Source organism: Schleiferilactobacillus shenzhenensis LY-73 (assembly GCF_000469325.1).
Taxonomy (GTDB): domain Bacteria; phylum Bacillota; class Bacilli; order Lactobacillales; family Lactobacillaceae; genus Schleiferilactobacillus; species Schleiferilactobacillus shenzhenensis.
This window is the reverse complement of sequence record NZ_KI271600.1, coordinates 1-52033: the sequence shown is the minus strand read 5'-3', so window position 1 is coordinate 52033 and position 52033 is coordinate 1. Positions and strand designations below refer to the sequence as shown.

The 52033-nt window shown below is 54.8% G+C and carries 46 protein-coding genes; 31 read left to right on the top strand and 15 right to left on the bottom strand.

Annotated elements, in window-relative coordinates:
* Positions 1-324: 324 nt before the first annotated feature.
* The 4 genes from L248_RS11595 (at position 325) to L248_RS16360 (ending at position 4319) form a co-directional block, all read left to right on the top strand.
* Positions 325-1563: an MFS transporter gene (locus L248_RS11595; protein ID WP_022530426.1), complete on the top strand. Its 1239-nt coding sequence runs from the start codon at positions 325-327 to the stop codon at positions 1561-1563.
* An 89-nt stretch (positions 1564-1652) separates the two neighbouring features.
* Positions 1653-2168, top strand: a complete 516-nt coding sequence (locus L248_RS11590) for an ASCH domain-containing protein (RefSeq protein WP_196812035.1) — start codon at positions 1653-1655, stop codon at positions 2166-2168.
* Positions 2169-2228: 60 nt separating this feature from the next.
* Entirely contained in the window at positions 2229-3770 is a 1542-nt protein-coding gene (locus L248_RS15360) for a plasmid pRiA4b ORF-3 family protein (protein ID WP_196812034.1), read from the top strand.
* Positions 3771-3875: 105 nt separating this feature from the next.
* Positions 3876-4319, top strand: a complete 444-nt coding sequence (locus tag L248_RS16360; protein ID WP_040536561.1) for a hypothetical protein — start codon at positions 3876-3878, stop codon at positions 4317-4319.
* A gap of 127 nt (positions 4320-4446) precedes the next feature.
* On the opposite strand, the gene L248_RS11575 is transcribed toward L248_RS16360, so the two are convergent.
* From L248_RS11575 to L248_RS11565, 3 genes are read right to left on the bottom strand one after another with little or no spacing between them, the layout of a single operon-like run.
* Positions 4447-5985: a response regulator transcription factor gene (locus tag L248_RS11575; RefSeq protein ID WP_022530422.1), complete on the bottom strand. Its 1539-nt coding sequence runs from the start codon at positions 5983-5985 to the stop codon at positions 4447-4449.
* 10 nt (positions 5986-5995) lie between these two features.
* On the bottom strand, positions 5996-7426 hold the full coding sequence (locus tag L248_RS11570; RefSeq protein ID WP_022530421.1) for a sensor histidine kinase: 1431 nt from the start codon (positions 7424-7426) through the stop codon (positions 5996-5998).
* A 15-nt stretch (positions 7427-7441) separates the two neighbouring features.
* Complete coding sequence (locus L248_RS11565) at positions 7442-8422, bottom strand: ABC transporter substrate-binding protein (RefSeq protein WP_022530420.1); 981 nt, start codon at positions 8420-8422, stop codon at positions 7442-7444.
* 230 nt (positions 8423-8652) lie between these two features.
* On the opposite strand from L248_RS11565, the gene L248_RS11560 reads away from it, so the two are divergent.
* The 4 genes from L248_RS11560 to yjfF all read left to right on the top strand — a co-directional run bounded on the left by L248_RS11560 (position 8653) and on the right by yjfF (position 13491).
* Positions 8653-9651, top strand: coding sequence for an ABC transporter substrate-binding protein (locus tag L248_RS11560; protein WP_022530419.1), 999 nt, complete (start codon positions 8653-8655; stop codon positions 9649-9651).
* Positions 9652-9909: 258 nt separating this feature from the next.
* Positions 9910-11436 (top strand): sugar ABC transporter ATP-binding protein, encoded by a 1527-nt coding sequence (locus L248_RS11555; RefSeq protein WP_022530418.1) that lies wholly within the window; start codon positions 9910-9912, stop codon positions 11434-11436.
* Positions 11433-12464, top strand: coding sequence for an ABC transporter permease (locus L248_RS11550; RefSeq protein ID WP_022530417.1), 1032 nt, complete (start codon positions 11433-11435; stop codon positions 12462-12464). The genes L248_RS11555 and L248_RS11550 overlap by 4 nt, the downstream gene beginning before the upstream one ends.
* Positions 12454-13491 (top strand): galactofuranose ABC transporter, permease protein YjfF, encoded by a 1038-nt coding sequence (gene yjfF / locus L248_RS11545; RefSeq protein WP_022530416.1) that lies wholly within the window; start codon positions 12454-12456, stop codon positions 13489-13491. Before L248_RS11550 ends, yjfF begins: the two co-directional genes overlap by 11 nt.
* A gap of 108 nt (positions 13492-13599) precedes the next feature.
* Here the strand turns inward: yjfF and L248_RS11540 are convergent, their stop codons facing one another.
* Together L248_RS11540 and L248_RS11535 are read right to left on the bottom strand one after the other, a co-directional pair.
* Positions 13600-13803 carry a hypothetical protein gene (locus L248_RS11540; protein WP_022530415.1) on the bottom strand — a complete coding sequence of 68 codons (204 nt, stop codon included), beginning with the start codon at positions 13801-13803 and terminating at the stop codon, positions 13600-13602.
* On the bottom strand, positions 13803-14381 hold the full coding sequence (locus tag L248_RS11535; RefSeq protein WP_022530414.1) for a hypothetical protein: 579 nt from the start codon (positions 14379-14381) through the stop codon (positions 13803-13805). Before L248_RS11535 ends, L248_RS11540 begins: the two co-directional genes overlap by 1 nt.
* A gap of 426 nt (positions 14382-14807) precedes the next feature.
* On the opposite strand from L248_RS11535, the gene L248_RS11530 reads away from it, so the two are divergent.
* The 9 genes from L248_RS11530 to L248_RS11495 all read left to right on the top strand — a co-directional run bounded on the left by L248_RS11530 (position 14808) and on the right by L248_RS11495 (position 24235).
* Positions 14808-16238, top strand: coding sequence for an MFS transporter (locus L248_RS11530; RefSeq protein WP_040536558.1), 1431 nt, complete (start codon positions 14808-14810; stop codon positions 16236-16238).
* Between the two features lie 42 nt (positions 16239-16280).
* On the top strand, positions 16281-17720 hold the full coding sequence (locus L248_RS11525) for an MFS transporter (protein WP_022530412.1): 1440 nt from the start codon (positions 16281-16283) through the stop codon (positions 17718-17720).
* Between the two features lie 68 nt (positions 17721-17788).
* Positions 17789-18031, top strand: coding sequence for a hypothetical protein (locus L248_RS15925; RefSeq protein WP_155828653.1), 243 nt, complete (start codon positions 17789-17791; stop codon positions 18029-18031).
* 34 nt (positions 18032-18065) lie between these two features.
* Positions 18066-19058 (top strand): glycoside hydrolase family 43 protein, encoded by a 993-nt coding sequence (locus L248_RS11520; RefSeq protein WP_040536555.1) that lies wholly within the window; start codon positions 18066-18068, stop codon positions 19056-19058.
* A gap of 42 nt (positions 19059-19100) precedes the next feature.
* The gene (locus L248_RS11515) at positions 19101-20459 is read left to right on the top strand and encodes an ABC transporter substrate-binding protein (RefSeq protein ID WP_040536552.1); all 1359 of its coding nucleotides are present in this window, start codon (positions 19101-19103) and stop codon (positions 20457-20459) included.
* A gap of 65 nt (positions 20460-20524) precedes the next feature.
* Positions 20525-21466, top strand: coding sequence for a carbohydrate ABC transporter permease (locus L248_RS11510; protein WP_081701310.1), 942 nt, complete (start codon positions 20525-20527; stop codon positions 21464-21466).
* Between the two features lie 14 nt (positions 21467-21480).
* Positions 21481-22350 (top strand): carbohydrate ABC transporter permease, encoded by an 870-nt coding sequence (locus L248_RS11505; protein WP_022530408.1) that lies wholly within the window; start codon positions 21481-21483, stop codon positions 22348-22350.
* Positions 22351-22376: 26 nt separating this feature from the next.
* On the top strand, positions 22377-22994 hold the full coding sequence (locus L248_RS11500; RefSeq protein ID WP_022530407.1) for a DUF624 domain-containing protein: 618 nt from the start codon (positions 22377-22379) through the stop codon (positions 22992-22994).
* Complete coding sequence (locus tag L248_RS11495; protein WP_052000039.1) at positions 22991-24235, top strand: arabinan endo-1,5-alpha-L-arabinosidase; 1245 nt, start codon at positions 22991-22993, stop codon at positions 24233-24235. Before L248_RS11500 ends, L248_RS11495 begins: the two co-directional genes overlap by 4 nt.
* A 57-nt stretch (positions 24236-24292) precedes the next feature.
* Here the strand turns inward: L248_RS11495 and L248_RS11490 are convergent, their stop codons facing one another.
* Positions 24293-25183 carry an ArsR/SmtB family transcription factor gene (locus L248_RS11490; protein ID WP_022530405.1) on the bottom strand — a complete coding sequence of 297 codons (891 nt, stop codon included), beginning with the start codon at positions 25181-25183 and terminating at the stop codon, positions 24293-24295.
* A 106-nt stretch (positions 25184-25289) separates the two neighbouring features.
* Between L248_RS11490 and L248_RS11485 the strand changes: the two genes are divergently transcribed.
* The 4 genes from L248_RS11485 (at position 25290) to L248_RS11470 (ending at position 31102) form a co-directional block, all read left to right on the top strand.
* On the top strand, positions 25290-26732 hold the full coding sequence (locus tag L248_RS11485) for a glycoside hydrolase family 43 protein (RefSeq protein WP_022530404.1): 1443 nt from the start codon (positions 25290-25292) through the stop codon (positions 26730-26732).
* A gap of 264 nt (positions 26733-26996) precedes the next feature.
* Positions 26997-28430, top strand: a complete 1434-nt coding sequence (gene araA / locus L248_RS11480) for an L-arabinose isomerase (RefSeq protein WP_022530403.1) — start codon at positions 26997-26999, stop codon at positions 28428-28430.
* A gap of 129 nt (positions 28431-28559) precedes the next feature.
* Positions 28560-30191 (top strand): xylulokinase, encoded by a 1632-nt coding sequence (locus L248_RS11475; protein ID WP_022530401.1) that lies wholly within the window; start codon positions 28560-28562, stop codon positions 30189-30191.
* Positions 30188-31102 carry a glycoside hydrolase family 43 protein gene (locus tag L248_RS11470; RefSeq protein ID WP_022530400.1) on the top strand — a complete coding sequence of 305 codons (915 nt, stop codon included), beginning with the start codon at positions 30188-30190 and terminating at the stop codon, positions 31100-31102. Before L248_RS11475 ends, L248_RS11470 begins: the two co-directional genes overlap by 4 nt.
* A gap of 499 nt (positions 31103-31601) precedes the next feature.
* On the opposite strand, the gene L248_RS11465 is transcribed toward L248_RS11470, so the two are convergent.
* Positions 31602-31838, bottom strand: coding sequence for a hypothetical protein (locus L248_RS11465; protein ID WP_155828652.1), 237 nt, complete (start codon positions 31836-31838; stop codon positions 31602-31604).
* A gap of 521 nt (positions 31839-32359) precedes the next feature.
* On the opposite strand from L248_RS11465, the gene L248_RS11460 reads away from it, so the two are divergent.
* From L248_RS11460 to L248_RS11450, 3 genes are all read left to right on the top strand, one after another.
* A complete protein-coding gene (locus L248_RS11460; protein ID WP_022530398.1) occupies positions 32360-32602 on the top strand; it encodes a hypothetical protein in 243 nt (80 codons plus the stop codon).
* Positions 32603-32626: 24 nt separating this feature from the next.
* Positions 32627-34051, top strand: a complete 1425-nt coding sequence (locus tag L248_RS11455; RefSeq protein WP_022530397.1) for a glycoside-pentoside-hexuronide (GPH):cation symporter — start codon at positions 32627-32629, stop codon at positions 34049-34051.
* A 125-nt stretch (positions 34052-34176) separates the two neighbouring features.
* Positions 34177-35016 carry an aldo/keto reductase gene (locus tag L248_RS11450; protein WP_022530396.1) on the top strand — a complete coding sequence of 280 codons (840 nt, stop codon included), beginning with the start codon at positions 34177-34179 and terminating at the stop codon, positions 35014-35016.
* 66 nt (positions 35017-35082) lie between these two features.
* Here the strand turns inward: L248_RS11450 and L248_RS11445 are convergent, their stop codons facing one another.
* Both L248_RS11445 and L248_RS11440 read right to left on the bottom strand, forming a co-directional pair.
* Positions 35083-35769, bottom strand: coding sequence for an NADPH-dependent F420 reductase (locus L248_RS11445; RefSeq protein WP_022530395.1), 687 nt, complete (start codon positions 35767-35769; stop codon positions 35083-35085).
* Complete coding sequence (locus L248_RS11440; RefSeq protein ID WP_022530394.1) at positions 35769-36824, bottom strand: LLM class flavin-dependent oxidoreductase; 1056 nt, start codon at positions 36822-36824, stop codon at positions 35769-35771. The genes L248_RS11445 and L248_RS11440 overlap by 1 nt, the downstream gene beginning before the upstream one ends.
* A 281-nt stretch (positions 36825-37105) precedes the next feature.
* Between L248_RS11440 and mazE the strand changes: the two genes are divergently transcribed.
* The 3 genes from mazE to L248_RS11425 all read left to right on the top strand — a co-directional run bounded on the left by mazE (position 37106) and on the right by L248_RS11425 (position 38190).
* Positions 37106-37336 (top strand): type II toxin-antitoxin system PemI/MazE family antitoxin, encoded by a 231-nt coding sequence (mazE, locus tag L248_RS11435; protein WP_040536577.1) that lies wholly within the window; start codon positions 37106-37108, stop codon positions 37334-37336.
* Positions 37337-37343: 7 nt separating this feature from the next.
* Positions 37344-37676 (top strand): type II toxin-antitoxin system PemK/MazF family toxin, encoded by a 333-nt coding sequence (locus L248_RS11430; RefSeq protein ID WP_022530392.1) that lies wholly within the window; start codon positions 37344-37346, stop codon positions 37674-37676.
* Positions 37677-37788: 112 nt separating this feature from the next.
* Complete coding sequence (locus L248_RS11425) at positions 37789-38190, top strand: hypothetical protein (protein ID WP_022530391.1); 402 nt, start codon at positions 37789-37791, stop codon at positions 38188-38190.
* Between the two features lie 119 nt (positions 38191-38309).
* Here L248_RS11425 and L248_RS11420 read toward each other — a convergent pair whose 3' ends face one another.
* Complete coding sequence (locus L248_RS11420) at positions 38310-39230, bottom strand: family 43 glycosylhydrolase (RefSeq protein ID WP_022530390.1); 921 nt, start codon at positions 39228-39230, stop codon at positions 38310-38312.
* Positions 39231-39428: 198 nt separating this feature from the next.
* Between L248_RS11420 and L248_RS11415 the strand changes: the two genes are divergently transcribed.
* Positions 39429-40898, top strand: coding sequence for an alpha-L-fucosidase (locus tag L248_RS11415; RefSeq protein WP_022530389.1), 1470 nt, complete (start codon positions 39429-39431; stop codon positions 40896-40898).
* Between the two features lie 708 nt (positions 40899-41606).
* Here L248_RS11415 and L248_RS11410 read toward each other — a convergent pair.
* From L248_RS11410 to L248_RS11390, 5 genes are all read right to left on the bottom strand, one after another.
* Positions 41607-42737 carry a DUF2264 domain-containing protein gene (locus tag L248_RS11410; RefSeq protein WP_022530388.1) on the bottom strand — a complete coding sequence of 377 codons (1131 nt, stop codon included), beginning with the start codon at positions 42735-42737 and terminating at the stop codon, positions 41607-41609.
* Positions 42738-42755: 18 nt separating this feature from the next.
* Positions 42756-43892 (bottom strand): glycoside hydrolase family 88 protein, encoded by a 1137-nt coding sequence (locus L248_RS11405; RefSeq protein ID WP_022530387.1) that lies wholly within the window; start codon positions 43890-43892, stop codon positions 42756-42758.
* Positions 43893-43905: 13 nt separating this feature from the next.
* Positions 43906-44751 (bottom strand): 5-dehydro-4-deoxy-D-glucuronate isomerase, encoded by an 846-nt coding sequence (kduI, locus tag L248_RS11400; RefSeq protein WP_022530386.1) that lies wholly within the window; start codon positions 44749-44751, stop codon positions 43906-43908.
* Positions 44752-44853: 102 nt separating this feature from the next.
* The gene (locus L248_RS11395) at positions 44854-45681 is read right to left on the bottom strand and encodes a hypothetical protein (RefSeq protein ID WP_040536546.1); all 828 of its coding nucleotides are present in this window, start codon (positions 45679-45681) and stop codon (positions 44854-44856) included.
* Between the two features lie 30 nt (positions 45682-45711).
* Positions 45712-48072 (bottom strand): glycoside hydrolase family 2, encoded by a 2361-nt coding sequence (locus L248_RS11390; protein WP_022530384.1) that lies wholly within the window; start codon positions 48070-48072, stop codon positions 45712-45714.
* A gap of 428 nt (positions 48073-48500) precedes the next feature.
* Here L248_RS11390 and L248_RS11385 point away from each other — a divergent pair, with 428 nt between their 5' ends.
* From L248_RS11385 to L248_RS11375, 3 genes are all read left to right on the top strand, one after another.
* On the top strand, positions 48501-50048 hold the full coding sequence (locus tag L248_RS11385) for a type 2 periplasmic-binding domain-containing protein (RefSeq protein WP_155828651.1): 1548 nt from the start codon (positions 48501-48503) through the stop codon (positions 50046-50048).
* A gap of 88 nt (positions 50049-50136) precedes the next feature.
* Positions 50137-51099, top strand: coding sequence for an ABC transporter permease (locus L248_RS11380; protein WP_040536543.1), 963 nt, complete (start codon positions 50137-50139; stop codon positions 51097-51099).
* Between the two features lie 14 nt (positions 51100-51113).
* Positions 51114-52004, top strand: a complete 891-nt coding sequence (locus L248_RS11375) for a carbohydrate ABC transporter permease (RefSeq protein WP_022530381.1) — start codon at positions 51114-51116, stop codon at positions 52002-52004.
* The last annotated feature ends 29 nt before the right edge of the window (positions 52005-52033 follow it).

The following is a 52033-nucleotide window of genomic DNA, read 5'->3' as shown; positions in this document are numbered from 1 at the left end:
AGCTCGTTTATGCGAAAGCCCCGGGCTTGGGCTTTTGGTGTTAGGGTCCTTAGACTGTGGTGGCCTGCTCGGCGGAGCCCGTCTATGGCGAAGCCGGAAACCCGCACTTAGGTTTTACCCTTGCCTGGCCTTAGCCCCTTGTGGGCCGCGGAGCCCGTTTACGAAGCGCGGGGAAAGCCCCGGGCTTGGGCTTTTGGTGTTAGGGTCCTTAGCCCACGGCAATCTGTTCCGTCGCTGCCCACATGTTTTTTCTCCCAACCGCCATTGACTGGCAGCGCTCCCGTGCCGTATGGTTTTCGAAACGGGAAACACGGGAGGGAAATCATGTCATCTTTTAAAACACGCAGCGTCGTCTTGATCCTGCTGGCGTTCGTCCTTGGCTGCAGCGAGTTCATCATCGTCGGCGTCCTGGACGACATCAGTACGCAGCTTCACGTCGGTGTTTCTACAGTGGGCTACCTGGTCACCATTTTTGCCCTGGTCTACGCGGTGAGCACGCCGTTTGTCACCTCGGCAGTGGGCCAGCACACGCTTTACCGGTTCGAGCTGGTTTTGATGATCATCTTCATTGGCGGGAACGTCCTTAGCGCCTTCGCCTTCACTTACCCGGTTCTGGTGGTGTCCCGCGTCATCACTGCCATTGTGTCCGGGCCCCTCATCTCCATCGGTCTGACCTTTGCCAACTACATCGCGCCCCTGGCGAAGAAAGCCTGGCTGATGTCCTGGATTTTCTCCGGCTTCAGCATTGCCTCCGTTTTCGGTGTGCCCCTGGGTACTTGGATCGCCACGATGGCCGGTTGGCGCATGGCGTTCGCGGCCATCGTTGTGATCAGCATCATCACGATGGTGTTGATGGCGCTGTCTTTGCCCCAGGACTTGCGCCAGCATAAGGCCCGGAAGATGGCCTCTGAACACAAACAGGGCAGCGGCGGTGAATTGGAATTGTTCCGCGACCGCCGTATCCAGCTGGGGATGCTCCTGCCCATGTTCAATCTGGCCGGTGCCTACGTCGTCTATACATATTTGCGGCCGCTGCTCTCTCGCACCCTGGGCTTCGCCACCGGCACCGTCACGATTCTGTTGTTCATTTACGGTCTGATGTCCTTGGCCAGTAACCAGCTTAGCGGTCGTCTGGCGGATCATGGCGGCCTACTGCGCATGCCGCGTATTTTCGGGATTGAGGCCATTCTGCTCCTCTTAATCCCGGCTGCGCTTCTGACCCGCGTCACCGGTTTGGCGGGTCTTTTCTTGATGGGGGTCATGATGTACCTCATCAACGCCCCGATTCAGATGCACTTCCTCGCCGTCGCCGAGCAGGATCACCCCCAAGCCATCGTCATGGCCTCGTCGCTGAATTCCATCTTTTCTAACTTCGGTATCGCCCTGGGCAGTGCCACCGGCGGCGTTATCGTCGACCACCTGGGCATGACTGTTACCGGCTTCGGCGGTGCGGTCTACATCCTCGTCGCCATGGGCCTCGTCATCTGGCTGAACCGGGTGAACAAGGCGCACGCGGCTAAGAAGGCGGAGGTTGCGGAAGCGGCCGCACCAGCCAAGAACTAAGGAAGAAAAGTGATTGGCTTCAGCAGCACACTTTGCGTGACTGCAAAGGTTCTCGGTATAATGGAAGCGCAACAATGGGGGCGCTGATAATGAAGGCCTTATCGATTAAACAACCGTACGCATGGGACATTATCTTGGGCGACAAGCCCTACGAATACCGGACGTGGCGGCCGGGCGCTGTCCGCCAATTTCTGCTGGTCAGTGCCAGTCAGCCGTCCCGAGATGACTTTGGCCTCGGTTTGGCCAACGGGTACGCACTCGCCATCGTAGATATTACCGGGACACCCCAGGCCGATGCAGAAGGCATGTATGCCTGGCCTGTCCGCGTGAAGAACCTGGTCACCCCGTTTCCGGTCAAGGGTAGGCTGCATTTCTACGATGTGCCGGACGATCAGATCGTTGCCCGGCCAGACCTTGCGGATGACCTGAAAGAATATCAAAAAACAGGGACGATTGGCGAGGATAGCCAGCTGTACCGCGATTATTTGGCCGTGCTGGATACGGTTGGCTGGGCCCAGATGCCCAGGAAGTATCAAAAAATTTATTCGGCGACGCAGGACTGGCACCAGGTGGCGGAAGCCTGGGTAAAGGGCCATGGCGGTTAGTTGTTCCTGATCAGCTTGACGTCGAATTGACCGCAGAAAAAAAGCAAAGGAGATATGGTCGTGGCAGAAAAGGAAAGTTTGCAACTGAAGATTACTTTACGAGGATTTCATCCGCCGGTCTGGCGGCGGGTCGTGGTACCTGATACCGTGACCTTGGCGGACTTGCACACGATCATTCAAATCGCGTTCGACTGGAGCGACGAACACCTGCATGATTTTTACAGCACGCAAAACGCAGAAGTGCACTACGGGCCAGCAGGTGACGAGACCGTTCAGGGGGACGAAGCCAAGACGCTGGCGCGGCCGCTCCTGGAAGACAGCAACGTGATGTATACCTACGACTTTGGAGATGAGTGGAAGCATTTAATCCACCTGGAGAAAGTGCTGCCGGCCTCGGGCTTCCACCGCGCACCGGTGCCGTATTGTGTCACCGGGCGCGGGGCCAGTCCGGCTGAAGATTCAGGCGGTGGTGATGATGCAGAGGACCGTACACCGTTGGACGTGGCGGCGATTAATCGGCAGTTGAGCGCTCATTTTGCCACGTCACAAACTAAAGCGGCAGTGAAGTCTTCTGACCCGGCAAAGTCCAAGGCTGAGGTGACACCAGCACCGCCGGAAGACGTCAGTGGCAGCCAGATTGCACAGTCGTTTGTAACATACTTACGTGATCATGCGGATGTTGGTGACGCTGTCGTCAGCGGAAGAAAGGTATCCCCAGCCCAAGTGAAGGATCTCGCTGATTACCTTTTACAGCAAACGGGTGCTGCTTCCGCTGATTCACTGGGTGCTGCGGCGATTAACGACACAACGCTGGCAAAAGACCTGGAGACGATTAAGCGAGGGGATATTGACAACCTGACTGACGCTTATTTCCAGATTAGTGATGCTGATTTGACCTCAGACCAGATTGTCCATGTCGTCCAAACGGTTATGGATGGCCAGTGGCTTTTTGCCCATATTACTGCCACAGACGACCAGCATGTCGGGACCCGGACGACAGCGGCCGCCTTACTGACAGATATGCTGATTGCCGATCAACGCAACGTTCCAAAACTGGCTTTGCCGGCTAAAATGCGGACTGCCGTTTTTCAAGCGGCCACACGGTATGCCCGAGCGGAAAAAGGGCTTCAGTTAATGCCTTGGAGTGACGGCTCGCCATTGAGTGCGGCGCTCAGCCTCTTGAACGCATCAGTCACTCATGTGAGTTACCCCAAGAAGATGTTGACCGACTTGCAAGATACACTGATTGCCATCTTCACCAATCTGCAAGCCCCATTTATCAGCAGCGAACCAGAGATCGTTCTAGGCATGCTGCTGACCGTTGGGGAATCTGGAGAGTTGACGCAAGCACGGTACAAGCGTATTTTAAAGCGCATCACGAAAGCCGTTTTTGCCGGCGACCCCAGTGCCATGCAAACGATGCGGGCCCGCTCCTGGGTGCAAGTGTTGTTTCCACTGACTTTTGGCCTGTATAACGACTCCGATTATGATGATGATCTGAGTGCTGACATCCTCATGGACGTCCTTGACTTCTATGATGATGAAGGGGTTACGCTCGACAGTGACGATGACGATGAAGGCTTTTTTGATCGGCCGGTTTGATTGCTGAGCAGTGATGAAGTGAAAACGGATAGCCAAGAGAGAAAGGCGGCAGGCCCCATGAAACGACTGCATGACTTCTAAGTACTCGGAAAGGAGTGCTTAGATATGAGTCGAAGCTTCAAACATGTACCGGTGGTCAAAGACTACAACCGGGGCATGAAAACATTGGCCAACCGCCAATTACGTGCCAAAATCCGCCGGGGTCTGTACGATGACGTCCTCGCCGGCAAGAGCAACCGGTACCGCCGGTTATTCTCCAGTTGGGACATCTCGGATTACGCTTTCCGCGGGGACATCCAGGCGTGGCTGCAACCGCGCCAACCCGTCCGCCATTGGGGGACTTACTATCGCCTGGACGGGCCGGCAGCCGATTCTCTGGATTCACTATTTAGCCATCCCTTTCATCGATGGGAGACGATCATGCGGCCCCTCGGTTATCGGCACACGAATCGCGTCCCTCAGCACTGGCACCCGCTGATGACCAGTGAGCGGACGTGGCGGTTAGAAAACGATACGTGGTCTTTCGTGCAGGCTTACCTGCGCAAGTGATCTTTAAAAACGAGGCTGGGGCAGAATCCACGACCAAGCAGAATTTGCTTGGTGGATTCTGTCCCAACCTCGTTTGTGTATTTCCTGGTTGAGTTTGTACCGGATGATTTGTGTCCTGGTTCCTTGGTCAGTTTCCCACCGTCGTCTTCCGATACTCCTTCGGGCTCACCCCAAAGTGTTTCTTAAACAGGAAGCTGAAATAATTCGGGTCCGTGTACCCGATGTCGAAGGTAATGTCGGTGATCCGTGCCTCCGACGTTCGCAACATGGCCTGGGCCTTGGCCAAGCGCAAGCGGGTCAGGTACTCGATGAAAGTGATGTTCATCGTTTGGGAAAACAGCGTGCTCAGGTATGCCGGGGAGATGCGCACCATATCCGCAATGGAACGCAATGAGATGTCCGGGTCGGCGAAATGGTCCTGGAGATAGGTCACGACTTGCTCGACGACCGGGTTGCTTTGGTCGTCCGCTTTTGATTCAGCCGCCGGACTGCCGCCCGCTTGCCACTGCTTCAGAAACATGGGCAGGGTGGCCAGCGCCAGGCTGGGCGTCTGGGCAATGACTAAGAGCTTGGCGTGGTCGTATTCTTGGGCCATTTTTTGAGAAACCGCACCGCTTTGCTGGCCGATCTGCTGCAGCAAATAACTCAATATATCGTAAATCTTGGCTGCACTGGGGCCAGGCGCGTGCGCATCACTGATACTGGTTTGGAGCTGAGCAACGACATCGTCAATTTCTGTCAGCGATAAACTGCCGGTGACAGCCGCCGCCTGAACGTTGCGCACCCGGACCGCCGGGTTGATGGGCGTGACATACGCCAGGTGCCGCACCAGCGTAAGACTCGTCCCAATCTGCGACAGCCGAGGCGTCGGTTGGCCCACACAGATGTGGCAGGGACTGACGGGCAGGGCAGTCTCGGTGCTGAGGACGTTGGCGACGTGGTCCGCTTTTTCCTTGGCAATCGCCGCGGTCTCGCCGCCAATGATGCCGGCCAGGTCGCCCGAATTATAGACGACCGTGAGCACCGTCGTATCCGGTCCGAAGAGTTCCCAGATGCGGTTGATGGCCTGGCGGTAGCTGGTCTCATCGTTCAGCGGTGTCTGCCGGTGGAGGTAGAGCGGCACGAAGGCCTTCGCGGTGAAGCAGAAGTCCACCCGGTCCTGGTGGGCCAGTAAATCGGCCGGCGTGTATTCTCCAGCCTCCAACCGCTTGAAGAAATGCTCCTTATAGTATTCTTTGTTCAAGATCGCTTCCTGCTGACTAGGCTGGCGGCGTTCGGCGGTCTCCGCGGCGATCTTATCCTGCACTTTGCGGATTTGGGCCAGCAGGGCGGCGGCTTCCACCGGTTTGGTCAGGTATCCGTCCACGCCGATATCGATGGCTTCCTGGGTGTAATTGAAGTCAGAAAAACCGCTGATGATCACCACGTGGAGCCAGGGCAGCAAATCCTTGGCGTAGCGGGACAGCGTCAGCCCGTCCATGAAGGGCATGCGGATGTCCGCCAGGAGCAGGTCCGGTTTCAGCTCCTGGATCATGGAGAGGGCCAGTTCACCGTCACCCGCTTCGCCCGAATAAGCGATGTCGTATTCCGGTCCGTTTTTCTCGATCAATTCCCGTAACGCATCCCGAATCAATGGCTCATCTTCCGCAATAAAAATCTTCAGCATGATGTCCTCCTCATTCTTTCCCCGGCAGTTGGGGCAGCGAGACGATGACGGTCGTTCCCCGCTTATATTCACTGGTAATCGTCAGCTCCGCCCGGTCACCAAAGAGCAGCTTGAGCCGCTTGGCCACATTGAACAGGCCATAGCCGCCTTCAATCCTGCTGTCGGGCGGCTGCTGCATATGGGCCTGGACTGCGGCCAGGGTGGCGGCGTCCATCCCAATGCCGTTATCCTGCACCGTGAACACGATATGGTCTGCCACCAGCGCTGCGGTCACGGTGACAATGCCGCGTCGGCGGCTATTCTTGATGCCGTGGTACACCGCATTCTCCACCAGCGGCTGCAGCAGCATCTTCGGCGTTTGGAAGGCCTTGACCGCTGCGTCCGCGGACACCGTGTAGGTCAGGATCGGCCCGTAGCGAATCTTTAGGATCGCCAGATAATCCTCGACATGGCGCAGCTCCTTGCCCACCGTCAGCCACTCGCTCCCCTTGTTCAAGGTGATTTTGAAGAAATCCGACAGGGCCATGGTGATCTCCTGGACCCGGGCATTGTCCCCGCTTTGGGCCAGCATCAAAATGGCGTCCAGACTGTTGTAGATGAAGTGGGGATTGATCTGGGCTTGCAGCACCCGGATTTGGGCCTCCGCCAGGGCCCGCTGTTTGGCGGTGTTTTCAGAGAACAGTGTCTGCAGCTGCCCGGTCATTTGGTTCAACTCAGTGGTCAGCTGGTCAAATTCCTGCACCCCCGGGTCCGCTAACGGTTTGTCCCAGTGGCCCTGAGCGACTTCGCCGGTGAAGGTCAGGATTTGGTTCAATGGCTGCTGAATCGACCGTTGCAGCCGCTGGCGGTTGCGCCGGGCTAAGAACAACATGACGCCCACCAGCACAGCCATTGCCGCCAGGAACCCGTAGAACAGCAGAAGCAGATCCTGACTCTTGGCCGCTGTTTGATTGATTTCCGCGACGACATACTCCCCCAGAGTTTCGTCCAGGAGCTCATCCACCTGCTTGGTCTGATTGAACAGGGCCACGTTATCGTCCACGGGCTGGTGCTGCGCAATATTCGTCTTTAACTGATCGACGTAGCTGGCCAGGGTTTTCAGCGTCCGCACGGCGAAGCCCAGCGACGCCCGCTGGTCCTCGGTCGTCGTGTGGGCCTGCAGGGTGGTCAGCCGGGCACTCAGCTGGCAGATCACGCGGGTCGGCGCGGCGGCGGTGGACTTGCCGCTGACCGTATCCCAGATGCTGCTCTCGATGTGGGCGCTGGCCTGGCTGCGGATCTCGTTGGCCTGGTTCACGTTGCTGATCATCTGGTTATACTGCCGTGTATTGAAGAAGAACAGCAGAGCGATGACCGCTAAGGGCAGGATGATCAGTACGGTGATCATCCGGTTGTTCACGATCAGCAGGCGGCGGATACTCGGTTGACGCCGTGGCTTCATTTTCTCCCCGCCTTCCTAATAGCGGCGCTTGACAGTCGCCAGATGGGTGTCGAATTCAGAAAAGACCTGGTCTTCCAAATAGTAGGAAGACGCAAAGGACTGCTGGTTCAGCACCAAATTGATCAGGTTCATCAGCTTTGGCCCGGTCTCCGGGTTGCATTCAATATCGGCGTTGATCTCGCCCCGGCGCAAGGCATCGATGCCCTCTTGGGTGGCGTCGATACTGACAATCACGATGTCCTTGCCGGGTTTGATATCCGTGGTCTTCAGGTACTTCAGAATGCCCAAGGTCATGTCGTCATTGTGGCTGAAAATGACGTCGATCGTGTGCAAGTCGACCTTTTGGGCCAGCTGACGAATCACCTCTTCCCCTTTGGAGATCATGAAGTCGCCGTATTCCGTGGCCACGGTTTGAAAGCGGCCGTCGCCAGCCAAGCCTTCCGTGAATCCCCGGGAGCGGCCGACGGAGACGCTGGAATCCTTATTGCCGTAAATTTGCACCATCCGCACCGGCCCCTGGTGATTCGTGAATTTCTTCTTCACGAAGGCGGCGGCCTTCTGACCCTCGCCCACGGCGTCGGTGAAGACGGCACTGGTGATGTACTTTCTTTCGGCCGGGGCAATATTGCGGTCGTCCAGGATGACCGGAATGCCCGCGGCCCGAGCCTCCTTCAGGACGGCGGTCCAGCCCGTCTCCACGATGGGGGCAAACACGATGGCATCGACCCGGGAGATGATGAACGACCGGATCTGCTTGATCTGCTGTTCCTGGGAGGAATCACCGTTGCGGTAGAGGACCCGGTACCGCGCATCGGCTGCGGCCGTCAGCACGGAGTCGGTGTTGCGCTGACGCCAGGAACTTTCTTGGCCTAATTGAGAGAAGCCGATGACGATGCTCGGCGCAGACTTGGCCGGTGCTGCCTTCTGCCGCGGCGCGCACCCGCCTAGCAAACACAGCAGCAGCACCAGCAGACCAGTCGTCCGGACGAATTTCATGCGTGTCTTCCTTCCTATAATTGAATACGCTTCCTTTAGTATACCATCGGTTATTCTCGCAAAAGTGCGAGCGCTGTCATTTCCAACAAATACCAAGGTTCATTGAAAGAAAATCAAGTTTTTGGTTAGCCTTTTGAATAAACGTCTAGGGAGCGGTGGAAGAATCTCATGGGAGCGGTTACACAATCTTGCGATAATGAACTTGTCAAATCGATAGGAGGTCACAAGACATGAAGAAGAATCATTGGTTAACCGCACTGATTGGGATCATCGCGATGCTGTTCCTGGTTGCCGGCTGCGGCAGCAACAGTTCCGCCTCGGGCAGCAGCAAGGGCGGCAAGGTCACCCTGGGCTTTTCTCAACTGGGGGCTGAGAGTCAGTGGCGCACGGCCAACACGAAGTCGGTGCAAAGTGCCGCCAAGAAGAACAAGAAGATCAACATGAAGTTCTCCGATGCCCAGCAGAAGCAGGAGAACCAGATTTCTGCCATTCGTAACTTCATTCAGCAAGGCGTCGACGTCATCGCCGTTGCCCCGGTCGTGGAAACCGGCTGGGAGACGGTCTTGAAGGAAGCCAAGGACGCCAACATTCCTGTCATCTTGGTCGACCGGATGATCAAGGGGAAGAACGTGGACGATCTGTATAGTGCTTGGATCGGTTCCGACTTCACCAAGGAAGGGCGCAAGGCCGGCGATTGGCTGGCCACTTATATGAAGAAGCAGAACAAGGCCAGTGAGAAACTGAACATTGCGTATCTGCAAGGAACCACTGGGGCTTCCGCCCAAGTCGGCCGCACCAAGGGCTTCGCAGAAGTCGCCAAGACCCACAGCAACTGGGACATCATCGAGAAGCAATCCGGCAACTTCACCCGCGAAGAGGGTAAGGAAGTCATGGAAGCCTTCATGAAGTCCTCCGGCGACAAGATCAACGTGCTGGTATCCGAGAACGACGATATGACCATGGGCGCCATCCAGGCCATTCAAGAAGCCGGCAAGACACCGGGCAAGGACATCACCATCATCTCCTTCGATGCCACCAACGACGGCCTGCAAGCCATCCTCGACGGCAAGATGAACGCCGACATCGAGTGCAACCCGATGTCCGGTAACGACGTGATGAAGACCGCCATCGCCCTCAAGGAAGGCAAGAAGGTCCAGAAGAAGGTCTACGTCCACGAGAGTCTGTTCGACATCGACAACGCCAAGAAGAATATGCCGCGGCCGTATTAATTGATAAAAAGGGGGGTCTGACAGATACCCGGGTTTTTGAGGGCTCCGCGGATTTGGGGCTGGAACGGGGTGACGGCGGTTTAAGCCCGCTGGGAAGCGCGGTCTTAAACACGCCTAACTGCATCAAAATATTGGGCCAAAAGCGCCCAATATTTTGTGCAGTTTCCCCCCCTGAGCCCCAATCCGCTCCGCCCTCAAAAACCCGCCCCTCAACCAGGATTTCTGTCCGTCAAGTGAAATAGTGAAAGGAGAACAAATATGCGTGAAACACCCACGGTCAAGAAGGGTGATGTGGTGCTGTCGATGCGCCATATTGCCAAGTATTTCCCCGGGGTCAAGGCGCTCGATGATGTGCAGCTGGACTTGCGGGCCGGCGAGGTCCATGCCCTGATGGGTGAAAACGGCGCCGGCAAGTCGACCTTGATCAAGGTGATGACCGGGGTCTACGAACGGACCAGCGGCACCGTCACGCTGCATGGTCAGGACATCAATCCGAAGACCCCGCAAGAAGCGCAGGATCTGGGCATCAGTACCGTCTACCAAGAAGTCAACTTATGCCCCAATCTCAGTGTTGCCGAGAACGTCTATATCGGCCGCCAACCCATGCGCTTCGGGCAGATCGATTGGCACAGGATGAACGCCGACGCGGTCAAGCTGCTGGAGAGTCTGGACATCCACGTGGACGTGACGAAGACGCTGGACAGCTACTCCGTCTCCGTCCAGCAGATGATTGCCATCGCCCGGGCGGTGGACATGTCCGCCGGGGTCCTGATCCTCGACGAACCCACGTCCAGCCTGGACAGTAACGAAGTGGCCCAGCTTTTCGCCATCATCCGCCACCTGCGGGACCAGAACATGGCCATCCTCTTCGTCACCCACTTCATGGATCAGGTCTACGCGATTTCTGACCGCATCACGGTTCTGCGTAATGGCCGTTATATTGGCGAGTACCTGGCCAAGGATCTGCCGGAACTGGACTTGGTGACCAAGATGATTGGGCAGAAATTTGTTGATGCCAACACCCAGGCCCACCGGCCGAGCAAAGATTATTCGACGGTGCGCTTCGTGCGCATGGAAGACATCTCCAAGCGCGGTCTGGTCCACGACTTCTCCATGGCCGTGCGGGCCGGGGAAGTGCTGGGCTTGGCCGGCTTGCTCGGGTCAGGCCGGACCGAGGTGGCCGAGCTGCTCTTCGGCGTCACCCACTTCGATGACGGCGTGATCTACGTCGGCAATGACGAGGTCAAGCGGATGAACCCGCGCAAGGCCCTAGCCGACCAGCTGGGCTACTGTTCCGAGGACCGCAAAGTCTCCGGCATCGTCGGCGACTTGAGCATTCGCGAGAACATCATGCTGTCGCTGCAAGCGAAGAAAGGGCTGCGCCGGATCCCGCTGAAGAAGCAGCAGGAAGTCGCCCAGAAGTATATCGACCTGCTGGACATCAAGACGCCCAGCATGGAGAAGAAAATCGGCGACCTGTCCGGCGGCAACCAGCAGAAGGTACTGCTGGCCCGCTGGCTGGCCACCGACCCGAAGCTCTTGATCCTCGATGAACCCACCCGGGGCATCGACATCAACACCAAGCGAGAGATCGAGAACCTGATCGTCAAGCTGTCCCGCCAGGGGATGGCCATCATCTTCATTTCTTCCGAATATGAAGAAATGGTCCGCACCTGCGACCGCATCATCGTCCTCCGGGACCGCCATGCCGTCGGGGAACTGACCGATAACCAGATCAGCCAGGACAACATCATGAAAGTCATTGCAGGGGGTGTCGCCCAATGAATCAAGTCAAACAGAAGCTGAAAGGCTTCATGCAGCACAAAGAAGCCTGGGCGGTCATCGGGATCTTGATCGTGCTCTTGTTCAATGTGTTCTTCTCGCCCAAATTTTTCCAGATCTCATTCAATAACGGCCACCTATACGGCAGTATCATCGACGTGCTGAACCGAGGCTCCTCCCTGGTCATCGTGTCCTTGGGCATGTGTCTGGTCATCGCCACCCGGGGCGTCGATATCTCCGTCGGCTCGGTCTCCGCGGTGGGGGCCATGGTCGCTGTCTTCCTCCTCAAGTCAGCCGGTATGGCGGCGGCCCCAGCGATCCTCTGCGGGTTGCTGGCCGGTCTGGCCTGCGGCGTTTGGAACGGCTTTCTCGTCGCCAAGCTGAACATCCAGCCGATGATCGCCACGCTGATCCTGATGACAGTGGGACGGGGGATTGCCCAGATCATCTCCGGCGGCCAGATTCTGACCATCAACAGCAAGGCTTATGCGTTCCTGGGGCGCGGCTACGTTTTCGGGATTCCTTTTCCCACGATCATCATGATCCTGGTGACCCTGGGGGTGTGGCTCCTGACCAGGAAGACATCTTTGGGCACGTCCATTGAAGCGGTGGGCATTAACGAGACCTCGGCGCGCTACGCCGGGATTTCCACCACCCAGATTCTCTGGATCGTCTATATCATCTGCGGTCTGCTGGCGGCGCTGTCCGGCATGATTGAGAGCGCCAACGTCTCCAGCGCCGACGGCAACAACAACGGGCTGCTCCTCGAGCTGGATGCCATTCTGGCCGTTGTACTGGGCGGCACCTCCATGGACGGCGGCAAGTTCTACCTGGCCGGCACGGTCATCGGCGCGCTGTTCATCCAGACGCTGACCACCACCATCTACACGTTCGGGGTGCCCGCCGAGACCATCATGGTGGTCAAGGCGCTGGTCGTCATCTTCGTAGTCCTGCTCTCCACGGACCGCGTCAAGAACGCCTTTGCCAAGCTGACGGAGAGAAAGAAAGCGGGGGTCGAAAATGCTGGCTAAATTACGTATCAAAAATACGGCCTTGGCCGCGGCCGTCGGGATCTTCGCCATCCTCTTCATCGCCGGCTCAGTCATGTATCCGAACTTCTTGTCCCTGCGGGTACTGCTTAACCTGCTCATCAACAACGCCTACATGATCGTCTTAGCCGGCGGCGTCTGCTTCACTATCCTCACCGGCGGTATCGACCTGTCCATCGGGGCGGTGGTCGCCATGACCAGTATGATCGCCGCGTCGCTCCTGCGCAGCGGGATGAATGCGTACCTGGTCATCGCCATCTGCCTGCTCACCGGCGTCGTCTTCGGCACCGTCCAGGGGCTGCTCATCCAGTACTTCGGGCTGCATCCCTGGATCGTCACCCTGGCCGGGATGTTCTTCGCCCGGGGGGCCTGCTACCTGATCAGCGTCGAGGCGATTCCGATTAAGAACCAGGCCTTCTACAACATTTCTCAATTCAAGCTGTACTTGGGACCCGGCCGCTTCATCTCGCTGAACGTGATCGTCGCCCTGGTGTTCCTGGCCCTCTGCCTGTACCTGGCGAAGTTCACCAAGTTCGGCCGCACCACGTATGCCCTGGGCGGTAACCGCCAGTCAGCCCTGCTCATGGGGCTGCCCGTAGCCCGGACGAAGATCCTGGTCTACACCTTCTCCGGTTTCAGCGCCACACTCTCTGGCCTGATGTTCACGCTCTACACGCTGTCCGGTTACGGGCTGAACGCGAACGGGGCAGAAATGGATGCCATCGCCGCCTGCGTCATCGGCGGCGTGTCCCTCTACGGCGGGATCGGTTCGCTCTTTGGACCGTTCATCGGTGTCCTGGTGGCCGGCGTCATCCGCACGATGGTCGACTTCCAAGGTACCCTAAGCTCCTGGTGGACGAAGATCTTCGTCGGCACCCTGATGCTCTTCTGTATCGTTCTGCAAGCGGTCATCGTGGAACGGGAAAAAGCCCGCAAGGCTGATGCCCAGCAGAAGAAGCGCAAGAAGAAAGAACCCGCACCGGCGGAATTGGCAGAAGCCAAGAGCTGACCCGGCAGGCATGAAAAATCCCCAGCCTTACTCCTCGGGCTGGGGATTTTTATGTGGTTTGTAAGCACCGCTACGATTAACCCGCGTAGGGAAATGCCAGATGGTGGGCTAGCCTTCTGCTGACTGGTGAGAATCGTCATTGTCATGGTATTGAAGCAGAGCGGGAGGGACAGCCTGGGCCTGCTTTTCTGCAAACCTTGCGGCAACGGCCAAATCATGGCGCAAGTCGCGCTCAAATTCAGCGTTTCCCTCGTCAGACATGTTGGCCAGCCACTTCTTCATAGTCGCTTCGTCGGGTAATTGGTAACTCATCAAGGCTCATCTCCTAATATAATTGTCGAGTCCGTTAACTGTTTTTGATCGATGATTGAATAGATTGGCTTCGCCGTAATTGTAGCATGTGGCAACGTTTTTTGGACGTCACCTTGCATGAACAAAAACGGTTCTGGGGCTCTTGGGTAATAGCCAATTACCTTCACAACAGTGAATACTGGGATAAAGCGGGACGGGTTGCCAGCATTCCAGCGTGGTATCCAGCGGCGGAGGGTATTGATTAAGGCACCCTTGTGTGTTTCGTCTACGCCAAGAAATACGCGAGGGTGACTACTTTTGAACAATGCGATGAGGCTCAAAAATCGCCGAACAGAATTTGGCTCGGTCAAGTCCAATACTTGGTTCTCCCGAGTAAGCAGCCAACATTTCACAATTGAATACCGGTGCTTGTTCGTGCGCTTGGTGGATAGCCAGAATGATGCGTTACCCAAATTGTCCCAGAAATATAAGCCAGCGCCGGCCCAATCCCCTTCTTCGGTTGACGCTGGAACAACGTGCCCGGCAACCAACACCAATTTTTTTTCGTCCACTCGAAAAAGTGGAATACGAATTTCCATCTGCAGTGACCTCCATTTTCATTTTGGTTCCATAGTGAAATTACGCAACTTGGGGCTCAAAATACGCGTGCATTCGAAATAAAACGAAAATCTGACTTGCTGTATTGCCGGCCCAGCAACGGGGTGGCTGACTTTGCCACCACATCTGACAAGTCGTCTTTGCTTCTTGACGAAATCGCCACCGTTGTTTTTGCCCATCGATGAAAAGCCAACGCGGGCAACACTTTTCAGATGACGAAGTCGCCAAAACTTGTTCATCGGCGGTTTGCTCAAAAGCATGAATCTTTGACAATGGCCGCAAAACAGGCGACTATAGTAGAAGAAAAGAAAGCGCTTCACCTATGAACAGACCTTGTTCGCTGTTCAGTGTGCTGATCTGGTGCGGGCCTTTCTGAACTGGCACGCAGTCGTAATGGGGGAATGAATATGGCAAAAGAAAAAACGACAACGGTGGCTGCGCCGCCGCGGCAGACGACCTTCCGCGAACGGTTCGACTATTGGCTGTACTTCTATGGCCAAAGCATGTCGTGGACCGCGCTCAACGGCTTCTTGGCGACCTACTTGATGATGATCGGCATCGACTTGACGAAAATTGCCACGGCGATGGTCTTCGTCAAGTTATGGGATTCGGTGAATGACACGATCTTCGGGATCATCTTCGATAAGGTCCACTTCAAGAGCGGCAATAAGAATCTGCCCTGGCTGCGCATCACGCTGATCGTCATTCCGCTGACCACGATGTTCATCTACTTAATTCCCGACAGTCTTAACCCGGCGGCGAAGCTGGTGTGGTTCATCGGCGGGTACTTGCTCTGGGACGCGAGCTACACCCTGAGCGATATTCCCATCTATAATATGACCACCGCCATGACCAGCAACACCACGGAACGTAACGGCATGCTCTCCATTGCCCGGGTCTACGCCATGGCCGGGGGCTTCCTCACTACGTTGATGGGGACATTCCTGGTCAGCGAGCGGGTCGGGTTCACCTTCACCCAGACCGTCGCCATTGTGGTCCTGATCGTCTTTCTCACCATGCTGCCGGTATCGGTGCGGGGGAAGGAACGGATCAAGGTCAAGCAGACGGAAGAAAACTACACCTTCCGGCGCATGTTCCATTATCTGCGCAGCAACAAGTACTTATTCCTGTTCTACAGCGGCTATGTTATCTCCGGCGTCTTGATGACCAACGCCGCCATCGACCTGTTCGTGTCCTACTACCTCTTCGGCAGTGCCTTGTTCAGTACCTTGATGTCCATTCTCACGGCCCTGCCCATCGCGCTGCTCTCCGTGTTCATTAACCCGATCTTGAAGCGGGTGGACAAGTTCAAGCTGTTCTACTTCAGCAATGTGGCCTGGATCGTCGTTGGCGCAGCCGTCTATCTATTCGGTTACAAGTCTGTCCCGGTGTACATTACCTTGATGATCCTGCGGTCGATTCCTCAAGGCTTCATCTGGATGCTGAACCTGACGTTCACCCCTGATTGTGTCGAATACGGCCAATACAAGACCGGCATCGACGCCCGGGGCATTGCCTTCGCTTTCCAGTCCTTCGCGGCCAAGTTCACGTCTCTGTCCCAGCCAGTGGGCCTGTTCATCCTCAGCTTGTTCGGTTGGGTGACGATCAATGCCAGCAGCTTCGCCGAACTCCAGGCCAAACATATTACCCAGACGCCCCAAGCCCTCAACGGTTTGTGGATCACAGCCACACTGGTACCGGTCATCGGCACCATCCTCGCCCTGATTCCGTTCAGTTTCTACAAGCTGAATGATAAAGATGTCCAGATCATGGCCCGCTTCAACGCTGGGGAGATCACCCGGGAAGAAGCTGACCGCAGTTTGTCTCGCAAGTATTGATGTTAGTCACAGCCATTATTCTATTCTTGGGAGGGAATTAACATGGCGGACAATAAACACCCTGCACCGGCGCCGGTGGCAGCCCCGCCGAAGCAGACGACGTTCAAAGAACGGCTCGCATACTGGTTGTATTTCTATGGTCAAAGCATGTCCTGGCAAGCCCTGAATGCCTTCTTGGCCACGTACCTGATGATGGTCGGCATCGATATCACCAAGATCGCCACCGCGATGGTCTTCGTTAAGTTATGGGATTCCATCAACGATACGATCTTCGGGGTGATCTTCGACAAGGTCCACTTCAAGAGCGGCAACAAGAATATCCCTTGGCTGCGCATGACGGTCATTTTGATTCCGCTCATGACCATCTTTGTTTACTTGATACCCGACAGCCTCAACCCCACGGCGAAGCTCGCCTGGTTCATTGTTGGCTACCTGCTTTGGGATGCGAGCTACACGTTGAGCGACATCCCCCTGTACAATATGTCCACAGCGATGACCACGAACACCGAGGAGCGTAGCGGCATGCTGTCCATCGCCCGCGTCTGGGCCATGGCCGGCGGCCTGCTGGTCACCCTGATGGGCTCGTTCCTGGTCAGTGAACGCATCGGTATGAGCTTCACCAAGACCGTCGCCATCATTGCCTTCCTGGTCTTCTTGACCATGATTCCCCTGGGCTTCCGGGGCAAGGAACGAATCAAGATCAAGCCGGCGGAAGAAAAGTACACGTTCCGGCGCATGTTCAAGTACCTGGGCCACAACAAATACCTCTTCCTGTATTACGGGGCTTACGTCATCTCGGGTCTGACCGGGACAGGCGCCGCCCTGGGCTTGTTTGTTTCCTACTACCTCTTCGGCAGCGCGCTGTTCACCACCTTGCTGTCGATCCTGACAGCCATTCCCATCGCCATCGAGTCCCTCTTCATCAACCGGATTCTGAAGCACGTCGACAAGTTCCGCTTCTACTTCTGGTGCGAAGTGGCCTCTGTCAGCGTGGGGCTGATCATCTACCTCGTTGGCTACCGCAACGTCGTGCTGTATATCGCCCTCGTTGTCTTGCAGGCTCTGCCCCTGGGCTTCCTGATGATGCTCAACCTGACATTCACCCCGGACCTCGTGGAATACGGCCGCTACAAGACGGGCATTGACGCTCGCGGGATTGCCTTCGCCTTCCAGTCCTTCGCGGCGAAGTTCATCTCCCTGGCCCAGCCCATCGGCCTGTTCATCCTTGGCCTCTTCGGCTGGATCTCAGTAAATGCCAGCAGTTTCGCCGAACTGCAAGCCAAACACATCACCCAGAGCAGCATGGCCCTCAACGGCCTCTGGATCACGTCCGCACTGATCCCTGTCATCGGCGGGGCGATCAGCCTGATACCGCTGCTGTTCTATAAGTTGAACGACAAGGACGTTCAGGTGATGGCCCGCTTCAACAATGGGGAGATTACCCGGGAAGAGGCAGAGAAGAGTTTGTCGCGGAAGTACTGATTAATCTTTGGTCAAGAAAGATAAGGCCCTCACATATCTGGCACGAGCAGATATGTGAGGGCCTTTTTATGGATGCAAGTAATTTGGATGTGATATATCAGTTGCAAGAAATAGTGTGGTTTGCAAGTAATATAAGTGTTGTTTCTTTTACTACGGACAACAAAAATAATGTTTTATACCAAGTATACCCCTTACAAAGGCTCAAACAGAAAGCATTAATGTTAACCCTGGCCAAAAAATGTTGGAAAAATATCAAAAACACTATTGCAATCGGTTCCAATAGGGCATATTCTAAAGATGCACATGTGTGAGAGAGATATTTGACGGAATAGGAGAACTTCAGTCATGGCAACTTGTGATCAGTACATCAACCCGTTGATCGTACAGCGGGCGGATCCGTTCATTTATAAGCATACGGACGGCTTTTATTACTTCACCGCCTCCGTACCGTCTTATGACCGAATCGAGATCCGGCGGGCCCGTACATTAGAAGGGCTTGCCCATGCTGCACCCCGAACAGTGTGGCGGAAGCACACCACAGGTCCCATGAGTCAGTTGATTTGGGCACCTGAATTACATTATGTGCACGGGAGCTGGTACATTTACTTTGCAGCAGCACCGAGTATCGGACCGGGACCAGACGGTCTGTTTCAACACCGCATGTACTGCCTGACCTGCGAGTCGCAAGACCCAATGGCCGGTGAAGAAGCGTGGGAGGAGCGGGGGCAAGTCAAGACTGCTTTGGATACTTTCAGCTTGGATGCAACAGTTTTTGAACGTGCTGAGCATCTGTACTATGTTTGGGCGCAGAAAGATCCAGCAATCAAAGGCAACTCGAACCTCTATATTGCGGAGATGAAGAATCCTTGGACGCTGGCAACACAGCCAGTACGGCTTACCAAACCAGAGTATGACTGGGAGACACGCGGCTTTTGGGTGAACGAAGGGCCAGCAGTCATTCAGCATGACGGTAGTATTTTTATCACATACTCAGCGAGTGCCACCGACGCCAATTATTGCATGGGAATGTTGAAGGCAGACGCAATGAGCGATTTACTCGCACCAGAAAGCTGGCAAAAGTGGGATCATCCAGTCTTTCAGAGCAATCTGGCCGAGAAGCAGTTTGGCCCTGGCCATAACTCATTCACTAAGGCCGAGGATGGTCAGACTGATATGCTCGTTTACCATTGCCGAGATTATACCGACATCAAAGGCGACCCGCTGTTTGACCCTAATCGCCACACCAAGATTCAACCATTTACGTGGGATGCAAATGGCAATCCGAATTTCGGCAAGCCGGTGCCGTACAACTATAACATCACGTCAATCGCGATGTAGCAATCATTCAGTCAACAAAAACACTTATGTGGAGGAGATATCATGTCAAAGTTTGTTCGTAAAGTGATGCTCGGGGCTATGGCCCTATTGTCCGTCGGTTTACTCGCTTCCTGTGGCAACAAGTCCACCGGGGCAGCCAACGGCAAGCATCAACTGACCTTTATGTTCCGAGGCGGGGATGCCGAGAAGAAAGCATACGGTGAAGCAATTAAGGCATACGAGAAGACTCATAAAGACGTTACCGTCAAGATTATCATGACCAGCGCGGACAATTATGCCACCAAGTTGCAGGCGGCCATTTCTGGCAACAAGACGCCGGACGTGTTCTACGTGGAGCAGAACAACTTAATGGCTTATGCCGACAATGGTGTATTACGCGATATTACTAAGGACGTCAAAAAGTCCAAGGTCGACTTGAACAATATTTGGAAGTACGGGGTTGACAGTTATCGTTATGATGGCAAGCAAGTAGGGAAAGGCGATCTCTATGCCCTACCAAAGGATGTCGGCCCGTTTGCCCTGGGGTATAACAAGACCATGTTCGAGAAGAACAACATTCCGTTACCAGATAAAGATAAAGCCTACACTTGGGAAGAGTTCGTCAAGGTTGCTCAGAAGTTGACGAAGGACACTAATGGTGATGGCAAGATTGACCAATATGGCACAGGCTTTAACGTCGTTTGGTCACTGCCTGCGCTAGCCTGGAGCAATGGCGCGGATTGGATCAATAAGGACAAGACCAAGGTAACGATTAACACACCGAAGTTTGCCCATGCCCTGCAAGAATTTGCAGATTTGCAGAATAAGTATCACACGACGCCGTCTGTTAAGGAATCTCAGTCTCTGGACACATATCAGCGTTGGATGAAAGGTCAACTCGCCTTCTTCCCCGTTGGCCCGTGGGATCTGCCGACTTACAGCAAACTGAGTTTTGACTATGACTTGATTCCCTGGCCGACAATGAGTACGGGCAAGTCTGCTGCGTATGTTGGCTCGCTTGGTATCGGTGTTTCAAAGAAGACTAAGTATGGCGAAGATGCTGCCGACTTGGCTATCTACCTTTCAACTAACCGTAAAGCACAGCAAATTCTGGTGAACAATATGATTCAAATCCCCACGTTGAAGGATATGGCGAATAAGTGGGCTAATGAAAAGAATCATGGTAAACCGCAGAACCGTCAAGAGTTCTTAGACATCGTTGAGAAGTATGGCCGCGGCTTGCCTGGCGCAACAACTTACAATTCCGAATGGTACGACATGTTTTACACTGACATTCAACCCGTCTTGGACGGCAAGAAGACAGCAGCTCAATTTGTGAAGGACGAGCAGCCGAAGATGCAGTCGAAGCTGGATGCGGCTAACCAGCAGAAGAAGACTGCTGAAGCCACTGCGGGTAAGTAAGCTCGATTATCGAGAAAAGGGATGTGCGTACACATCCTTTTTCTTTGAAAGGAGAATTCACCCTTATGGAATCAACTGTTAAAGACAAGGCACCCACGGATGGGCGCCGCAAGGGACGGGTGCGTGACTCGTCTCTTTACAAAAAAGAGCATCGTGTCGCGTTCTTAATGATTCTGCCGCCAGTCATTGGCTTCCTGATCTTTACCTTGTTCCCGGCTGCATATGCCGTGTTTGCGTCATTCACCGATTGGAACGGTATTGGGCAGATGAACTGGGTAGGGTTACGCAACTTCCAAGTTATGCTGACGGATAACTATTTTTGGACTTCGCTATGGAATACCTTCTTCATGATGATTGGGATTCCCATCGGCTTGATTCTCTCCTTCATTTTGGCCTCAGCCTTATCGCGTGGCTTGAAGGGGACGACATTTTTCCGAACCATCTATTACATTCCCGTTATTTCCTCCCTCGCAGCTATCGCCATTATGTGGCAGTGGGCATATAACGGCGACTATGGGTTGGTCAACCAAGTCCTGGCATTAGTCGGGATCAAAGGGCCAAACTGGTTGCAAAACGTGCATACTGTAAAGCCCGCCATCGTGGCCATGACTGTGTGGAAAGGACTGGGTTACTCAATGCTGCTGTACTTAGCAGCCATTCAAAGTGTTCCGCAGACATTCTATGAAGCGGCAGAACTTGATGGTGCTAACTCGTGGCAGAAGTTCAAGAACATTACGTGGCCGATGTGCAAACCAGTCACTTTCTTCCTGGTTATTACCAACATCATCGGCGGGTCTCAGCTCTTCACTGAAGTTAACATTATGACACCGACTGGCGGTACTGAATTTAGTTCGGCAACCATTGTTTGGTATATCTGGCAGAAGGCATTCAAGAATTTCCAGATGGGTTATGCATCTGCCATGTCCATCGTGTTGGGCATTATCATCTTCATCGTCACAGCGCTGCAGTTCTACCAGAACCGGCGCTCGGATTACAAATTAGGATAGGAGGTTGAGTGACTGTGTTAGCCAAAAGTAGTACCCATAAATTGTCTCAGACGCAATCGCGCCGTATCGCAGATTTCTTCATTTACCTCATCCTGATTGCAGGCGGTATTTTGATGATTGGCCCGCTGCTGTGGATGATTTCCACATCACTGAAGGATAAAACCGGCGTTTTCCAACTGCCGCCACAGTGGATTCCTAATCCGATCCATTGGGATGCATACCAACGATTATTCCATTTGTCCCAACTCCAAACTGGGTTTATGAACACCATCATCGTTTCTTTAACGGTCACCGTTATTGGTTCCTTTACGTCATGTATGGCGGCTTTCTCGTTCGCCAAATTACGGATGCCACATAAGAACGCGATGTTCCTGCTACTCTTAGTGGGTCTGATGATTCCCTACCCGGCAGTCATGATCCCGCAATTCATGATGTTCTCAACAATCGGTTGGGTCGATTCATTGAAGCCTTTGATTATTCCTGGGTTATTCGGGAATATCACGATGATTTTCTTCCTACGCCAGTACTTACAAGGGATTCCGGACTCAGTTGTTGAATCGGCTAAGATTGACGGTGCCAGTTATTGGACGATTTTCACACGCATCATTTTCCCGTTGATGCGGCCCGCTGTCGCAGCACAGTTTATCTTGTGGTTCATGGGTGCTTGGAATGATTACCTTGGCCCGTTGATTTACCTGAACTCACCAGAAAAACAGACTCTGCAGGTTGTTATTGCTAACTTAAGTGCCACATACGCGACACAGACAGACTATCCGTTGATCATGGGCTTGTCATTTATCTCTATGCTGCCCATCCTGATTATCTTCCTGATTTTCCAACGGCAGATTATTGAGTCTGTGGCATTATCCGGAATGAAGAACTAGATATCATTGGCAGAAAGGAAGTTGGTATGATGTGGGCAACAAAAGTAATGGACGTCCTTGCGGCCATTGAACGGGTACTGCTCATTAGCATTCTCACGTTAGCTGGGACCTTGGCTGGCTTGATCGTCACGGGGGTATTGCCGGCTACGAAAGCTGCATTCGCGGTAATTCAGCAACAAGCAATGGATTCTGGGACGAGCTTGCGAACATTGGCTGGTGTTTTCTACACGACTTATCGACAGTCATGGAAGCCATTACTGCCCACATCACTGATCAGCGCAGTTGTGAGTATCCTACTGATTCTGGACTGGTATGCGGTCGTGGCCTTGCATCTGCCGCTCCTGATTCCCCTGGTTATCCTAACGCCTTACTATGCGATGGTCGTCATCAACCTCCTCCTCGTGGACGAGACGGACAGCGTATGGTTTCAACGTTTGAAACAAGCAATGGTCTTACCGTTTGCTTGCTTCACGCGTTATATCGGAGTGTTGGCCATCTTTGTCATTGCCTTCGTTCTCAGCTGGCAAGTCAGCATTATCCTTAACGTGGCGTTAATTGGTGCTTACTTGATGGGCTTGTACTATGCACTACCAGCCTCGTTAGTTGGCCGTCCTGCCATTGCGAGAAGGGAGGGGACGGCTTGATAGCCAAGAGTTTTCCTGATGAAATGGGTACTTGGGACGTCCATGATCCAACGATCGTTCATGATGCTGCTGGCTTTACCATGTTTTCAACAGATACACGAAGGGCTGACCAGAATCATGCCACTCGGGGTATTCAACGGCGTCATTCCAGTGATTTGGTGCGTTGGTCAGATGCAGGAACCGCCCTCAACGGGATTCCTGCAGACGCTGAAGAATGGAGCCATGCCGGTGGTTTATGGGCGCCGGAAGTGGTGCCGTATGCGGCTGGTTATCGGCTGTACTATGCGGCGTCAACGTTTGGCTCACAGCGCTCTGCAATTGGCCTGGCCACTTCCCCGTCTTTAAGTGATACATTTACACCGCAAGGTATCGTTCTGCGTACCGACGGCGTGACTGATCAGCGTAACGCGCTGGATCCAAACGTCGTGATTGACGGGAACAAGGAATGGCTGTGCTACGGTTCATTTTTCGCAGGAATATATTTAGTGGAACTGAACCCTGCCACCGGTTTTTTGAAAGATCCTGGAGATGTCGGTCATCGTATCGCTGCTCGCCCACGGGCGCTGAATAATGGGTCCATTGAAGGGCCATTTATTTACCACTCGCCCGTGACGGATGATTATTATCTCTTTGCGTCGTATGATTCCCTGAGCCATTCCTACAATATTCGGGTTGGCCGGGCCAAGACAATCACTGGACCCTATCTTGACTATCACGGGAATAGCATGATTGCCTTGGACCCTGAGAGGGCGAACTACAGTGGAACAAAGATTCTCGGGAGCAGGCATTTTGCAGGCGAGCATCAGCAGTTGTTGGCACCGGGGCACTGCTCAGTACTAGACCTAGGCACTACCCAGTATCTCGTCTACCACAATCGCCTGCAGCCTGGCGGTCGACCTTTCGGGATGGTCAGCCAGTTGCATTGGACCACTGAAGGATGGCCAGTCGTTAGCCCGAACCACGTTCATTCTGTTGCTTCCGGTCATCCAGTTCTCCCTAACGCAATTCCGGGCGACTGGGACGTCGTGACCTTCACTGACTCAACAGACGTGATTGAGAGCCAAAGCATCAGTGTTACCCCCGACATGGTCCAGACGTCTGGTTCTGAAGGCTGTGTTCTTGCAGGCGTGGGCAGTGGTGCAGTCTGGCAAGAATACGATTGGTCGGTTCAAAAAGAGCGGGTCGTTTTTAGCGGACTCACTTCGGAAGGCTGGGGTGTCTTGGCCAAGCGTCAGGTCTAAGACCATTGAAAAACGAGCAGGGGATGCGTCTGGCATCTGCCTGCTCGTTTCGTTTAACTAACTGTGGTACAACTTAAGCTCGATATCCTGGTCGTAATTACCAAATCCCTTACCAAAAATCGTACAACCACCTTGGTTTTTTGCATCTTCCTTGATGGCAAAACGGACTTTGAATGTAGGCTGGTATGGATCCAAATCGGCCAGTGTCACGTCCGAAAACGGCTGAGCATCCAAGAAACTGCCGTCGTGATTGATGCGCACGGTCTTCATGATGCCATATTGGTTCACGTTGTCTGGCACCCACGCAGGTGTGTATTTCCCTCGAATGTCTGAGAAATCCCCGGGGCTCGTCCACGTGCCAATTTCCTTGTCATTAATCGAAAAAGTAATGTCGGACGGCCAGACGTTGTTGGAGAAGGGAAATTCAGAGCCTAATTCCATTGACAGATCCAGCATTTCCAACTTGTCGTTTTTCGTCAAGTAATTGGGAAACTGATATTCAACGAACCCAGCCGTCCACCAAATCATACCCGCTTTGATGCGGTCAGGATCCATGAAATATCCGGGGGTATCGACTTTTCCAATAAAATCATCTTGGCCGGCCATGCCACAGGATGGCTCAACCTGGTAATTTGTAAAATGTCCCACGGGTAATTGCACGGTGTAGGAGTCGAAAGCAGGATAAATGATTTGTGGAAAACGGACGTTGATATTGTCCACTTTCAACCGGGAGATTTTGTTGTGACCGTCCCGTTCGAATTCAATTAAACCAGCGTCCGCAAGCTTCCCCAAGTGCATGAGGACGATCGTACTGCTGAGACCCAATTCTGATGCTAATTCTCGAACACTCATTTTTCGCTGTGACAGTTTTTGAATGATGTTGAGCCGTACCGGACTGGCCAGTGCCTTATAAACCGGCAAAGACCGGTCAGAAATATCAAGTTCCATCGTATTCTTCCTCCATTCAGAGATGCGATAAGCGTTTACATTAATATAAATACTAATCCGTAACCCTCAAAAAAGCAATAGAACAACGGAAAGGTGATACAAAATCGTGAAATTGAAAAAACGCCATTGGCTGTTTTTGCCATGTCTGGTCTTACTCCTGGCGGTCGCTGCCTTAGCAAGCTGCCGAAAGGAAACAGCAGTACCGGTGAAACAAAAATTGACTGCCCCTCGAGTGAACAACGCTGCCGTTCATGATCCATCAATTGTTCAGACCAACGGGCGATATTACATTATTGGGTCTCACATGCAGTTCGCTTCATCAACGAACCTCATCCAATGGAAACAACTTTCGACCAGCGTTAAAGACACCCATCTTTTCAAAAATGTTACTGGCGAATTGGGATCTGCAATGCACGATGCCGAGACGGATACGTTTTGGGCAGGGGATATTGAACAGCTGCAGGATGGTAAATTCTATATGTACTATTGCGCTTGTCAGGGGAGTTCCCCCACATCGGTACTCGGTGTAGCGGTCGCCGACAAAGTATCCGGTCCATATCAAGACCAGGGCGTGATTCTTCGCTCTGGGGGGGCCATTAAGGATGACGCAGATTACAATGCCACCGAAGATCCTAACGTCGTCGATCCCCATGTTTTCCACGACAAGAACGGACAGCTATGGATGGTCTATGGTTCATACTCTGGCGGGATCTTCATTTTGAAAATGGATGAAGCAACGGGTAAACCTTACCCTGGACAAGGATACGGCAAGCGACTTTTGGGTGGTAACCACGTTCGTATCGAAGGCGCCTACATGCTTTACAATAAGCAAACCAATTATTATTATCTCTTCCTATCATTCGGTGGTCTTGCTGCGGATGGGGGATACAATTTACGTGTGTTCCGGTCCCGTCAGCCGGATGGCGGTTTCGTTGATAGCCAGGGGCAAGCGGCAGAAGATATTCGTGGTAAAGTCGGAACGACCTTCGATGACGCGGCCATTCAAAACTATGGCGAGAAAATTATCGGTAACTTCACGTGGAAGCAAGATGGCAAGAATGTGGGATATGTTTCACCGGGGCATAACACTGCCTTCCAAGATAAAAAGACGGGAAAGTATTTCGTGATGTTCCATACCCGTTTCCCGGGCAGAGGTGAGTATTACGAAGACCGGGTCCATCAACTGTTCTTTACTAAGGACGGTTGGCCAGTCCTGAATCCTGCTCCTTACGATGGCGAGACCAAAACGGATTATTCTGGCGATCAACTCGTCGGAGACTACCAGGTAGTCGCGATGGATAAGCTGATTACAGAGGAACCCGCTCGATCTAAGACAACAACGCTTGCACGAGATGGTCAGGTGACTGGTCAAATAACGGGTAAGTGGACGAACCGGAAGGGCCAAGGGACTATGCGAATCAATAACAAGACGTACACAGGGATTTTTGTTTCCTCTTGGGATCCATATCAAAAAGCCCAAACCATGATGTTCTCGGGAATCAATCCTCAGGGCGAGCCACTCTTCATGCGGCGGCTAGTGCGACGTTAGGCCGGTTGAAAACTCAGAGGCCCTCTTGTGCCTAAGTGCCACTAGCAGTACAATTTCATCACTGCAAAAATTATGCGGTCAAAAAAGACGATGAAAATGCATGTAAGCGGTTGACTTGTCCGGTCAAATAATTTAAACTTTGCAGTGTGAATAAGAAATGCCAACAAAGAGTCGCGGGTTCGGATGCCGGCGATGGGGTGGGAAGGTTTGCGAAACCTTTCTCCCCGAGTCAGTGCCGCCTGCCATGAAGGAGATTGTTTACTGATGGAATTAACAGTGCCCAATTACAAGTTCTGGTTCATCGTCGGCAGCCAAGCGCTGTATGGTGAAGATGACCTGAAGTCGGTCCGTAAAGATACGGAAGTCATCATCAAGTCCTTGAACGACAGCGGCAAGCTGCCTTATCCGATTGAATTCAAGGAAGTAGCCATCGATGCCGAGACGATTACGTCTGCCATGAAGGAAGCCAACTATCGCGATGACGTGGCCGGTGTCATTACTTGGATGCACACCTTCTCCCCGGCGAAGAACTGGATCCGCGGCACGAAGCTGTTACAGAAGCCGCTGCTGCACCTGGCGACCCAGTTCCGCGAGGATATTCCTTGGGACACCATCGACATGGACTACATGAACTTGAACCAGTCCGCCCATGGCGACCGCGAGTACGGCTTCATCAATGCCCGCCTGCGCAAGCACAACAAGGTCGTGTACGGCTACTGGAAGAATCCTGAAGTTCAGCAAGAAATCGCTGACTGGATGGATGTTGCCGTTGGTTACAACGAGAGCTTCAACATCAAGATTGCCCGTTTCGGCGACAACATGCGCAACGTGGCCGTGACCGAAGGCGACAAGGTCGAGGCTCAGATCCAATTCGGCTGGACCGTTGACTACTGGCCAGTCGCTGAATTGGTGGAAGAAGTCAACAAAGTTTCTGACGCCGACATCGACAAGGAATACGCTGACTTAGAGAAGAAATACGACCTGGTGCCCAGCGCCGGCGACAACGACCCTGAATTCTTCAAGGAGCACGTCCGTTACCAGCTGCAAGAAAAGATTGGTATTGAACGTTTCCTGGACCAAAGGGGCTACACCGGCTTCACCACCAACTTCGAAGACTTGCACGGTTTGAAGCAGCTGCCGGGTCTGGCCGTTCAATTGCTGCAAATTGAGGGCTACGGCTTCGGTGCTGAAGGCGACTGGAAGTCCGCTGCCTTTGGTCGGTTGCTGAAGATCATTGCCCACAACAAGCAGACCGCCTTCATGGAAGACTACACGCTGGACCTGCGTCCGGGCCACAACGTCATCCTCGGTTCGCACATGCTGGAAGTTGACCCGACCCTGGCCAGCACCAAGCCGCGGGTTGAAGTTCACCCTCTGGGTATCGGCGACAAGGAAGATCCGGCACGGCTGGTGTTTGACGGTTCGCAAGGCGATGCCGTGGACGTCACGATTTCTGACTTCGGCGACGAGTACCGGATGATCATGTACGCTGTCGATGCCAAGAAGCCCGACGTACCGGCACCGCATCTGCCGGTTGCCCGTCAGCTCTGGGTACCCAAGGCTGGCCTTAAGGAAGGCGCAACGCAATGGATCCACGCTGGTGGCGGTCACCACACGATTTTGACGCTGACGCTGACCACGACTCAACTGGCCGACTTGGCGACGATGTTCAATCTGACTTATACTGACATCAAGTAAACATAGTCCGCGCTAGCGGAATGGCATGACGCAGCCGGCCGATGATTCATCCATCTGGGTGGACGTTGACCGGCTGTTTGTTGAAGAAATCGCCTTTCTGTCCGCAGCATATTTAAAGGAGCAAAAACAATGAGCACAGCATCCATCAAGCAAGAAATCCAAGCCGGCGAAACGGCGCTGGGGATCGAGCTGGGGTCCACCCGGATCAAGGCGGTCCTCATCGACAGTCACTTCGAGACCATCGCCAGCGGCAGCTTCAACTGGGAGAACAAGTTCGTCGACGGGATCTGGACGTATCCCTTGGAAGAAGTCTGGCAGGGTCTGCAGTCGGCCTACACTGAACTGACCAACACGATTCGCACCAAGTACGGCGTGTCGGTCAGCCAGATCGGGGCGATCGGCGTCAGCGCCATGATGCACGGCTACCTGGCCTTCGATAAGAACGACAAGCAGCTGGTGCCGTTCCGCACGTGGCGCAACAACATCACCGGGGAAGCGGCCGAGCAGCTGACGAAGCTGTTCAACTTCAACATTCCCCAGCGCTGGAGCATCGCCCACCTGTATCAGGCCATCCTGAACCAGGAGAAGCACGTTGATTCTCTGGCCTTCATGACCACACTGGCGGGCTACGTTACCTGGCGCTTGTGCGGGGAGAAAGTCATCGGGGTCGGTGATGCTTCCGGCATGTTCCCCATCGACGAGAAGACCCACGATTACAACGCCAAGATGATTACCCAGTTCGAGAGTTATACCGGCGTCCTGGGCCACAATATTAAGATCCGCAACCTCTTCCCCAAGGCCTTGCTGGCTGGAGAGAAAGCCGGCATGCTGACGGATGACGGCGCCAAGCTGCTGGATCCCACCGGCACGCTGCAAGAGGGCGCGCTCCTGGTACCGCCGGAAGGCGACGCCGGCACCGGCATGACGGCCACCAACGCGGTGCGCAAGCGGACCGGGAACATTTCTGCCGGGACCTCGGCCTTCGCCATGGTCGTTCTGGACAAGCCGCTGCATGAAGTGCACCGGGACATTGACCTGGTGACCACGCCGGACGGGGCGCCGGTGGCGATGGTGCACACCAATAACTGCACCTCCGACATCAACGCCTGGGTCGGCCTCTTCGCAGAATTCGCCAAGGCGACCGGTCAGAACCTGGCCCCGGACGCGCTGTACAAGGCGTTGTTCAACGAATCCACCCAGGGCGATCCAGACTGCGGCGGCGTGCTCAACTTCAGTAACGTCTCCGGAGAGAATATCACCAACATCCAAGAGGGCCGGCCGCTGTTCGTGCGCACCCCCAATTCCCACTTCACGCTGGCCAACTTCATCAAGGCCCAGCTCTATTCTGCCTTCGCCCCGTTGAAGATTGGGATGGATATTCTAACGAAGAAAGAGCACATCAACACGGACGCGATGATCGCCCAAGGCGGCATCTTCCGCACGCCGAAGATTGCTCAGCAAGTCCTCGCTGACGCATTGAACATTCCCATTACGGTGATGGCCAACGCTGGTGAAGGCGGGCCGTGGGGCATGGCCGTCTTGGCGCAGTATGCGCTGAACAATGACGCCCACGAGAATCTGGCGGATTACTTGGATAACCGGGTCTTCGTTCACCCGGAGAGCAGCACGCTGAACCCAGCGCCCGTTGCGGTCAAGGGCTACGACGACTACATCGCCGCCTACCAGAAGGCCCTGCCCGTCGCCGTCCAAGCTGGCCAGGACATCGCTGATTACCAGCCCGCGAAGAAGGTGACAGAATGACGGCAGCACAAGGCGGCTACTTGTTTGTCCACTTCACTGGCACTGAGGAACACGCCAGCGACGAACAGATCTACTTCGCCCTCAGCCCGGATGGCCTTCACTGGCACGATTTGCACCAGCAGCAGCCCATCCTGACTTCTGATGTCGGTGAGAAAGGCGTCCGCGATCCCTTCATCATTCGCCGGCGCGACGGCCGCTTCACGATCCTCGCCACGGATTTGTCCATTTACCACCGCGGCGGCTGGTCGCACACCAAAGCCACCACCGACGGCAGCAGCGACCTGATTCTGTGGGACTCCGACGACCTGATCCACTGGACTGCCGCCCGCAATATTCAAGTGGTTCCCGCCGGCACGGGGTGCGCCTGGGCGCCGGAGACTGTCTGGGACCCCCAGCGCGAAAGCTACTTCGTCTTCTGGTCCTCCCCGGTCACACCGGGCGGCCGGACGGTCATCCTGGGCAGCTATACGGATGACTTCATCCACTTCTCCACTGCCGACACCTTCATCGACCGCGGGCCGGACAAGGGCATCATCGACACGTCCGTTGTCCGCACCGGCGACCGCTTCGTCCGGGCCTCCCGGGACGATGGCCGGATCACGCTGGAGAAAGCGGAGAACCTGCACGACCACTGGCAGTATTTGACCAGCCTGCAGGACTTGGACCTGGGCATCCACGGCGACACGGTGGAAGGACCGGAATTCGCTCATCTCGAGGATGCTTGGTGCGTCTACGTCGATCAGTTCGCCGCCGGTAAGGGCTACCTGCCCCTGCTTACGAAGGACTTGACCAGCACAGACCCGGCCGATTGGTCCGTCGCCCCCGATTATGACTTCGGTCAGTTGAAGAAACGCCACGGCGCCGTGATGGCCGTGACGGCTGAGGAGTATGCACGGTTGGAAAAACTGTAATCGTGTGTTCTGCAGCCCGGCGGATGAGGGCTCAACCGAAATAGGAACGCGGCAATTTCCCATGGAAAACGATGGCCAAGTGCGAAAATCGACGTGATTTTCGCACTTGGCCATTTTTTCTTCCGTTTACGACGTGTTGGTGCTCAGTGTGACAAGAATGGCGGGGGTGTCCTCACCCCTTTGCGCAGTGGATGCCGGCACGTGGTGCAACAAATACGCCACAGAGCGTTTACAATTCTGACGAGAAAGTTTTTCTGCCGTGACCTACTTTGTCTGCTTGTGCCTATCACGGTGACTGTTTAAAGCGTGATTTACTGCTGCTGCCACAAGAAGTGCTAAAACGGCCCACAGTAAATAGAAGACCCAGTCATCCAGAAAGGGAAAAAAGTTACGAAACCATTCCGATACTGCTGCGAAAATGCAGACAATAATGATTTGGACAACGTCACTTCTGTGAAATTTCCCGTCGTTGCGTGTTCCTGGATTACTTTGCATAGATTTATTGATATCCGTAGCTATAGGAAGCATAGTAAACCGTTACGCCTTTTTTTCCGTGGACAACATGGCCCGTCATTTGCAGCCAGATCCCTCGGGAGGCGGTGAAGTATCCCCACGCGTCGGCCGCCAAAGTACTGAAACTTTTTACTGTGGTTGCGGTGAGAGAAATGCCCACACTGCCGCCGATGACAAATGCTGAAGAAATGGTCGTTGCTAACGCTGTAAAACGTTTCATCATATCGCTTCCTTTACTTTTCTTAACCGGTTTCACAATAACAAGAAAAAACTGATCGGTCAAACGGTAGATTTAAGCTTGGGAGTGTTATTTATCCATGGTGGAGAGCCAGTATTACGGATTTTAAACGGATTCCTAGTTCTCTCTTCGTTATTTATACGAATAATGTTCACAAACCGGCCGATATGTTCATAAAAAATACATATTTTACTTCGAATTATTTACGGTTTGAAATAAGCAAAACTAAGCATAGAAACCTAATTGTCAATATACGAGCACTAACGCGTTGAAAGCGGTGGAGAAGTCATCGGTGGAAGAAGCCGTGCCTACCAGGTTCCAGCCCATTTTGTCGGAACTTTGGTACGGTATGCAGGAAGACGCTTTGCCCCACTCCTTTTTTTAAAATTAACTGAAGCATATGTCCACAGATCTGGACAAATCCCACCAACACAACGGACAAAAATGGTGTTACACTGTGTTTTAGTAAAAATGTCGCGGAATTTAGTAAAGGGGTACCCTGACACATGAGTAAAGACGAAAAGATCATCCTCGACGCGAATGACTTTGCCCGGTCGCTGATTGCGGCCAACCCGATGAAGGACGGCGAAGACGAGAAGCATTATATTAAACGCCAGCTCCTGCTTTACCTCGAAGCCCGCCTCCTCATCCAAGACTTCAATGACTTGGAAGAGACCCGTTTCGACGTCGCGAAATCCGAGCAGCGCAACCAGATCCTCCAGAAGATCATCGAGCACCGCTACCTGTAATCGGCAAGAAAGGACGGCTACTTTGTGAAGCACTTAAAGGAATACACGGCCTACGCCTCCGGCGCCCTTGGCCACGATGCGTTTTATGCCACCCTCAGTACATATTTGACCCTGTTCGTGACCAGTCAACTGTTCACCACCAGCAACAATAGCTTCAACCAGCGCATGATTACCTCCGTCACGGTCCTGATTATGGGTATCCGCATTCTCGAAGTGTTCTGTGATCCCTTGATCGGCGGGGTAGTGGACAACACCAAGACCCGCTGGGGTAAGTTCAAGCCTTGGATCGTCGGCGGGGCCATCGTGAGCGCCTTGATGTTAGCGCTTATCTTCACCGACTTCGGCGGCTTGGCTTACAACGCGCCCACCGTTTACTTAATTCTCTTCGGTATTGCCTTCGTCATCCTGGATATCTTCTTTTCCTTCAATGACATCGCTTTCTGGTCTCTGCTGCCGGCACTGAGCACCAGCTCGAAGACCCGGTCGCTCTTTGGCACGGTGGGCCGCTTCGGCTCCACGATTGGTGCCCAGGGCGTGCCGATGATCATTTTCCCGGTCATCATCTTCTTCTCCCAGCTCTTCTCTGGCACCCACGGCAGCGCCAAGACCCAGAGCGGCTGGTTCGGGTTCGCCATCGTCATCGGCATTGTCGCGGTGGCCGGCGCCATCTTTACGGCTGTTTCCACGAAGGAGAAAGACAGCCTAATCCGGTCCGAGACTAAGAAGACCCATGTGAAGGACGTCTTCCGGGCCATCGGCGAGAATGACCAGCTGATGTGGCAGGGCCTTTCTTACTTCTTGTTCGCCTTGAGTTATGTCGTGACGAATTCCCTGCTGGCCTATTACTTCCAATATGTGTTGGGCCGGACGGACAAGTTCTTCATGATTGGGGTCATTACCACGGTCCTCGGCATCATCTCCGTCGTGCTGTTCCCGAGTATTGAGCTGCTGATCAAGCGCAAGGCCATCTATGTGGGCGGTATCTGCTTGATGCTCATCGGCTACACGATGTTCCTCGTCGCTGGGACCAACCTGATGCTGGTCTACATTGCGGTCGGTATCTTCTTCTTCCCGTACCCGATGATCTTCCTGGCGGCGCTGATGACGATTACCGACAGCGTGGAGTACGGGCAGTGGAAGAACGGCACCCGCAACGAGTCCGTCACCCTCTCCGTGCGGCCGCTGATCGACAAGCTGGCCGGCGCGCTGGCGAATGGTCTGGTGATCCTGGCCGCCGTCAATTCCGGCATGGTCGGCAACGCCAAGCCCAGCAGCATCGCGCCCGCCCAGCTGCTGAAGTTCAAGGGCTTCATGTTCTTCGCCCCGATGATTCTTCTAGTCGTTTCTGCCTTCATCTACCTGGCCAAGGTCAAGCTGACCGAGAAGAAGCACCAAGAGATCGTCAACGCCCTGCAAGCCAAGCTCAGTGCGGAGCAGCAAGGGAATTAATCAGTGAGAAAAGCACGGCTGCGGCTGTGCTTTTTTGCTGGCGTTAAGCGGGCCGGTTGTGCTACGGTGGGAACAACAAGAAAAGGCTGTCATTGGACAGCTGCTGACAGAAAGAAGGTTTTTCCATGTCTCACATTCCCACTATCACGCTCCGCGACGGGCTCGCGGTGCCGGCTGTCGGTTTCGGTACCGCGGGTATCCGCGGCGCCGCCGGTGTGCAGGCGATGACCAGCGCACTGGCCCAAGGCTACCGGTTGCTGGATACAGCCTATAATTACGAAAATGAAGGCACCGTTGGCCTAGCCGTGAAGCGCTCCGGACTGCCCCGGGCCGACGTCTTGGTGTCCTCGAAGCTGCCCGGCCGCTACCACGATCACGCCATCGCCACGATTCAAGAATCCTTGTACCGGGCGGGGCTCGATTACTTCGATATTTATCTCATCCATTGGCCCAATCCCCAGCGGGACCTGTACGTCGAAGCCTGGCAGGCCTTGATCGATGCCCAGCGCTTTGGGTTGGTCCGGAGCATCGGCGTCAGCAACTTTCTCCCAGAGCACTTGGACCGGTTGGAGAAAGAAACGGGCGTCTTGCCCGCCATCAACCAGATTGAACTGCACCCGCTGCACAGTCAGGCCGCTTTGCGCCAGTACGACGCAGAGCACGGCATCATCACCGAAGCATGGAGCCCGCTGGGCGGCCAGGGCGGCCGGACGAAACCGGTCCAGGCACTACCACTGATTCAGCAGTTGGCCGAGAAGTACCAGAAGAGCCCGGCGCAAGTGATTCTCCGCTGGGAGTACCAGTTGGGCGTCCTGCCGCTGCCACTGTCCCGGAACACAGGCCGGCAGGCGCAGAACCTGGCCATTTTTGACTTTGCCTTGACCGACGCTGAGGTAGCGGCGATAACGGCGCTGGACGACAACGAAGAACAGTTCGTGGACCCGCGGGAACACGAAGAACTATAAGAACGGGAGCAATAAAAAGAGGTCCCGCCGGTGATTTGACCGGCGGGGCCTCTTTGCATGGATTGATTAGCGGGTTTGTGCGGCGATTTTCTGCCCAAACTCGGTCTGGTCGAAGTGGTCGATGATGTCCTTGAGTTCGGGGCGGCGCAGGCTGGCGCCGAAGAGCGGGCTGCCGGGTTCGGTCATGATACCGTCCGCGAGGCGGTAGTGAACGACGGTGTCGAAGCCCATGCTGTCAACGAAGGAGGCAACGGTGTCCACCGCGTCGTGGTCGTTCCCGGTGACGAACAACGCCTTACGCTTGGGGTCGCCGGCGGAGCGAGCTTCCTCCTGGAGGTTGTGGTAACCCATGTGGTTGAACGTCTTCACCAGCGTGGCACCATGGAAGTAGGCCTGGACTTGTTCGCTGGAGGTGCTGCTGGGATCCAGGACTTCTTCCCGGATGCCGTCGGTTTCCCACCAGTAGTTCATCGCATCGATGACCAATTTGCCCTGGAGCAAGGCCGGAGCGATGTTCTTGTAACGGCTGAGGGGAATGGCCAGGATGACGATGTCGCTGTTAGCCACTACGTCCGCGTTCTCGGAGGCAATGGCCCCGGGGACCAGCGTCTTGATTGTGAGGGCGATTTTTTCAACAGAACCGGAGCCAGAAATCCGCACGGTGTAGCCCGCATCGAGGGCCAAGCCGGCGAGGACGATGCCGACTTTGCCGGCTCCGAGAATCCCGACATTTCTAATCTCTTGAATGTCCATTATTTCGCCACCGCCGTTTCTGCTAGAATCTCCTTGACCCGAGGGATGACTTGCGTGCCGTACAGCTCGATCATGTGCTCGCGCTGGGCAGCGGTCTGGTTGCCGGCGCCGTAGACGAGGTCAAATCGGCCCAGATCTAATTGGGCAATCGTCCGGGCAATACGTTGAGCGACGTGTTCCGGTGTGCCAACGTAGAAGGAACCCACCTTAGTCTCGCCGTCGAACTGTTCCCGGCTCATGGGCGCCCAGCCCCGGGTCAGACCGATGCGATCGAAGTTGGCCTTGATGTTCTTGAAGGCCACCTCGACCGCTTCGTCTTCGTCATCGGCAATGAACCCGTGAGAGTGGACAGCGATGGGATATTCCGGTCGGTGGAGCTGTTGGGCGGCGGCGTGGTACAAGTCGATGTAGGGCTTGAAGCGCATGGCCTGGCCGCCGATGATGGCGATGATCACCTTGTAGCCGACTTTGACAGAGCGAATGATGGACTCTGGGGAGCCGCCGATGCCGATGTAAGTCTCCAAGCGGCCGTGGTCGGTCTTGGGGTAGACGTCTTGGTCCTTCAATGACGCGCGGAACTTGCCGGACCAGGTGACGGGCTTTTCTCGCCGCAGCAAGTCGTAGAGGGCCAGTTTCTCATTGAATAGGTCGTCATAATCGGTCAGGTCGTAGCCGAATAAGGGGAAGGACTCCGTGAAGGAACCGCGGCCCAGCATGACTTGTGCGCGGCCGCTGGAGAGGGCATCCAAGGTGGCGAAGCGCTCATAGACCCGCACCGGATCGTCGGAACTGAGGACCGTGACGGCGATGGCCAGCTTGATCTGGTCGGTCACCGATGCTAGGGCACCGAGGACGGTCTCCGGGCTGGACACACTGTAGTCCGGGCGGTGGTGCTCGCCGACGCCGAACACGCTGACGCCCAATTCATCGGCCAACTGGCCTTCCTTCACGATCTGCCGGATGGACTGCGCCGCTGTCTGCAGGCTGCCGTCCTCGTTGGCCACAATGTCGCCGAACGTCTCCAAGCCGAATTCTAAATGATCGATATCTACCATCTTAGTGCCTCCTAGTCTCTTCTGCTTACTTTTAGTAAGTGGATGATGACATCATACCGTGTTTTGGGGCGGAAGGCAAGCGGGGAAGAAAGAAATGGGTGGACAGTTGATCTGTTATGTCGGCGATCATTTGTCGTTTGTTTTCACTTTTCCGGGAAGAAATGCGTCATGTACTCATAGCGGATAGAGAAACGTTCACGAGCGATTCTCAGATGGCACTCGTTGACCGATGGCTTCCACGCCGTATATACTGCACGTATACGAAGGGGGAGATGAATCAGATGACTGTGAAAATCAGAAAAGTCGGCAACTCAAATACGTTGACCGTTCCCAACACGATCACGCCTCAGGCAAAGGAATACGATGTCTTCCAGGGGCGGGACGGCATGATCATTTTCATGCCGAAGCACAAGAATCCATTCCTCGATGAGGCGTTCATTCGCACGCACGATTGGTCTCAAACTGAAGAGAGTGGAGGCACTTTAATTGGCGAGGAAATTCCCCTAAAATAGTGGCTACGTGCCAGCGCAGCAGGACGTCATCTGGATCGATTTTGACCCTGCTGTCGGGGTGGAAATTGAGAAACGCTGCCCAGCCGTGGTACTGAGCCACAGGGGCTACAGCCAACTGACCAATTTGGTCGTGGTGGCCCCTATTACCCATGCCAAAGATAATCAGTTGCAGGAAGATGGGTACTTTGTGCCAATAAAAGTAGGGAACGTCGACGGGTTTGCAAACCTGTTACAGTTTTTTACCTACGATTACCGCCGCCGGAACGCAGAGTACGTGGGGCTTTTGCCAACGCCGGAGTATTTTCGGATTCGGTCAATGGTGCTTGATATTCTGCGGTGACATTGCAACATGTTGACGACAGAAAAAGCCTGCTTGGCTGTGATGTGACGTAATCCAGCAAGCGACCGCCTCCGGCGGCTTGGTATGGCCAAGTTTTAGTTGAGGTGGTTTGATGGAATACATTTCCCGATTGTACGCCTTGAATATTCCCGACCCAACGGAACAAACCACGGGTGATTGGCATTGGGGTGCGCTGGACTGGCAACAGATTCCGTTACTGGAATCCGTCGGCAGTGTTTACGGTGACTACGGTATTCGGCGCAACGTCACCATTCCCCACGCGCTGGGCCGGTTTAACGTGGCCAACCATATTCGCGCACTGCTGGACATGCTGGTGACGAGTCAATTCGACCTGGCTGGGGGAATGCGGGACGACTTCATTTGTAATGACGCGTTGACCCCAGAAATATTCAAAAAGGTCTGGGAGTTGCGTGATTGGCCGAATTGGCCACAGATCGACCGCTTCATGGGCAGCGAATACTTTATGGCATGGGAGGATTTCAAAGATGGCTGAGCGAGCACCGCAACAGGCCAAACATAAGCAGTTGATCACCAATTTCTTGACTGACCGAAACCGGTGCAATCCGCCGGCACTTCAACAGAAGCTGGCTGAGGTGCGGGGCATGTTTTTACTTACACGCTCGCTTCGTCCACCCCAAACGTCTCCGTCGGCGTCATCACCAGCCCGTTATCGTCAAACGTCAGCGGGTAGACAACATACCCCGACTGATCATAGTCCGCCCCGTTCCAGCGGTCGCCCCAGTAGAGGAGCTGGCCATCCGCCGGCAGCACGAAGGTGGGCTGGCTGCCGTAAGTGGTCTCGTCGCCGATATTGACCAAGTCGGTCCAATCGCCGTCTAACTTGGCGGCACTGGCGTATTGGCCCTGATTCGGCGCCCAGCCGGTGCAGAACGAGTTGAGCATATAGTACCGGCCGGCCTGCTTGAAGAGGGCGGGGGCTTCCCGGTATTCGCCGTTCCAGAGCCGGTTGACCAGGCGCTGAACGTTGAGGTAGTCGTCGCTGAGGCGATAGATATGCATGTCGGCGTTGTCCCGGGCCGTGGAGATGAAGTACGCCGCCCCATCGTCGTCTTGGAACAGGGTGCAATCCCGGGACATGAAGCCGAAGGGCTGGAAGGAACCGTGGTAGGTGAACGCGTCTTCCGGCCCGGCGGCGGTGGCCACGGCAGCGCTGGCTTCCCGGTAATCAACGCCGTTCTCGTAGTGCAGCCACATGACGTATTGGCCAGTCTGCTGGTTGTACAGCACCTTGGGCCGTTCTAAGTTGACCTTGTGCTGAGGATTGCCCAGATTCAGGGTCGCCCGCACCCGGGTCTTCGCCATGGGCGACGCCGTCGTCAGGCTGTGGCGTACGAAGGTCCAGTTCACCAGGTCAATGGACTTGTAACAGCTGACATAATAATTGGCCCGGCGGTCTTCGCCGTACCAGTAATAGGTGTCCGCCACCTTAATGATCGTGCCGCCATGGGCATGCAGCGGCTGGCCCGCCGTATCCTGCCAGACCGTTCCGTTCTTTTGTTCTGTGACCATCATTGAATGCTCCCTCCATTAATCTCGCTATTCCCATTCTCAAGAAGAAAGCCGCCCAAAAGTACCCCCGAACATAGGTAAAAGTAGGCGGATTTGAAAGAACTCGCCGTAATCTCGTGAACGGGCTTACAATTCCGTTATGGATGTGGCACAATGCCAAGTGAATACTGACTATGCATCAAAAAAGGAGACTTTCTTAACATGGCACATACACTTGCAGAAATCGATGCCCGCATCGCCCAAGGGCCGTTCCATCCCCAATGGGACGAGTTAGCCACCAACACCGTGCCCGCCTGGTGGGCGGACGCCAAGTTCGGTATCTTCACCCACTGGGGCGTCTTCACCGTGCCCCAGTTCGAGAATGAATGGTACTCCCGGAACATGTACGTTCAAGGGTCGAATGCCTTCAAGCACCACGTGGCGACGTACGGCCCGCAGAATAAGTTCGGCTACAAGGACTTCATTCCGCTGTTCACGGCCGAGAAGTTCGACCCGGATAACTGGCTGGACCTGATCCAGGCTTCCGGCGCTCAGTATTACATGCCCGTCGCCGAGCACCACGACGGTTTCCAGTTATATAAGAGCGCCCTTTCTCACTACAACGCCTTCGAGATGGGGCCGCACCGGGATGTCATTGGGGAGTTGAGAAAGGCGACGCTGGCCCGGGGGCTGCACTTCACCCTGTCCAACCACCGCGCCGAGCACTGGTTCTTCATGAGCCACGGGAAGGACTTCGACAGCGACATCAAGGAGCCGCTGAAGAAGGGGGACTTCTACTGGCCGGCGCAACCGGAACCTAAGGACCACTTCGACGCCAAGAGCGAGCCGTACCCGACGCAGGAGTATCTGGAGGATTGGCTGCTCCGCAACTGCGAGCTGGTGGATAATTACCAGCCGGAGATGGTCTACTTCGATTGGTGGATCCAGCACGAGGCCTTCAAGCCGTATCTGCTGAAGTTCGCGGCGTATTACTACGACCGCGCTGCCGAGTGGGGTAAGCAGGTCTCCATCTGCTATAAGAACCAAGCCATGGCCTGGGGCAGCGGCATCAAGGAGATGGAGCGGGGCGGCTTCAACAGTGCCCAGCCGTTCCACTGGCAGACCGACACCGCCATTGCCCGCAATTCCTGGGATTACACCACCACCCTGAAGTACAAGGACGCGCCGGAGATTCTGGACACGCTCATCGACACCGTCAGCAACAACGGCAACCTGCTGTTGAACTTCGGCCCTAAGGCGGACGGCAGTATTGCTGACACGGACCGCCGGATCCTCACCGCCATCGGCGACTGGTTGAAGGATAACGGCGAAGGCATCGATGGCTCCCACCCTTGGGAGCTCTCGGCAGAAGGCCCGACCCAAGCGGCCGGCGGTACCTTCTCCGATGCTACCGCCCCCGCCTACACGCCAGCGGACTTCCGCTTCACCAGTAAGAAAGGTGCCATTTACGCTTATCAACTGGCGCCTGGCGACACAGCGGATGCAACCCTGACCACGTTCAAGACGATGCCTGCCGGTCACGAGGACGAAGGGTATAACGGTATCATCAGCCGCGTGGAGCAGCTGGGGGTGGGCGTGGTGCCGTACGTGCTCGACGAGACCGGGTTGCATATCAGCGGTCAAGAAGTCACCAAGGGGATGCCTCGCGGGTTTAAGATCGTACCGGAGTAATTTAGGACAATGGGTATTGGAGGCAGTGCCACAGTTTTCTTCGATGATTGCGGTGATATAATATCCTTGCGGATGTGATATATGTTTTACCGAAGAGGTTCATTGCCTATTGTAAGAGGGCACGCCCAGCAACCGTTTCACTTTCTTCTGTGGTGGACAGCGTGTTGTTTTTGGGGGCAATTTTGATATAATAAGTACGAGGAAGAAAATACAGAGCTTCACCGCAACGGCTTTACCAACCGTTGTAATCTGTCGTTTGTGGCGGCTATCCGAGGGGATAGTCGTTTTTTGAATAGAAGAAAAGCCCCAGGCTTACCAAACCTGAGACTTTTCTCTTTGTGGCCGCGTTGCACATTATTGACGCCGATGATGCTGACGTTTACTGTGCTTGCCGGGACGCATCCAGGCATTGTAACTACCTTTAATGCCAGCAATAATGCCGGCGACCAGCACTCCGGAGATTACCCCAGAGACGACCGAGGTAATCGTTGAGGAAAGAAAATACAAAAGATCACCGCCAACAGGGCGATACGACGTTGCCTGTCAGCAGTCTATATTTTACAGGAGCAAACGGCGCATGCCCACAAGAATGTGAGCGTTCCCACATGCCGGTGGGAACGATTGTCTTGTTCGGGCCCATTGCAGTGCGCTTTATTCTCGTATAAAAAGACGGGTCGCCATGCATTGGCAACACCGTCTTTTTGTTGACTAATAATTCACCGGCTCATTCCGCGGCACCGGCGTATTTCCATACACCGCCTTCGCCGTCCAGTCCTTGGCCGGGTCCGCCCAAAACGGGTCGCTGACCGGTAAGCCCAGAGGCAGGAAGACCGTGGTGCACAGGTACACGCTGCCGTGATTGATGTAGCCTTCGCCCATGGCCGGCTGGTTCCCGTAGAAACCAATGTTCAGCCAGCCGTTGGCGTCAAACATATCCGTGGCAGTGGTGGTCTTCTGAATCACCGCGGTCAGTGCCGCCCGTACTTGGCTGGGGGCAACACCCTCCGGCAGGTCATGCCGCCACGCGGCCAGCGCCAGCGCGTGGAACGCGCCGAAGCGGTAGGTGATGGAGCGGCCCAGCACGGGAAAGGTCCCCTCGGGGGAAATGATCCGTTCCAGCGTCGCCGCGTAGCGCGCCGCCCGCTGGTAGACGACGTCCCGAATCGAGCGGGTGTAGTCATCTTGGTAATAGGTGACCGCGTCCACCAAGAGCGGGTGGATCACGTAGCTGTTGTAATAGTCCACGTGCACGTCCCGGCCGTCGCCGTAGATGCCGTCCCCTTTGTACCAGGCCATCATTTCTTTCAGGTAGCGGTCGATTTTCTCCTGGGAGGCATTGGGATCGCCCAGCTTCGCTCGCAGGATCTCCACCAGCACACTGAAGAGCACCCAGTTGGATTCATAGGGCTTGATCCGGGCCGTAAGTTCCAAGGCGTAGAGAAAGTTGTCCAGGTCGTCGCCCTCGAGGTCGTCCGTCAGTACATCGCCGGCGCGCAAGATGCCGTCGGCGAGGAAGGCCATGTCCACCAGCGGCTGGGTATCGCCGAGAATCGGCATATAGTCTGGGGAGAGCGGGTCCATGCCGTGGCGCAGACCCTCGTAATACAAGCGGATGTATTCTTCCCGGATACTGTCCTCGGCGGCCGGCAGAACCGGTGCGCCGAGCCACGGCCCGAGGCCGCACACCACGCGGCCAAAAGCCTCCAGCAGCGCGGAGGGTTTCAGCGGTGTCGTTTCCGAGGGCAGGTCCGCGTGCAGCGTGTCGTTGGCCAAACTGCGCAGCACCGGGTCGGCGATGCGCTGCATCGTTTCTAACCAATAGGTTCGTTCGTCATTCATTGTTCGTCGTCCGCTTTCTTACCAGATGAACAAGGCCTGGCCGGTGAGGCGCAGCAGGCCCTCTAGGTAGAAGTAATCGCCGTAGATCATGGGGAATTCGTGGCGGTCGTCGTGGAAGGCGGCCGTACCCTTGGCGAGGAGATAATCGGTGCTGTCCTCGAAGTGGGCGCGCTTGTCCGTCAGGACTTGCAGCAGGCGCTCGGCGCCGGCCCGGTAGACCGCCGCGTCGGCGTCACTGTCCACTTGCTCGGCCAGTTCCAACAGACCGCAGGCGGCGATGGCCGCTGCGGACGTGTCTTCCCAGTCATTCGGCTTGGCGAAGTCCACGGGGATCAGGCCGCTGGCCGGAATGCGGGAGAGGAAGTAGTTCGCCACCCGCTGGCTGGCGGTGAGAAAAGTGCTGTCGCCGGTGTGCCGGTAGCTCAAGGCGAAGCCATAGAGCGCCCAGCCCTGGCCCCGGGTCCAGCTGGAGCCTTCGCCGGCCCCTTGGCCGCCGGGAGCATCCTGGTAGGCGCCGGTCTCCGGATCCAAGTCCACCATGTGGTTCACGCTGCCGTCCGGCCGCAGCAAATAACGCACCGCCGTCTCGGCATGTTTCTCCGCAATGAACTTGAACCGGGGATCATGGGTCACCCGGCTCGCCCAGTAGAGCAGGGGCAGATTCATCAGGCAATCGATGATGAAGCGGCCGGCCATGGTGCCGTCATCCTTGTCATTCCAGGCGCGGATGAAGTTGCCGACGGGGTTGAAGCGGCCCGCCAGATTCTCGGCGGCCAGCAGCCCCCGGTTCCGCGATGCCGGATTACCCGTCAGTACGAAATCGGTCACGGCGGTGGGCAGCCATTTGAAGCCGTTGTCGTGATCCATCCGGTCGGCGGCCATGAGGTTCGGGTCCAGCTGCTTCTCCAGTGTCTCGGCGTTATCCCGGAACACTTGGCTGCCGGTGACGTGGTACAGCTGCCACATGAGGCCGCCCCAGAAGCCATTGGTCCACCAGGTGGGGTCTTTCTCCGCCATATCCACGAAGCGGCCGTGGCTGTCCGTGGTGTAGGGGATGACCCCGGCGTTGCGCTGGGCGACCACCGTCAGCTTGGCGATGGCTTGGTCCCGGGCGGTGGCGGCCCACAGGGGGACGTGCTTTTCTTCTCCGCTCATTCGTCCGACTCCCTTACTTCAGCTCGTTCATGGGGATCATGTCCATGTCGTCGTAAGTCTGGTTCTCGCCGCACATCGCCCAGATAAATGAATAGCTGCTGGTGCCGATACCGCAGTGAATGGACCAGCTGGGATTGACGACCGCCTGCTCGGGGGAGAGAACGATGTGCTTGGTCTCCGTCGGCGTGCCCAGAATGTGGAAGACGCGGGCATCGGGGTCGCTGAAGTCGAAGTACATATACGTTTCCATCCGCCGCGCATGGGTGTGGGCCGGCATGGTGTTCCATCCGGAACCGTTTTCGAGGACAGTATACCCCATCTGGAGCTGGCAGGTATCCATTTGGCTTGCGTCAATATATTTGTAGATCGTACGTTTATTCATGTGCGCCTGGTCGCCCATGGGTTTAGAAAGGGCGTTGGCAAACGGCAGCTTCTTGTTCGGATACGTCTTGTGGGCCGGTGTCGAAACGACGTAGAACTTGGCCGGGTCGGCGGCGTCCTTGGACGCAAAGACGACGTGCTTGGTCCCCATGCCGATGTAGTAACCGTCCTGCTTGACCATGTCCTCGGTCTGGCCGTCGATGGTGATGGTGCCGGCCCCGCCGATGTTGATGACGCCCAGTTCCCGCCGCTGCAGGAAGAAATCAACGCCCAGGCCCTTGTCCAGCTTGATCTCCAACGGTTCGTCCGTTGGCGTCACACCGCCAAAGATCATGCGGTCGTTGTAGGTATAAGTGAGCAGAATGTTGCCAGGTTCAAGGATCTTCGGCATCAAGAACTGCTCCCGCAGCTTGTCGGTGTCGTAATGCCGGATGTCCTCTGGGCTATGCGCATACTGGGTAACCATATTGAAACTCATGAATGATCCGCTCCTTTAATTTCTTAATAGGAAACCTTATTTCCCATACATACACTTTTGACTATATCATGCTGGGTCAGAAAAGCAACCGCCTTCACCGGGTTACGCGTTGCGGCCGTAAAGCTGCAAGCTGGTCAGCGCAGGAAAAGGCGAGCTGTCGTCCGCCCGCTGGAGGTCATGGAAAGTCACCGCCGTGGCGGTGTGCGGCTGGATGTCGAAGTATTGCGGTTCACCCGTCTTGCGGAAGGTGAGGACTTCGTTGGTGCCGTCCGAGAAGGTCAATACCCCCCGCTGCCACCAGCTGTCGTGGGGGAAATCGGCGCGCAAAACGACGCCCACCCGGCTGATCGTCACCGGTCGGCCCAGTTCCACGGTCATCGCCGCGTGGGGATCCTGGTTGATGCCCCAGGACATATAGGGATACTCTCCGTGCAGGCTGCTCGCCCAGACGCCGTCGATGGCGTTTTGAGCGAAGAACGTGGCATCGTTGCGGGTCTCCACATTGGCGTGGGCGTGGGGAAAGATGCCATCTACCAAAGGCTGATCGTGGGGATTCAGGGCCCAGTCCCGCTCACTGGTAATTTCGGCCCTGGTGGCCCGGCGCGCACTGAGGTAATGGCGCGCCGTCTTGAAGGCCGCTTCCGGCCGGGCATCCTGGGCATTGGGCGTCAGGGTCACCGTGTAATCCCACGTGGGCACGGTCAGGTAGACGATGGTCGGAGCCAGCGTCTCGTCGAATTGCACGACGTAATAGCCTGGCACCTGGTCCACGTGCAGCCGAATCACGTCCCCCTCCGTGAAAGTCATCTTTTGAGTGGCCACGAAGACGCTGTCCGTCCCCGTATTGTGCAGCGGCTTAGGACCCGCATCGTAATCGTTCTTTCCTTGTTTCACGTTCCCTGAAGCATCCAGAATCGTCAATTGCAGCATGGCCTGGGCATCCTTTCTGAACTTCATTGCTTATTGGAGAGAAATCGTCGCGGCCGGCAGTCCGGACGTGGTGGCGGTGACCGTCGTGTGGGCCGGGTCGGCACTGCGCACGTAAGCAATCAAGCAGCCGTCCGCCGTGCGCCGGTAGTCGGCGCTGTAATCGGTGTTGTCCGCCAGGTTGCCGTTCTCCAAGCCCAGCAGCGTGCCCCCGTGGACCGCCACCCGAACGACCGCGTTAGCCGCGGTGGCCCGGCTGGCGTTGTCCGCCAGGGTGTATTCAACTTGGTAGACATCGGTATCCTGGGTCGTGGCGGTGGTCGGGTCTTGCCAGACATGCGCCTGCAGCTGGGCTGGTGCACCAGTGGGCACCAGCGTGTCCGTGAGGGTCGTGCCCTCCGGGGTGGTGCCGGTCACCGTCAATGCGGCGTGGGTGTAAGTCAGCGTTGCTTCATAGTAACCGTGCTCACTGTCGTACACCGGCGTAGCCACTGGTTTACCGCCAAGACGGACTTGCAGATCCTGACAGTTAGTGTAGAAACGTACCGTCACCGCGGTCCCGTCGGCGTAATCCCACCGACGATAAAGCGGTTCCCAGTCATATTGTAACGTACCCGCCGGTGCGGTGACCATTTTCAGCACTGGAGATTTGGCCCACCAACTCTGGCGCAAATAGTAGTTGGTTTTCGGGAATCCAGCCAGCGTGAGCAGTCCGGCCCCGGACCCGTGGATCGGCCAACCGTGGGCTTCGCCCAAGTAATCAATGCCTGTCCAGAGGAACTGGCCAGCGACGTAATCATTGTCGGTCACGACCCGCCAAGCCGCGAAGCTGTGGCTGTTCTCGCTGCCCACGAAGGGCTTGTCCGGGAAGCGGGCGTGGTCCGCCGCGTAGAGATGTTCCTTGTAGTTGTAACCAACGACGTCCAGCGGCGCCAGCAGCCCCGTTTTGGCAGAAAGTTCCGGGAAGGCCGCTGCCAGCGTCACCGGCCGGGTCGGGTCATTGGCCTTGACGATATGCGCCAGTTCGGTCGCAATCATGCTCAACCGCTTGGTGTCCGGCCGATTGGGGTTATATTCCCGTTCAGCGGCCGGCTTATTGGCGTCGTTGTTCCCGGTCATTTCTTTGAATAACGGGTTGGCATACGGATCGTTGGGATAGTCCACCTCATTCCCGATACTCCAAGCGATGACTGACGGGTGGTTGCGGTCTCGCTGGACCATGTTGGTCAAGTCCGCCTTGTGCCAGTGCGGGAAGTCATGGCTATAGCCGCCGAACTTCGGGGGATAGACATTATGCCCTTGCCACCACTTGTTCTTCGGGTTCTCCCACTCGTCGAAGGCTTCATCGAAGACCAGGAAGCCCAAGGCGTCGCACAGATCATAAAGCGCCGGCGTGTGCGGGTTGTGGCTCATGCGGATGGCATTGGCCCCCATGGCCTTCAACGCCAGCAGTCGGCGGGTCCACACCGGCTGCGGGACCGCTGTGCCCAGGACGCCGGCGTCTTCGTGCAAGCAGACCCCCTTGAGTTTCAGCGGCTCACCATTGAGATGGAAGCCGGTATCCGGATCGAAGTCCGCCGAGCGAATACCCACGGTCTGTTCATAGGAGGCCTCTTCGGCCAAGTCGTCACTGGTCAGCGTCGTGCGCAGGGTGTACAACGTCGGCTGGTCAACGGACCATAATTCCGGCTGCTGCATCACCGTACTGCTGGCCATCGTCTTCGTCTCACCGCTGGCCACCGGTTCTGTGCGGGTCAAGGTGACCTGCTTGCCCGAGGCTTGGCTCGTCAACGTGTCAGTCACCGTCACCAGCTGAGTCCCCGGCAGATTGTTCCGCACCTGGTGGCTGACCTTGACCGTCGCCGCCGTCTTGGAGACCGCTGGCGTGGTGAACACCGTCCCGTAATCCGGAATCATTAACCCGGCATGGACCTCTAGTGTTACCGGCCGATTGAGCCCAGTCCCGTTGAACCAGCGCGAATCCGCCAGCTCTTCCCGGTCCAAGCGCACCGCCACCACCAGATCATCATCCGGGACCATCGTCAGCAGATCTGTGACGTCGAAGCTGAATTCGGCATACCCCGACGGCCGCCCGCCCAGGTGATACCCGTTCACCCACACATCACTGTTCCGATACGCCCCCGCGAACCGCAGGATCACCGTGTCGTGATCACTGCGGGTCAGCTGTTTCAGGGAGAAATGCCCCCGGTACCAGCCAATACCGCCATTCAGATACCCCGTCCCGCTGGCATTATGCCGGTCGAAGGGTTCGTGGACGCTCCAGTCGTGAGGGACGGTGACCCGTTCCCAGTCGCTGTCGTCGAAGTCTTTTTGCCAGGTGCTGGGGGCGTCCTTGTGTGAGAAACGCCAAGTGCGTAGTGCAATATGCTTCAAAATTTATTCCTCCTTGCGAATGTACTCACTAGAACAACTACATAGAATGTACGAGATTTTACCAGAATTGTCCATACAAGTGATTGCCCTTGTTTTAGTAAAAAGTCAAAAAAGTTTTTCTCGGAAGGGTTTACTTTTACCAAAAAAGTCGTTATAGTAACAGATGAAAACGCAAACACCGTGGAAATACGGTAATCATGGTTTATCCGGATAAATCACCAAGTAAAGCGTGTTGCATGATGGGGATCGAAAGACAGTACCTTTTTTACTAAACACTGAGCAGTCTGGGGAGACAATTCTTTATCTGAATGGTGAAAAACAACCCATATTTGTTCGGTACAGGCCCCTTTTGCTCAACATCGGGCAGCACGAACCGCGCTTTCACGTACAATGCTATTATCAAATTTTCCCAAGGGAGGAAAATCGTGATGAAGTTATGGAAAAAGGCAGGGCTGGTTCTTGGCGCATTAGCACTGGCCACTGGATTATCAGCATGTAACAGCAAATCGTCTGCAGCTAACAAAGATTTGACGGTATGGAGTGTGTTTGCCGCACCGTCAACGACGGTTAAGTCGTGGCACCAATCTCCGTTCCACACGGGTTTAGCAAAAGCCACTGGCGTGAACGTTAATTGGAAATGGCCAGCAGAAGGTGCCGATCAAGGGCAGGCATTCAACTTGATGACGACCCAAAAGCAATTGCCCGATATCATCTGGTACCAGTTGATGGACAAGAGTGAGCAGTACATGAAGCAAGGGATCATTCGTGATATGACCAAGGAACTGCCTAAAAAGGCACCGCATTACTGGAAGTTCCTGCAAGACCATCCCGAATATGCCAAGGCAATGCGTACTGATGACGGCAAGTATTATATGTTCGGCTTCTTCCGTGAGAAGCCTGAACAGGCCACTTGGGCTGGCCCCAGTATTCGTAAAGATTGGCTTGATGCACAACACTTGTCAATGCCCACGAACATCGCAGAATGGACACATGTAATGGAAGTGTTCAATAAAGTGTATGGCGCTAAGATGGCTTATACGGGCGACTGGTTTAATACCATTATGTTCGCCGGCGCTTTTGGTGCCCATGCGGCATTTGCACCCAATTATTACGTCGACAATGGCAAAGTGAAGTTTGCTTTGACTCAGCCGGAGTGGAAGAACTACATGGCCTGGATGCACTCCCTGTACACGAAAGGCTTAATTGACCCCGATGTCGCGACGCTGGATGCGCAAGGGATGCAGAATAAGGTTGCCAAGAACAAAGTGGGTATCGTCTTTGGTTCCACATCAACTATTGATACCTACAATACGGCGGCTCAACAGGCTAAGTCAAAGGCCCACTGGGTAGCTGCGCCTTATCCGAACCAAGCGGACGGGAAAGCACCGTCAGCTATCTTTAGTGAAGCCATGTACGTCAATGGCGGGGCTGGTATTTCTCCCGATGTTTCTGGCAAGAAGCTTGACGAAGCATACAAGTGGCTTGACTTCCCGTTCACCAAGAAAGGGAATGAATACTGGAACTATGGGCCAGAAGGTACTAGCTGGACGATGAAGAATGGTGTACCGACATTCACTGATAAAGTCACCAAGAGTAAGTTAGGTATGGCGACTGCAATTACTTTGTACAGTGGCAACTTGGGTTACGGCTTAGGTGTACAAGATCTTAACCTGAACAAGCAGCGTCAATCACCTGATGCCTTCAATGCTTCTAAGACTTGGTATGCAAACAACTCTGAGGCACAAAAGGAAGCTTATCCGACAGGTGTCAGCATGACCGATGCTGAATCCAAGGAAGCCGCTACGATTAGCAACACCTTGAATACGTACGTTCAGGAACACTGCTTAAAGTTCTTGAATGGCAAATTGTCTTTGGACAAAGATTATGACAGTTTTGTCGCAGGCATGAAGAAGCAAGGCTTGGATCGTCTGACAAAGATCAAGCAAGACGCTTACGATCGTTATGAAAAGCGTTAATCATTCATAAATCAGCTTGAGTGATTATCACAATGCAGTGATAATCACTTTTGCTTTACTGCACACATTTCTGAAGGGAATGAAAATCATGGCAGACAATGCAATTGCAGGGAATCGTATCGCTATTCCTCGGCCAAAGCCCTCTCTCGGGGATCGCCTAAAGAAAGACTTTAAAGAAAACAAATGGAAATACGTGATGGCGCTCCCCATCATCATCTACTTCGCCGTATTCGCTTATAAGCCGATGTATGGCTTGTTGATGGTTTTCCAAGATTACTCACCGCGTTTGGGAATCTCAGGCAGCCCTTGGGTAGGCTTCCAAAACTTCGTCCGGTTCTTTAACGACCCGAATGCTTGGCGAATTGTGCGAAACACGTTCAATATCAGTATCTGGAGTATGGTGGTAGGATTTCCGGCACCCATTATCCTGGCTTTACTGATTAATGAAATCCACAACAAGTTCTTTAAACGTGTCGTCCAGACGGTTTCTTACATGCCGTACTTTGTTTCGCTCGTTGTGATGTGCTCACTCGTCAAGTTCTTCACGCAATCTGATGGGCTGATTCCTGATATTTTGACGCACATTGGCATTGCCCGAACCAATCTGCTGGCGTCACCAGGCGCGTTCGTGCCAATCTATGTCTTGTCAGGTATCTGGCAAAGTGTCGGTTGGGACTCAATCATTTACTTGGCTGCCTTGTCTGGAATCAATTCAGAGCTGTATGAGTCAGCGCGTATTGATGGTGCCAGTCGGCTCCAGCAAATGTGGCACGTCACTTTACCGGGTCTGCGGCCAACGATTATTATCTTGCTGATTCTGCGGATGGGTAGTTTGCTCAGTGTCGGCTTCGAAAAAATCTTGCTGTTATATTCCGCATCAACATACTCCGTCGCGGACGTTATCTCGACGTACGTGTACCGGATGGGTATCCTGAATGCGGATTACAGTTATTCGGCAGCCATTGGTTTGCTGAACACACTGGTGAACGTCACACTGTTGTTGATTACAAATAAGATTGCTGAGAAGACATCTGGCTCAGGTCTGTTCTAAGGGGAGTGAGAGACATGACGATAATTAAACCACGGCGGAGGAAATCGAAAGAGCTTCTCCAGGAGACTACCGGTGACCGTATTTTTGGCTTCTTCAACGGCATCTTTATGATTTTCTTGATTCTCATCTGCCTATACCCGATCTGGTACGTCGTAATGGCATCGTTCTCCAGTTCAGGTGCCATTCAAGCCAATGTAGGCAAGTTGCTGTGGCCTAAAGGGTTCACTTTAGGCGCATATTCGAAAGCCATGGAGCACCCGTTAATCCTTTCAGGGTTTAAAAACATCTTCTTGATCCTTCTGGGATCATTGCCGCTTCAAATGGTCATGACGATTTTGTGTGGATACTTCATGGCCCAGAAAGGCATGATGTTTAAGAAGTACATCGTTGCCTTCTTCATGTTCACGATGTTCTTCGGTGGTGGTCTTATTCCCAGTTTCTTAAACCAGAAACAATTGGGATTGTACAATAACCTCTGGGCACTGATCATTCCGGGTGCGCTCAGCCTGTACAACGCCATCATTTGTAAATCAGCGATCGATGCGATTCCAGACAGTTTGTTCGAGTCTGCGCGAATGGATGGCGCGGGCGACTGGACCGTCCTTTTCAAAATTGTTGTGCCGCTGATTAAACCAACGTTGGCGGTCCTGCTTCTGTATTATGGTGTAGGGACTTGGAATAACTGGTTCAATGCCTCCATTTACATTGAAGACAACAACCTCTTGCCGATTCAAAACATCTTACGGGCCGTTCTGTTGGCAAACGATACGACACTGAATTCTGGCGCGGGCGCTTCCATCAACGAAATCAATACTTTTGCGGAGACCATCAAGTATTCAGCAATCGTTATTTCTACGTTGCCGATTCTCTGCATCTATCCCCCAGATAAATTGCCAACTGTATAGAAAACGACGCAACTCCTTGAGCTGCGCCG

Coding starts and splice junctions, on each gene's coding strand:
- L248_RS11595 (WP_022530426.1), top strand. CDS start 325: ATGTCATCTTTTAAAACACGCAGCGTCGTCTTGATCCTGCTGGCGTTC.
- L248_RS11590 (WP_196812035.1), top strand. CDS start 1,653: ATGAAGGCCTTATCGATTAAACAACCGTACGCATGGGACATTATCTTG.
- L248_RS16360 (WP_040536561.1), top strand. CDS start 3,876: ATGAGTCGAAGCTTCAAACATGTACCGGTGGTCAAAGACTACAACCGG.
- L248_RS11575 (WP_022530422.1), bottom strand. CDS start 5,985: ATGCTGAAGATTTTTATTGCGGAAGATGAGCCATTGATTCGGGATGCG.
- L248_RS11570 (WP_022530421.1), bottom strand. CDS start 7,426: ATGAAGCCACGGCGTCAACCGAGTATCCGCCGCCTGCTGATCGTGAAC.
- L248_RS11565 (WP_022530420.1), bottom strand. CDS start 8,422: ATGAAATTCGTCCGGACGACTGGTCTGCTGGTGCTGCTGCTGTGTTTG.
- L248_RS11560 (WP_022530419.1), top strand. CDS start 8,653: ATGAAGAAGAATCATTGGTTAACCGCACTGATTGGGATCATCGCGATG.
- L248_RS11555 (WP_022530418.1), top strand. CDS start 9,910: ATGCGTGAAACACCCACGGTCAAGAAGGGTGATGTGGTGCTGTCGATG.
- L248_RS11550 (WP_022530417.1), top strand. CDS start 11,433: ATGAATCAAGTCAAACAGAAGCTGAAAGGCTTCATGCAGCACAAAGAA.
- yjfF (WP_022530416.1), top strand. CDS start 12,454: ATGCTGGCTAAATTACGTATCAAAAATACGGCCTTGGCCGCGGCCGTC.
- L248_RS11540 (WP_022530415.1), bottom strand. CDS start 13,803: ATGAGTTACCAATTACCCGACGAAGCGACTATGAAGAAGTGGCTGGCC.
- L248_RS11535 (WP_022530414.1), bottom strand. CDS start 14,381: ATGGAAATTCGTATTCCACTTTTTCGAGTGGACGAAAAAAAATTGGTG.
- L248_RS11530 (WP_040536558.1), top strand. CDS start 14,808: ATGGCAAAAGAAAAAACGACAACGGTGGCTGCGCCGCCGCGGCAGACG.
- L248_RS11525 (WP_022530412.1), top strand. CDS start 16,281: ATGGCGGACAATAAACACCCTGCACCGGCGCCGGTGGCAGCCCCGCCG.
- L248_RS15925 (WP_155828653.1), top strand. CDS start 17,789: ATGGATGCAAGTAATTTGGATGTGATATATCAGTTGCAAGAAATAGTG.
- L248_RS11520 (WP_040536555.1), top strand. CDS start 18,066: ATGGCAACTTGTGATCAGTACATCAACCCGTTGATCGTACAGCGGGCG.
- L248_RS11515 (WP_040536552.1), top strand. CDS start 19,101: ATGTCAAAGTTTGTTCGTAAAGTGATGCTCGGGGCTATGGCCCTATTG.
- L248_RS11510 (WP_081701310.1), top strand. CDS start 20,525: ATGGAATCAACTGTTAAAGACAAGGCACCCACGGATGGGCGCCGCAAG.
- L248_RS11500 (WP_022530407.1), top strand. CDS start 22,377: ATGATGTGGGCAACAAAAGTAATGGACGTCCTTGCGGCCATTGAACGG.
- L248_RS11490 (WP_022530405.1), bottom strand. CDS start 25,183: ATGGAACTTGATATTTCTGACCGGTCTTTGCCGGTTTATAAGGCACTG.
- araA (WP_022530403.1), top strand. CDS start 26,997: ATGGAATTAACAGTGCCCAATTACAAGTTCTGGTTCATCGTCGGCAGC.
- L248_RS11475 (WP_022530401.1), top strand. CDS start 28,560: ATGAGCACAGCATCCATCAAGCAAGAAATCCAAGCCGGCGAAACGGCG.
- L248_RS11470 (WP_022530400.1), top strand. CDS start 30,188: ATGACGGCAGCACAAGGCGGCTACTTGTTTGTCCACTTCACTGGCACT.
- L248_RS11465 (WP_155828652.1), bottom strand. CDS start 31,838: ATGATGAAACGTTTTACAGCGTTAGCAACGACCATTTCTTCAGCATTT.
- L248_RS11460 (WP_022530398.1), top strand. CDS start 32,360: ATGAGTAAAGACGAAAAGATCATCCTCGACGCGAATGACTTTGCCCGG.
- L248_RS11450 (WP_022530396.1), top strand. CDS start 34,177: ATGTCTCACATTCCCACTATCACGCTCCGCGACGGGCTCGCGGTGCCG.
- L248_RS11445 (WP_022530395.1), bottom strand. CDS start 35,769: ATGGACATTCAAGAGATTAGAAATGTCGGGATTCTCGGAGCCGGCAAA.
- L248_RS11440 (WP_022530394.1), bottom strand. CDS start 36,824: ATGGTAGATATCGATCATTTAGAATTCGGCTTGGAGACGTTCGGCGAC.
- mazE (WP_040536577.1), top strand. CDS start 37,106: ATGACTGTGAAAATCAGAAAAGTCGGCAACTCAAATACGTTGACCGTT.
- L248_RS11425 (WP_022530391.1), top strand. CDS start 37,789: ATGGAATACATTTCCCGATTGTACGCCTTGAATATTCCCGACCCAACG.
- L248_RS11420 (WP_022530390.1), bottom strand. CDS start 39,230: ATGATGGTCACAGAACAAAAGAACGGAACGGTCTGGCAGGATACGGCG.
- L248_RS11415 (WP_022530389.1), top strand. CDS start 39,429: ATGGCACATACACTTGCAGAAATCGATGCCCGCATCGCCCAAGGGCCG.
- L248_RS11410 (WP_022530388.1), bottom strand. CDS start 42,737: ATGAATGACGAACGAACCTATTGGTTAGAAACGATGCAGCGCATCGCC.
- L248_RS11405 (WP_022530387.1), bottom strand. CDS start 43,892: ATGAGCGGAGAAGAAAAGCACGTCCCCCTGTGGGCCGCCACCGCCCGG.
- kduI (WP_022530386.1), bottom strand. CDS start 44,751: ATGAGTTTCAATATGGTTACCCAGTATGCGCATAGCCCAGAGGACATC.
- L248_RS11395 (WP_040536546.1), bottom strand. CDS start 45,681: ATGCTGCAATTGACGATTCTGGATGCTTCAGGGAACGTGAAACAAGGA.
- L248_RS11385 (WP_155828651.1), top strand. CDS start 48,501: ATGAAGTTATGGAAAAAGGCAGGGCTGGTTCTTGGCGCATTAGCACTG.
- L248_RS11380 (WP_040536543.1), top strand. CDS start 50,137: ATGGCAGACAATGCAATTGCAGGGAATCGTATCGCTATTCCTCGGCCA.
- L248_RS11375 (WP_022530381.1), top strand. CDS start 51,114: ATGACGATAATTAAACCACGGCGGAGGAAATCGAAAGAGCTTCTCCAG.